Origin of the sequence: Bacteroides sp. ET71, from assembly GCF_023336905.1 — a bacterium.
GTDB lineage: Bacteria > Bacteroidota > Bacteroidia > Bacteroidales > Bacteroidaceae > Bacteroides.
In genome coordinates this window covers 1-52,053 of sequence record NZ_JAMBLS010000023.1, presented here as the reverse complement: position 1 = coordinate 52,053, position 52,053 = coordinate 1, and the positions used below count along the sequence as shown (strand labels likewise).

Annotated in this window: 66 protein-coding genes and 2 pseudogenes; 10 read left to right on the top strand and 58 right to left on the bottom strand. The window is 45.5% G+C overall.

All coding sequences use genetic code 11. The features are described from left to right. Positions 1-280 precede the first annotated feature (280 nt). From M3090_RS11665 to M3090_RS11495, 35 genes are all read right to left on the bottom strand, one after another. Positions 281-712: a hypothetical protein gene (locus M3090_RS11665; protein WP_249056419.1), complete on the bottom strand. Its 432-nt coding sequence runs from the start codon at positions 710-712 to the stop codon at positions 281-283. Positions 713-736: 24 nt separating this feature from the next. Next, complete coding sequence (locus M3090_RS11660) at positions 737-994, bottom strand: immunity 17 family protein (RefSeq protein ID WP_249056418.1); 258 nt, start codon at positions 992-994, stop codon at positions 737-739. A gap of 119 nt (positions 995-1,113) precedes the next feature. Then, positions 1,114-1,908, bottom strand: a complete 795-nt coding sequence (locus M3090_RS11655; protein ID WP_249056416.1) for an ankyrin repeat domain-containing protein — start codon at positions 1,906-1,908, stop codon at positions 1,114-1,116. A 100-nt stretch (positions 1,909-2,008) separates the two neighbouring features. After that, positions 2,009-2,287 carry an immunity 17 family protein gene (locus M3090_RS11650; protein WP_249056414.1) on the bottom strand — a complete coding sequence of 93 codons (279 nt, stop codon included), beginning with the start codon at positions 2,285-2,287 and terminating at the stop codon, positions 2,009-2,011. Between the two features lie 229 nt (positions 2,288-2,516). Next, a complete protein-coding gene (locus M3090_RS11645; protein ID WP_249056412.1) occupies positions 2,517-2,843 on the bottom strand; it encodes a hypothetical protein in 327 nt (108 codons plus the stop codon). A 28-nt stretch (positions 2,844-2,871) separates the two neighbouring features. Beyond that, positions 2,872-3,405: a hypothetical protein gene (locus tag M3090_RS11640; RefSeq protein WP_249056411.1), complete on the bottom strand. Its 534-nt coding sequence runs from the start codon at positions 3,403-3,405 to the stop codon at positions 2,872-2,874. A 28-nt stretch (positions 3,406-3,433) separates the two neighbouring features. Then, positions 3,434-3,865 carry a hypothetical protein gene (locus M3090_RS11635; RefSeq protein WP_249056409.1) on the bottom strand — a complete coding sequence of 144 codons (432 nt, stop codon included), beginning with the start codon at positions 3,863-3,865 and terminating at the stop codon, positions 3,434-3,436. A gap of 385 nt (positions 3,866-4,250) precedes the next feature. Beyond that, a complete protein-coding gene (locus tag M3090_RS11630) occupies positions 4,251-5,003 on the bottom strand; it encodes a hypothetical protein (RefSeq protein ID WP_249056408.1) in 753 nt (250 codons plus the stop codon). A 42-nt stretch (positions 5,004-5,045) separates the two neighbouring features. Beyond that, positions 5,046-5,414: a hypothetical protein gene (locus M3090_RS11625; RefSeq protein WP_249056405.1), complete on the bottom strand. Its 369-nt coding sequence runs from the start codon at positions 5,412-5,414 to the stop codon at positions 5,046-5,048. Positions 5,415-5,494: 80 nt separating this feature from the next. Further along, positions 5,495-5,710, bottom strand: coding sequence for a hypothetical protein (locus M3090_RS11620; protein WP_204970497.1), 216 nt, complete (start codon positions 5,708-5,710; stop codon positions 5,495-5,497). Between the two features lie 200 nt (positions 5,711-5,910). Next, positions 5,911-6,348 carry a hypothetical protein gene (locus M3090_RS11615; protein WP_249056403.1) on the bottom strand — a complete coding sequence of 146 codons (438 nt, stop codon included), beginning with the start codon at positions 6,346-6,348 and terminating at the stop codon, positions 5,911-5,913. A 77-nt stretch (positions 6,349-6,425) separates the two neighbouring features. After that, the gene (locus tag M3090_RS11610) at positions 6,426-7,124 is read right to left on the bottom strand and encodes a DUF1963 domain-containing protein (RefSeq protein WP_249056400.1); all 699 of its coding nucleotides are present in this window, start codon (positions 7,122-7,124) and stop codon (positions 6,426-6,428) included. Between the two features lie 81 nt (positions 7,125-7,205). Further along, complete coding sequence (locus M3090_RS11605) at positions 7,206-7,709, bottom strand: hypothetical protein (protein ID WP_249056398.1); 504 nt, start codon at positions 7,707-7,709, stop codon at positions 7,206-7,208. A 60-nt stretch (positions 7,710-7,769) separates the two neighbouring features. After that, positions 7,770-8,132 (bottom strand): hypothetical protein, encoded by a 363-nt coding sequence (locus tag M3090_RS11600; protein ID WP_249056395.1) that lies wholly within the window; start codon positions 8,130-8,132, stop codon positions 7,770-7,772. Positions 8,133-8,170: 38 nt separating this feature from the next. Further along, positions 8,171-8,731: a hypothetical protein gene (locus tag M3090_RS11595; protein WP_249056392.1), complete on the bottom strand. Its 561-nt coding sequence runs from the start codon at positions 8,729-8,731 to the stop codon at positions 8,171-8,173. A 63-nt stretch (positions 8,732-8,794) separates the two neighbouring features. Beyond that, positions 8,795-9,250 (bottom strand): macro domain-containing protein, encoded by a 456-nt coding sequence (locus M3090_RS11590; protein ID WP_249056390.1) that lies wholly within the window; start codon positions 9,248-9,250, stop codon positions 8,795-8,797. 137 nt (positions 9,251-9,387) lie between these two features. Further along, positions 9,388-9,720, bottom strand: a complete 333-nt coding sequence (locus M3090_RS11585) for a hypothetical protein (protein WP_249056388.1) — start codon at positions 9,718-9,720, stop codon at positions 9,388-9,390. A 250-nt stretch (positions 9,721-9,970) separates the two neighbouring features. Further along, positions 9,971-10,441 (bottom strand): hypothetical protein, encoded by a 471-nt coding sequence (locus M3090_RS11580; RefSeq protein ID WP_087334980.1) that lies wholly within the window; start codon positions 10,439-10,441, stop codon positions 9,971-9,973. Positions 10,442-10,514: 73 nt separating this feature from the next. After that, positions 10,515-11,069 (bottom strand): hypothetical protein, encoded by a 555-nt coding sequence (locus M3090_RS11575; protein ID WP_249056386.1) that lies wholly within the window; start codon positions 11,067-11,069, stop codon positions 10,515-10,517. Between the two features lie 82 nt (positions 11,070-11,151). Further along, a complete protein-coding gene (locus tag M3090_RS11570) occupies positions 11,152-11,472 on the bottom strand; it encodes a hypothetical protein (protein ID WP_249056384.1) in 321 nt (106 codons plus the stop codon). Positions 11,473-11,540: 68 nt separating this feature from the next. Continuing rightward, a complete protein-coding gene (locus M3090_RS11565) occupies positions 11,541-12,125 on the bottom strand; it encodes a hypothetical protein (RefSeq protein WP_249056382.1) in 585 nt (194 codons plus the stop codon). A 90-nt stretch (positions 12,126-12,215) separates the two neighbouring features. Then, positions 12,216-13,028 carry a YwqG family protein gene (locus M3090_RS11560; RefSeq protein ID WP_249056380.1) on the bottom strand — a complete coding sequence of 271 codons (813 nt, stop codon included), beginning with the start codon at positions 13,026-13,028 and terminating at the stop codon, positions 12,216-12,218. An 86-nt stretch (positions 13,029-13,114) separates the two neighbouring features. Further along, entirely contained in the window at positions 13,115-13,456 is a 342-nt protein-coding gene (locus M3090_RS11555) for a hypothetical protein (RefSeq protein ID WP_249056378.1), read from the bottom strand. A 79-nt stretch (positions 13,457-13,535) separates the two neighbouring features. Beyond that, entirely contained in the window at positions 13,536-14,237 is a 702-nt protein-coding gene (locus tag M3090_RS11550) for an Imm43 family immunity protein (protein ID WP_249056376.1), read from the bottom strand. Between the two features lie 102 nt (positions 14,238-14,339). Continuing rightward, positions 14,340-14,732 (bottom strand): Imm51 family immunity protein, encoded by a 393-nt coding sequence (locus tag M3090_RS11545; RefSeq protein ID WP_195305200.1) that lies wholly within the window; start codon positions 14,730-14,732, stop codon positions 14,340-14,342. Between the two features lie 94 nt (positions 14,733-14,826). Then, positions 14,827-15,300 carry a DUF4304 domain-containing protein gene (locus M3090_RS11540; protein ID WP_249056374.1) on the bottom strand — a complete coding sequence of 158 codons (474 nt, stop codon included), beginning with the start codon at positions 15,298-15,300 and terminating at the stop codon, positions 14,827-14,829. A gap of 33 nt (positions 15,301-15,333) precedes the next feature. After that, positions 15,334-16,221, bottom strand: coding sequence for a pentapeptide repeat-containing protein (locus tag M3090_RS11535; protein WP_249056372.1), 888 nt, complete (start codon positions 16,219-16,221; stop codon positions 15,334-15,336). A 46-nt stretch (positions 16,222-16,267) separates the two neighbouring features. Further along, complete coding sequence (locus M3090_RS11530; protein WP_249056370.1) at positions 16,268-16,525, bottom strand: hypothetical protein; 258 nt, start codon at positions 16,523-16,525, stop codon at positions 16,268-16,270. Positions 16,526-16,604: 79 nt separating this feature from the next. Then, complete coding sequence (locus M3090_RS11525) at positions 16,605-17,174, bottom strand: hypothetical protein (RefSeq protein WP_249056368.1); 570 nt, start codon at positions 17,172-17,174, stop codon at positions 16,605-16,607. A 78-nt stretch (positions 17,175-17,252) separates the two neighbouring features. Continuing rightward, positions 17,253-17,876, bottom strand: a complete 624-nt coding sequence (locus tag M3090_RS11520; RefSeq protein ID WP_249056366.1) for a hypothetical protein — start codon at positions 17,874-17,876, stop codon at positions 17,253-17,255. Between the two features lie 40 nt (positions 17,877-17,916). Then, a complete protein-coding gene (locus M3090_RS11515; protein ID WP_249056364.1) occupies positions 17,917-18,570 on the bottom strand; it encodes an ankyrin repeat domain-containing protein in 654 nt (217 codons plus the stop codon). A gap of 79 nt (positions 18,571-18,649) precedes the next feature. Beyond that, entirely contained in the window at positions 18,650-18,982 is a 333-nt protein-coding gene (locus tag M3090_RS11510; protein ID WP_249056362.1) for a hypothetical protein, read from the bottom strand. 165 nt (positions 18,983-19,147) lie between these two features. After that, positions 19,148-19,633 (bottom strand): SMI1/KNR4 family protein, encoded by a 486-nt coding sequence (locus tag M3090_RS11505; protein ID WP_249056360.1) that lies wholly within the window; start codon positions 19,631-19,633, stop codon positions 19,148-19,150. Between the two features lie 66 nt (positions 19,634-19,699). After that, positions 19,700-20,818: a tyrosine-type recombinase/integrase gene (locus tag M3090_RS11500; protein ID WP_087335032.1), complete on the bottom strand. Its 1,119-nt coding sequence runs from the start codon at positions 20,816-20,818 to the stop codon at positions 19,700-19,702. 9 nt (positions 20,819-20,827) lie between these two features. Next, the gene (locus tag M3090_RS11495) at positions 20,828-21,634 is read right to left on the bottom strand and encodes a toxin-antitoxin system YwqK family antitoxin (protein ID WP_087335034.1); all 807 of its coding nucleotides are present in this window, start codon (positions 21,632-21,634) and stop codon (positions 20,828-20,830) included. Between the two features lie 664 nt (positions 21,635-22,298). Between M3090_RS11495 and M3090_RS11490 the strand changes: the two genes are divergently transcribed. From M3090_RS11490 to M3090_RS11465, 6 genes are all read left to right on the top strand, one after another. After that, on the top strand, positions 22,299-22,754 hold the full coding sequence (locus tag M3090_RS11490) for an RHS repeat domain-containing protein (RefSeq protein WP_239448777.1): 456 nt from the start codon (positions 22,299-22,301) through the stop codon (positions 22,752-22,754). Positions 22,755-22,769: 15 nt separating this feature from the next. Next, entirely contained in the window at positions 22,770-23,207 is a 438-nt protein-coding gene (locus tag M3090_RS11485) for a hypothetical protein (RefSeq protein ID WP_087335038.1), read from the top strand. Positions 23,208-23,397: 190 nt separating this feature from the next. Beyond that, positions 23,398-23,922, top strand: a complete 525-nt coding sequence (locus M3090_RS11480) for a DUF4948 family protein (protein WP_249056359.1) — start codon at positions 23,398-23,400, stop codon at positions 23,920-23,922. A 22-nt stretch (positions 23,923-23,944) separates the two neighbouring features. After that, positions 23,945-24,817 (top strand): hypothetical protein, encoded by an 873-nt coding sequence (locus tag M3090_RS11475; protein ID WP_239448778.1) that lies wholly within the window; start codon positions 23,945-23,947, stop codon positions 24,815-24,817. A 430-nt stretch (positions 24,818-25,247) separates the two neighbouring features. Beyond that, positions 25,248-25,742 carry a hypothetical protein gene (locus M3090_RS11470; RefSeq protein ID WP_087335041.1) on the top strand — a complete coding sequence of 165 codons (495 nt, stop codon included), beginning with the start codon at positions 25,248-25,250 and terminating at the stop codon, positions 25,740-25,742. Between the two features lies 1 nt (position 25,743). Next, positions 25,744-26,160, top strand: a complete 417-nt coding sequence (locus tag M3090_RS11465; protein ID WP_162609278.1) for a hypothetical protein — start codon at positions 25,744-25,746, stop codon at positions 26,158-26,160. A gap of 84 nt (positions 26,161-26,244) precedes the next feature. Here M3090_RS11465 and M3090_RS11460 read toward each other — a convergent pair whose 3' ends face one another. The 23 genes and pseudogenes from M3090_RS11460 to M3090_RS11350 all read right to left on the bottom strand — a co-directional run. Beyond that, the gene (locus tag M3090_RS11460) at positions 26,245-26,700 is read right to left on the bottom strand and encodes a hypothetical protein (protein ID WP_087335046.1); all 456 of its coding nucleotides are present in this window, start codon (positions 26,698-26,700) and stop codon (positions 26,245-26,247) included. A 273-nt stretch (positions 26,701-26,973) separates the two neighbouring features. Further along, positions 26,974-27,846: a hypothetical protein gene (locus tag M3090_RS11455; protein WP_140392944.1), complete on the bottom strand. Its 873-nt coding sequence runs from the start codon at positions 27,844-27,846 to the stop codon at positions 26,974-26,976. Between the two features lie 73 nt (positions 27,847-27,919). Next, positions 27,920-28,456: a hypothetical protein gene (locus tag M3090_RS11450; protein ID WP_204245572.1), complete on the bottom strand. Its 537-nt coding sequence runs from the start codon at positions 28,454-28,456 to the stop codon at positions 27,920-27,922. A gap of 112 nt (positions 28,457-28,568) precedes the next feature. Next, positions 28,569-29,171: a hypothetical protein gene (locus M3090_RS11445; RefSeq protein ID WP_087335051.1), complete on the bottom strand. Its 603-nt coding sequence runs from the start codon at positions 29,169-29,171 to the stop codon at positions 28,569-28,571. Positions 29,172-29,228: 57 nt separating this feature from the next. Next, positions 29,229-30,518 (bottom strand): type II toxin-antitoxin system HipA family toxin, encoded by a 1,290-nt coding sequence (locus tag M3090_RS11440; protein ID WP_087335054.1) that lies wholly within the window; start codon positions 30,516-30,518, stop codon positions 29,229-29,231. Further along, positions 30,502-30,828: a helix-turn-helix domain-containing protein gene (locus M3090_RS11435; protein WP_087335056.1), complete on the bottom strand. Its 327-nt coding sequence runs from the start codon at positions 30,826-30,828 to the stop codon at positions 30,502-30,504. The genes M3090_RS11440 and M3090_RS11435 overlap by 17 nt, the downstream gene beginning before the upstream one ends. Before the next feature lie 353 nt (positions 30,829-31,181). After that, positions 31,182-31,718 (bottom strand): glycoside hydrolase family protein, encoded by a 537-nt coding sequence (locus M3090_RS11430; protein ID WP_087335058.1) that lies wholly within the window; start codon positions 31,716-31,718, stop codon positions 31,182-31,184. Continuing rightward, positions 31,715-33,901: a type IV secretory system conjugative DNA transfer family protein gene (locus tag M3090_RS11425; RefSeq protein ID WP_087335059.1), complete on the bottom strand. Its 2,187-nt coding sequence runs from the start codon at positions 33,899-33,901 to the stop codon at positions 31,715-31,717. Before M3090_RS11425 ends, M3090_RS11430 begins: the two co-directional genes overlap by 4 nt. A 15-nt stretch (positions 33,902-33,916) precedes the next feature. Next, entirely contained in the window at positions 33,917-34,648 is a 732-nt protein-coding gene (locus M3090_RS11420; protein ID WP_087335062.1) for a hypothetical protein, read from the bottom strand. A 4-nt stretch (positions 34,649-34,652) separates the two neighbouring features. Continuing rightward, on the bottom strand, positions 34,653-35,315 hold the full coding sequence (locus M3090_RS11415; RefSeq protein ID WP_087335168.1) for a DUF1566 domain-containing protein: 663 nt from the start codon (positions 35,313-35,315) through the stop codon (positions 34,653-34,655). A gap of 37 nt (positions 35,316-35,352) precedes the next feature. Further along, positions 35,353-35,865 carry a hypothetical protein gene (locus M3090_RS11410; protein WP_087335065.1) on the bottom strand — a complete coding sequence of 171 codons (513 nt, stop codon included), beginning with the start codon at positions 35,863-35,865 and terminating at the stop codon, positions 35,353-35,355. Beyond that, positions 35,862-36,710, bottom strand: a complete 849-nt coding sequence (traN, locus tag M3090_RS11405; RefSeq protein WP_087335067.1) for a conjugative transposon protein TraN — start codon at positions 36,708-36,710, stop codon at positions 35,862-35,864. The genes M3090_RS11410 and traN overlap by 4 nt, the downstream gene beginning before the upstream one ends. Before the next feature lie 12 nt (positions 36,711-36,722). After that, positions 36,723-37,514, bottom strand: a complete 792-nt coding sequence (locus M3090_RS11400) for a DNA-methyltransferase (RefSeq protein WP_234179012.1) — start codon at positions 37,512-37,514, stop codon at positions 36,723-36,725. Then, positions 37,511-37,855 carry a hypothetical protein gene (locus M3090_RS11395; RefSeq protein ID WP_249056357.1) on the bottom strand — a complete coding sequence of 115 codons (345 nt, stop codon included), beginning with the start codon at positions 37,853-37,855 and terminating at the stop codon, positions 37,511-37,513. The genes M3090_RS11400 and M3090_RS11395 overlap by 4 nt, the downstream gene beginning before the upstream one ends. An 18-nt stretch (positions 37,856-37,873) precedes the next feature. After that, positions 37,874-39,016, bottom strand: a complete 1,143-nt coding sequence (gene traM / locus M3090_RS11390; protein WP_249056355.1) for a conjugative transposon protein TraM — start codon at positions 39,014-39,016, stop codon at positions 37,874-37,876. A 2-nt stretch (positions 39,017-39,018) separates the two neighbouring features. Continuing rightward, the gene (locus M3090_RS11385) at positions 39,019-39,375 is read right to left on the bottom strand and encodes a hypothetical protein (protein ID WP_249056353.1); all 357 of its coding nucleotides are present in this window, start codon (positions 39,373-39,375) and stop codon (positions 39,019-39,021) included. A gap of 13 nt (positions 39,376-39,388) precedes the next feature. Further along, a complete protein-coding gene (gene traK / locus M3090_RS11380; protein WP_249056351.1) occupies positions 39,389-40,003 on the bottom strand; it encodes a conjugative transposon protein TraK in 615 nt (204 codons plus the stop codon). Further along, a complete protein-coding gene (locus tag M3090_RS11375; RefSeq protein WP_249056349.1) occupies positions 39,994-40,404 on the bottom strand; it encodes a hypothetical protein in 411 nt (136 codons plus the stop codon). The genes traK and M3090_RS11375 overlap by 10 nt, the downstream gene beginning before the upstream one ends. Positions 40,405-40,453: 49 nt before the next feature. Further along, positions 40,454-41,587, bottom strand: a complete 1,134-nt coding sequence (locus tag M3090_RS11370) for a hypothetical protein (protein WP_249056347.1) — start codon at positions 41,585-41,587, stop codon at positions 40,454-40,456. 12 nt (positions 41,588-41,599) lie between these two features. Beyond that, positions 41,600-42,370 carry a DUF5045 domain-containing protein gene (locus M3090_RS11365; RefSeq protein WP_249056345.1) on the bottom strand — a complete coding sequence of 257 codons (771 nt, stop codon included), beginning with the start codon at positions 42,368-42,370 and terminating at the stop codon, positions 41,600-41,602. A gap of 24 nt (positions 42,371-42,394) precedes the next feature. Further along, entirely contained in the window at positions 42,395-43,120 is a 726-nt protein-coding gene (locus M3090_RS11360; protein ID WP_234178410.1) for a hypothetical protein, read from the bottom strand. After that, entirely contained in the window at positions 43,117-45,654 is a 2,538-nt protein-coding gene (locus M3090_RS11355) for a hypothetical protein (protein WP_249056343.1), read from the bottom strand. The genes M3090_RS11360 and M3090_RS11355 overlap by 4 nt, the downstream gene beginning before the upstream one ends. Before the next feature lie 7 nt (positions 45,655-45,661). Continuing rightward, positions 45,662-47,029, bottom strand: a pseudogene (locus tag M3090_RS11350) (TraG family conjugative transposon ATPase); the annotation flags it as partial. Positions 47,030-47,778: 749 nt separating this feature from the next. On the opposite strand from M3090_RS11350, the gene M3090_RS11345 reads away from it, so the two are divergent. From M3090_RS11345 to M3090_RS11330, 4 genes and pseudogenes are all read left to right on the top strand, one after another. After that, positions 47,779-48,219: a retropepsin-like aspartic protease gene (locus M3090_RS11345; RefSeq protein WP_048316574.1), complete on the top strand. Its 441-nt coding sequence runs from the start codon at positions 47,779-47,781 to the stop codon at positions 48,217-48,219. Between the two features lie 715 nt (positions 48,220-48,934). Next, positions 48,935-49,615, top strand: a complete 681-nt coding sequence (locus M3090_RS11340) for a UpxY family transcription antiterminator (protein WP_049129570.1) — start codon at positions 48,935-48,937, stop codon at positions 49,613-49,615. 323 nt (positions 49,616-49,938) lie between these two features. After that, on the top strand, positions 49,939-51,156 hold the full coding sequence (gene mef(A) / locus M3090_RS11335) for a macrolide efflux MFS transporter Mef(A) (RefSeq protein ID WP_249056340.1): 1,218 nt from the start codon (positions 49,939-49,941) through the stop codon (positions 51,154-51,156). Positions 51,157-51,233: 77 nt separating this feature from the next. After that, positions 51,234-51,805, top strand: a pseudogene (locus tag M3090_RS11330) (aminoglycoside adenylyltransferase domain-containing protein); the annotation flags it as partial. Positions 51,806-52,053 lie beyond the last annotated feature (248 nt).

The following is a 52,053-nucleotide window of genomic DNA, read 5'->3' as shown; positions in this document are numbered from 1 at the left end:
TCTCTTCTTCTGTTAATGGTGGAATTGTTTTAATATTTGTAAACCAACCAACCTTTTCAATTACATAATCTTTTTCCATAATATATAAAATCAAATTGAACAATTAATCCTTTTATGTGCTTTCGCGATGTGGTCCCGGATGTTCCTCTACCGGCATTGAGTAAAACAAGATGTTCTCGATGAATTGAAAACAAGTTTTCTTTTTTCTCTGCCATAGTACAAAATCTTATGCAGCATCACTAATATGTAGAAAAACGGCAAAACACGTTTCGACTGTATGTCATTCGACTGTTTCGATTATCCATTTTAGCACTGTTCCCCATAAGGGTATATTGGCGATAAGCAAAAAGGCAAGAGAGAACAGGAAAAAGTAACACCGGGCTGGGCTGAACTTGCGTCCTGCATAGTGCTGCATGACCGCCTTCCGCCGGGAGGGTGGATATATCCTGCCGGGCAGATAGACTATTACCGCGCTACAGACAATCATGGCGATTGTAAGGAAATCGCGTACAGGAGGGTCGAAACAGAAAACGATGGTCAGCATCGGCCCAAGGATAACAACCATAATGCAAAGCATCAGCATACTATCCCCGTCGGGTCGATTCGGCTCGCCTTTGTAATGCTGCTGTGCCATTTCTCCCAACCAGAACAAATAGTCGAAGAAATAGTAGCGCCGTGGCTGCTCTTGCTCTTTATATTCCTGTTTCCTCATAAGGCTCTCCGTCTTTCAGGTTGTTCATTTTATGGAACGTAAGAAATCCATAATACATAATACCAGAAGGAGGAACAGCAATACACCATGCCAGAAACGCACCGCCCTCTCTCCGAAGGTTTCACGCACCCAGTTCCAGCCCCATGTGTCCGCCTTGTAAGTCCACTTCCATCCGCATATCACCCCGATGAGCCACAGCAGCAGGATGCCGCCGGCTATCAGATAGCCGTAGCGGGGATTCTCAGCTATCTTTTCAGAAATTTTATTTATCAGTTCGTCCATTGTTCTATAATTATATAATTAAATATTTTTCTGTCGCATACTCAGAGAATGAATGGCACCCGTACAATGTCAGTAGAACCATAATGTTCACTAAAATGTTTCATTCCGCAAAAAATCTCTTATAGCGTTCCGCCCTGTTCAGCCGGTTTGCTACTCGTTATCGTTGTTTTCTCATTTCCGGGTGGATTCAATGCTACCGGAAATTTGACTCCCATTCCCTTCAATCGTTCTATGATTGCTTGGGCATGAGCTACATATTCTGGAGTACCCAATTTGTTATCTACAATATTTTGTACCATAAAGGCAAGACTTATTCCGCTTTTACCAACGTATAACGGGTCAGCATTGTATACGTTCCATAATAAGTCCACAAGTTCTAACCGTCTTGCTATTACAGCAAACTGAATAGGTGTGAATCCTCCAAATTCTTGATTCACTTTTGCCCCATGATCTATTAAATAGCGAATTTTTTTTGTATCTTTCCCCGAATGTTTTATACAGGTTGCTAATGGGGATAAAATAGTATCATTTACATTTGCGCCATTTTCAACCAGCAACTTCATGTACTTAGTTGGATACCAATTATGTTGGCAGATACAGTATAGGGGTAATAATTTCTCTATATAACCATCTGGGTGCTGAACAACTGATAAGATATTCGGGTCAGCTCCATTTTCCAACAGGACTTTAGCCACATCATATCGCTCGATATAAACGGCATACATGAGGTATGTAAAGCCATACTTCCCGGGCGCGTTTACATCAATCGCATTGTCAGAAAGAAGACGTTTTATCTTTTTAGAGTTGCCGTGATAGATGGCACTGGCAAACATCAGTTCGTCTCCCTCCGCAAAGTACCTTTCAGGCGCAAACTTTGAGAAAGAATTGCACCCGAACAATGTCAGTAGGGCCATGATGTACACTAAATGTTTCATTCCACAAAGATAATGCTTGCTGGCCGAGTCGCCTTTAGTTTTTCGCCTGTTTTTGGGCAGCTAAGAATGAAATTATGTCCTATTTATACACTTTAAAGTAAAAAAACAGCAGTACAATGATTGCCAATATTAAAAACACAGCATACCAGAAACGAAAGGTGGCAGGGCCAAAAAGCTCCACGAAATAATTGCCCAGCCATGTCCTTGGACGGCACACCCACTGCCAATTCATTATCACCCCTATTAAGAACAAGGCTATTACTCCTATGATAGCGAGGTAAGCTACATCCGGATTGTTCCCAAAATAATGCCTGATCCTGTCTGGTACAGATTCCAGGAAATCTTTTTCATGTTCCATATTGTATGTACTTTTGCGATGCAGTCCCGAGCGTTCCTCTCCCAGCTTTCAGTTACTGGTGATGAATCCGGTTTTTTATGTCTGTCTACAAAGGTAGTGGTTTTTGTTTGCTTTATCCCATTGGTTACCAATATTTTTCATATCCCGATGATTTTATATGTTCTATTTGTAACCTGTCATTGCATTTGAATAATGTTCAGTTATGGATGCCAATTAAGTGAAATGCCTATTATTCATGCACAAACATATTTATATCATCAATGGCATCTTCAATTCTGTCACGGATATAAGGATTATCTTTTTGTTGAGTAAACAATTCAAAGATTCTCTCTTTTTCTATTTTTCCATGTATTCGAGCCAGATGCCCGATACATGTAACCGCTAATCCACAGATGTTCCTTTCTCTATTGCTGTTGATAATATCAATGCAAACATCTTGAATCCATTTCCATTCATCGCAATCAAAGGTTAGCTTCAACAAAAGATCGCAACAAAATTCAATATCTTCATCACACAGTAATATTTCTCGAATGCTATTGTATATGTCTTGTGCCATTTTATTCACTTATTGTAATGTTTCACAGCTAATCACCCGTACAAGGGAGATTCAGACGCTTGTTATCATGGTTCTCATATAAAGAATCTCCTACATGTTCCTTGAACACTATACAAGCTTTCTTCTCTTCAGAACTGAATACCGTATATCCTTGCTTGGCCAACATCACCAAATAGTTCCTTAACGAAGGATTTCGCAATGGATATTCCTTTTTATATCCAGCTGGAATTATATACGGATATTCTTCAGGAGTATGGTAATTGGGGGTATGAAGAAAAAGAGCGTCATACCTGCTATCTTCCAAAACAAGTATGGCAAATATCTGGAAAGGACGATCCATATTCTCAACAAATTGTTCAATCATTAAAAAGTGCCCGAATAATACATCCAAATGTTCTTTACGCTCCTTCCAACATACATTTCCATAACCGTTCCGGTCGAAGTGTAAGTGGTCAAAATAACTCCATCTTGATTTATCCGACAATATGTCACACCAATTATCCAATTCGTTACATTGGCGCAATCTCCTATAATATCTTTTCAGCCCTCTTCTTTTCTTCATTTTAAATGTTGTATTTGGTTTAATCTTGTTATTCTTCAAAACTGGCTGTAGAATGTAATATTACTGACTTCCTTTTCATCTTGAACTCAGCTTCTTCACACATATAGGCGATTCCATCCGGTAGTACTACGGCAAAGCCCAAACCTGAGCATATCCCTGTGCTTATAGCATCAGATATATCCGCCCACTTTTGATCCAAATTAAAAAAGCCGATACAATATCCTTTCTTATGTGATGACCTCTCCTGAAGTCTATCTGTCAGATAAGTAACATCGGTTGAATCACAGTGCTCAACAACTCTATCAGTATTTATAATATCCATTAGATTATTACAAAATCGACTAATAGCTTTCACTCTTTTGTTATTTGATGACAACTCAAAATAAAGGCGCTCCTGATATGCACGCCTGATAAATTGCTTGCAGAAATAATCCTCTATGTCGTTTGTTCTATCTTTCATATCCAGTTCTCGAAGAATAATACTTGGCTGCTAACTGTCCTTTTCGGGGGAAGCACAGCCGCTTGTTACTAAGTTATTATTGTGTCAAGTCATTATAAGTTTTACTACAGACCAGTGGCACTTGCAACAATATATATTGTCGCTATATTGTTCTATGCCTTCTATATCTATCATTGGAAGTTGTGATTTCTTCCCTTTCATTACAATCTCAAATTCATTGAAATGATAATCTGCAAGTTCCTGTTTGACTATTGTGAAGCCACAACTCTGTAAAAGTGTTGTAAGCTCTATTATAGGATTGCACATTGATTTACACATGTCGTTTTTTCCTTGTCAGTAATGTCCGGCAGCGTTCTGTCTTATTCTGTCAGGTCGCCGCTTGCTATCAGTCTATTTCTTCCGCTTCAATCTTTCCTCCAAGTTTTTCAATCTCCTTTCGGTATTCATCCACGATTATGGAATTTCCTATTCCGAGTAAAATTTTGTCTTTCGAACAAAACTCCTTGATTTCGTTCAGCGGAACGGAAAACTTCTTTTTTAAGTACAGCATAATTTTAGGAAATTCTTTCCCTTTGTCTGCAAGATATATGTTGTAAATCTTAGGACTGATGATTGTCAGGTAATCTTCCAATTCTGCATTGTCAAATTGAACGAACTCGGCAGTTGATAATACTGCATAATGAAAACAATCCGATTTTGTATCACAGAACGTGATGGAATATCCGTCCTTGTTGAGCCGCTTGTTCATAGCCCGGAACAGCAAAGGCAAATAGTCACCTCGGCGAATTTTGTCCCAATCCAAAGAATCCTCAAATTTCTTAGTGTCCCATAAGAAACGTTCTATCTCGTAATGCTTCAACATCATCGTAATAGAGCGTTTGATCTGTCCGGGATATTCCTCGCCACTCCAATCCGCGATCGCCATTCTGCGAGAAGCAATGGCAAAACAAAGCATAACATCCACTTCGTTCAAGGCATTATCCTCAGAGTCAATGTCATACCATCCTTTTTCAAACATTTTCCTATGTTTGGAAACAAAAGTTCTCCTATCTACATTGAACAACTGAACCATTTTCATAAATTCATCATATTGTTCTTTTAATAAGACTTTCGCGAATGATTGAAGTTTATTATTCATATTTCCAATTTGATTTTTTTCTGATATTGTTTAGAGGCATACTTATTTTGAAGGTATTTTCCCATTCTTGTAAGATTGCCATAAAGCATTAATCCAGCTATTGTTGATGTCAACTTTGTCAGCATCTACAATTAGTCCAAAATCGTCAGATATATATGCTGCTAAATCATCACTGCTCGTGATCTTAAGAACCGTATTAAAAGCATTTTTCCTTATCTCTTCACTATAGGCTGCAGGTATTTCCTGTTGTTTCTTTTGCTTCTCAACTTCGTTATATGCCTGCATCCATTGCTCACTGAAAAAATCGTCATCTCTTTCATCCAGAATATCGTCTATAGTTTCGTCAGACAAACTTCCCAAAATAATAGGAAGCTCTATTTCAATGAAGTTTTTTAGCTCTTCTGTTTTCATATTTCTCGTACTTTAAATATAATGTTTGGCAGCCGTCCGACCTTTTCAGGGGAAGCACAACCGCTTGATATAAACTCGATTTAATCAGTTTCTTTTTCTAAATCACAACATATTAGAGTAATTAGGCGAGTAAAGGCATACCATTCTTTCTGTGTCAATCGTGGCAGTGCTTGCTTCATAGCCTTATACACATCTGATTCCTCATTTTCCAAAGCATAAGCTATATCCGTCAAAGGATAATTTTTTGTTCTTAATCCATATACATTTTTACGAGTATATGGATTTTTATATCCCATGATACTGACTGTTTCTCCACATTGCTCATTGTCGGGCGTCTGTGAAAAATGAAAACACAAATCCTCGGTTATTGAACCTTCATTGTGCTCGTTTATTCTCTTTAATATGTCTTGCAGAAACGATTTATTCATTTGTCTTGAGTTTATAATGTCCGGCAGCATTCCACTTTAAGCGGCAGTGCTGTGTGCCGGCAATATTTTTACACATTAAAGAACCATTCCAGGAAAGAATTAAAATCTTTCCATTGTGGACGTAATGCTCCACTTTGAAAATCTTTCAAGTCTTGACCGATAGAAAGTTTCAAGACTTCTCCTGTATTGCGATTATAGAAGAAGCCTTCCTCTGCTTCAAAACTGTCCAACGGGAGATATTCATCTGGAAGTTGCAGGTTATCGTGAGCTGATTCAATGGCATAGTCCAAATCGGTTGAATAAATTTTAAACCAGCATACATTATACAATTCGTATCCGCGTTCAGCAAAAGTGGGACCAACCGTTGATAGATTGAACTCAGCGAATGAACTTCCCAAAGGTATTCCCAAATCAATTAAAGCTTTCTCATAGGAAGCTTTTTCTTCCTTGTCTAAGGAAACATATCCTTTTTGACTGAATAGTGATTTAATTTTCTCGGACAACATAATATTCTGATTTTAACTCCCTTATTTGGATTGCTGCTTGTAGTTGTCAGGCGGCATAGGTGCGTGTTATCTGCATCTTAATAAAAATCACAATAAAACACCCATTCGCCTGTTAGACGGTTTTTCGCCAAATAAATGTTTCCATTATCAATGACGTTGAAGTTAGCTTTCTCATCGGAAGCTATCTGAAGTACAAATTCAAATCCATCGCCAAAATTCACCCCCGACTGGATATAACAAGGATAGCCGCCTATCTTATGTCCAGAATAACATTCCGTATAGTCACAATAGTCGGTGATTTCCTCCTGGTCTTCCATTTCAACTAACTCATCCTCTATCTCCGTAGGAATGTCTCCGCTATCCCATACAGGATAGTCTTCTTCAATTAGGCAGCTTTTCAACGGAAACGGTTTAATGGATGATGATGGACAGGAAAGGTCCTTAATGACCAATAAATCTTTATCTGTGTATTCTCGTATAATCCAACCGTCACCATTAGGGGACAACCCTGCCGGTATATCTTTAGATATAAAAACCGTTAGCACTTTTGTACCTTTAAGTGCATCAGGAATATAAGGCAATCCGTCAAGGCATACTTGTAATAAAGGAAACATCGTCTTCCCTTCATTGTCAGTAGGTATTGTTTCCTCTTCTTTATACAGATACACTCTTCCGATCCAGCTTTCGCTATCGGAGTTTGTAGGTTTAAAACCGCCTGTCGTAAAACCTGTCGCTTTCTTTACAAGCATTCTTTTTATTTCATCTATTCTTTCCATATCTATAATTTGATTAATTGCAGATAATGTTCAATGGACAATCGCTACTAAAAGAGATTGATCCGCTTTTTAACCACTAAATTATGCATTTATTATATACCTGTATTCTTCATCATCAAAAAAATCTTCTGCAATCAAAGCAGAAAGATGTTTCTTTGAAAAAAGAACATAAGTTTCTTCGTATAAACTATTTTTGAGTTTGCACTCATATAATAGCTGGGTGATATTCTTTATATTCTCGCCATCCGTTGTATTCTGCGCATACTTATTGGCTAAATCCGTAATCATTTTCACCAACTCGTCATTAACAAGTCTTAGAATTATAGATTTAGCATAACATGACCATGAATCATTACTATATATGAACACATAGAACAAATCATCCAAAAGTCCAATACATACTTCATCAGGCATATATCTCAAGACTTCCAAAGCATAATAGCAATCGAGATTACTGCTACCATGTATATTATGCAAAGCTTTTGAAAGGTCCTCTGTCTTGTTACTATATTTTCTAAATACAGAAAGACTTTCTTTATATGCCTCATAAGTCTTTATGACTTGATTCCATTCTTCTGAATACATATTTATTCTCTTTAATGTCCGATGCCTTCCGCTTCAAGCGATAGTGCCGTTTGTTAGCAATTAATTATTCTCATTGTTTATACATTCTTTTATGTCATCCAACACATCGTGTAACCAAGACCAAATATCTGGATATTTTTTTATGATGTCAAATCCATCATTTGTCCATCCGTGAATCAAGAACACTTCAGTAGCGATATTCTCTTGAACCTTAAAACAAACCAAATCATCATTATCTTGACGCCTTCCAAAAACGAGTAAATTGTCTTTAATAGAAGATGGCCATATTTCATTTACCCAAAAGATTTTATCTTCTGAAAGAAAATACCAAGGTTGTAGTTGCGTGAAGTGATCAAACCCTACAATCCTTTTTTCTATTAACCAAATATAGCCTTTGGGATATATGATTTCTTTTTTATTCATTCTTTTAATTGTTAATGTTTGATGCCTAACCGACCTTTTCAGGAGAGGTTAAGCCGCTTGTTATATGCCATTTCCAAATATCTAAATATCTCATAACCTATGTAAGATTCTCGTTTAGGAAATTTCGTCCTATAATAGCAATCCCAATAACTATACATTTGATTTTTTGTTTTGTGAAAGAAGCTTTTGTTTTCTCCCATAAAACGAAAGTAGTTATCAATATTGCCATCTATATGCTTTCTCACATCGCATAGAATTTCATATACATATTCTCCTAATAGCCTAAAGCAAAATGGAACAACCCAATATTCAGTGCAGGATATTAGATTTTGCAAATGGCGTTGCCTGACAAAACCATCATAATGTCTGGTAAAGATACAGTCCATAATATTCTTTTCCACATTTGTCATATCTGTATGTGGCTTCTGGTCGTTTATGTATATTCGTTCCGGAATGGCTACCATCGCACCTTCAAGATTTACCTCATAGTATCGGTTGCTTATATCACCATCCTTTATTGGAAGCATATCAATCACTCTCCGAACATCTTTTGTAAGGTTGGGAGGAAATGAGTTTAATATCTTATTTTTTCTACACATGGCATATAATGTTTACTGGCCAACCGACCTTTCAAGCACGATTTATCCGCTTGTAATCAGCCTCTATTCACTTTGATAAGTCTCAACTACATACAAGTCAATATTGGGATAATCGTTTGATGCTTTATCCAAAATAGCTTTGACATCATCCCATCTCAAACCGCCTAACCCGGCACCGATGGCCGGTAGAGCTATGGCCGTCACATTATCATGATCGGCAAGTTCAAGCATCTGCTTCAATGCCTTCTCGATATATTCTATTTTGGCTCGTGTCCGCCATGTTGCCTGAGTGCCGAGATTATAGATATGCCCGTGGCCATAATCATAATCAAAGACATCGCCGGGGCAAAACTTATGCTCCTTGCACAGCTGCTTATATTCAAGATACATGGCCGGGTATCTTTCTCTGAATTGCAATGCAATGCCTTTACCCATTGCACCGGCGCAGTTGCACCCGTGCGCATAGTTGCTCACACCCTCAATGCGGAATATGTCGCCTTTCTCAATATACTTTATCATTGTTCTTACTTTTATTGTTATAAGTTACAGATAGCGCCTCTTTCGAAACGCTATCTGCATGTTGAGTTTCTTGTCTCATCAGATGGATGTCAGGCAAAACAATGCCTTTATCGTTTCACCCGAACTGTCGGTTCCTGTTATTTCCGATTTCCGGATGCGTATTTTCCCGTGTTGATGCGGGTGTCGGCAGCCTGTTGAAGCCGGTCGATGAACGCTATGGCTGCCTTGTGAAAGCCGGGACCAAGCAGGTTGGTCTGGCATTCTCCGGTTACGGAAACAGTGTCTTCCGTATTTTCTTTTCCCTCATGTTGATAGTCCAGGAACAGGTCGCCCAGTTTGCAAAAACTTACCCTCGTTGCTGATTCGTCATGCTCTGCATGATAGCCGGATTCAGCGGCCAGTTTTTCCACGGTACGCTTGAATGCTCCGATATTCCTGATCCTTGTGCGAATGTTGAATCCAAGTCCCATATTCGTTATATTTTTAGTTATGTTATTAATGACATATTTTGGTGGCTGGAAATCCTATATGGGGATGTTCGGCCGCTTGTTATAACTTATTTGAAATTTGTCAGTACATGGTACGCAAGTCTTCTTGTGAAGACGCTCCTTTTACATTGACAACATTACCGCCTAATTGTTTAATCCGATTTACAATTTCCTTTTCCATGACTCTGATTTTTCGTTCGTAACTGATGTGTTCGGCAGCTTGCCGCTTTATTCAGCTGGTTTTCTGTTTGTTTACTCTTAATTCTAATATTTTTTGAGCGGCTTGGTTTTTAATACTGTCTCGCAATATTTCCAGCCTCCGTTGCCCTATGCGTTTGTCTGCCGCCCGAAATATATCTGTCAATCCCCAATAATCGTCTTCAAATCTGCGAGTTAATATATCTGAAACTGGGGTATCTATGTATTCCCTTATCAAGTTTGAAATAAAAGATATATCACAATAATATGGGTAATCTGCTATTTGAGGTATATGTGCATGATGATGCGATACATGACCATCCTTATCAACAAAGTCTTTTGGATAATCAAATATGATTTCTTTCCCTATGGTTATCCAATATCGAGGGCAGAAACTTGTTGCCCTGTCGCTCCTCATAGGATATACAGCACAATGTATCTGGAAATCAATCTTAGGATCAATTATCAGATATAGTTCCTTTTGCAGTTTACTCCATCTTTTCATGTGTTCTTCCTCTACAGCTAATGTTGGGCGACTAACCGGCCTTTACAGGAATGTTCAGCCGCTTGTTAGTCACCTATTTTTTATAATAAAGGTTCTCTATACATTCAAAAATTGCAGGATATGGCTCTTGACGATATAAGGGTTCTACCTCTTTGAATAGATTTTTATCAGTCATCTTGTCAAATAATTCATCTATGGATGTAGCAACCTTACGAACTCCTAAACCGGAAAAATCAGCCAGATATATATCAAACTCTTCTTCAATAGGCTGGCTTTCAATATCCCAAAACAGATATAAGCCATTCTCACTTAGGGCGAAAGGTTCGCTTTTTTTTATTAATTCTCGAGAGCCATCAGGTTCAAGTGCCATATCCACAATTTCTTCATCCCAATCCAAAACACATTCAAATCTTTCTTTGAAGAGTGGATTTTGTTCTAACCAAGAATCACCATAATTCCCCATAGGAATATAGATAAACCATCTTCCTAATGCTTTCCCATATCCATATTCTTTAACAAATTTCTTATATGAGATCGGAAATTTGCGCTTATTGGGGAATCTGAAATTTTCCAAGAAATCCAAATCTCCAAAAATTGTAGGATTACCTATTATTTTTAATTTGTTCATTTCCTATTAATTTAAGGTGACTAATGTTCAGCAGTCAATCGCCATTTCAAGGACGATTTAGCCGTGTGTTAGTTATCTAATTTTATTCATACAAAACATTCCTAATGATTTTATAAAAACCATGTAGATTATTGGGCGTGTTAAATGGAAATAATTGGCTTTCAAATTCATTTACGTCCAATTTAATTTCGCCACTTTCTAATTTTAACAAAAACGCATACAGTTCTTCTTTTTGAGCAAAAGAGAAATGCGCCTCAAAAAATGGTTTAATTTCATCACGAATAAATTTTCGTGATGAACAACTATCATTCAAATCCAAATTCAGATACTTCATTGACAGATTATCATCATCAGCCCCGCCAATAAAATCATTGAATAAGTAAAAAAATAAATCACTATTCATATTAATTATTTATTTAGCGACTAATGTTTGACATCTAATCTCCGTTTGAAGGTGCATGTTATGGGCATTTACTTCCAAAAGTTGTCCTGCAAGTGCTTTTCCAAATATCGACTTACTACTCCCCAGCCAGCATTGTCAGGACTATTATACCCCCACATATTTTCAGTAGCATCTTCTAATTTTTCACATACTTCTGAATATTTTGCTGTTATTTGTTTCCTTTCTTCTGAAGTGTAGCCTTTTAGTTCTTCCATTGTTATGGTAAAATACTTGCCTTCTCTGCTTCCACGCACGAAATTTACAACTTCACATAGTCGGTCTTCGTCAAGAGCAAAGACATCTATATTGAGAGGGAAAATTTGTTCGATATTCTCTGTTGCTTCGCCAATTTTGTTCAGTCCAATTTCATACATTGCATGAGATATGTAAGGTAGCAATTTTGTATTTTCTTCTATGATTGCTTGCCACCCATCACCTTTACAGATGCCTATAACATTGGCTACTATGTGAAATGTAAATACAGTGTCAGACACTTGTTTTTTAATTTCACTCAATTCGCCTATCTCCCAAACCTTATCTGATAAAGCTACAATCGCATCCTCTGTATTGACATCCATTCCTTGCAGGACATCACTTATTTTTTCTGTTTTCATATTTACATTGCTTTTTAGTTGCACATAATGTTTGGCAAATAATTGATTTTCAATGCAATTTATTTGTTTGTTAGCCACCAAATTATCATCTCAGTAACACTGAAGAACCAGCCATACCTTATCAAAATTATGCGCAAGCAAATCTTCTTTAGTTATGTAGAAATAAATTCGGCCACAATCACCAAACATGAGTTCAAAATCTCCATTTTCGACTGTATTTAATTGGAGTAATAAAGTCCAGCGATCCAAAGCAGTTTCTTCTGCCCGCTTGCGTATATCTTTCGGAACTCGTCTCCAATCATTCCCTCCGTCAAGATAATAACCTTGAGAGACCAGATCACATTGGGCTGCCATGCTGTTTTGTATGATGTCTGCCCATCCTAATAATTTGGAACAACTTTCCAGTGCTTCCTCCTCCTCATCATCTTCTTCATTATCTAATTCATCTTCAATATTCGGAAAAATTTCAGCAAGGTCCTGAACTGAAGGGAAAGAAGATTTTTGCGACATTTTGATTTTTGTCATAGGAAATTCAAAATCCTCACCAGCATCTTCAGGAAAACTTGCTGCCTTCAATACAGATAAATCCTCAAACCAGAAGACACGGGCACACCCTTTGTCTTTAGGGTCAAATCCCCAGCATTGTGTATCTGTTTCATAGAAAAACGATAGCAAACCGTGATCAGGTAGCAAATGCTCCGTATCATATTGTGTCAATTCCTCACAATTGAATTGAGCCAAGAAAGATAGTGGACGTTTTCTAAAGTAGGGCCACTCAAATCCAGGAGGTAAATCGGGTTTCCCTCCAAAACGAGTTCCGCACAATTTGTATTTCTCGTTTCTTCCTATTTTTAGAACAATGCTATTTCGTTGCATTCGTTCCAATTCTTTATTTAATTCCATGTTTCATTTATTTTTAAGTTCTACTATTTGGTGGCTAATGGTTGGCAGATAAACCACCTTCGATGTTTCATCTGTTTGTTAGTAACTTATGACCTATCAATCTTTTGTAAAAGTTGATTGTAATACTTCTCTAACATTTTAATGTTATTTTTCCTATCAATCTTTCCGCTTTCATTATCTGTATATGCCATCCACTTAAACATTAATTCAACAAAAATAGGCTTACCAGCTTCAGTTAAAGAACTTTCTCTGATTATTGAAGGCATAATAAGGTTTCCTTCATTATCAGATGGATTATCACGCAAAAGTCCCTTTTCGTATGCAAAATTTAATAAGTTCTGACAACAGACTTTTGTGTTGTATTTATCTCTTTGGCGGATTTGAGTTTCCATAAGTGCATCAACATCCAATAAAATTAGATCATTCATATTCTTTTTTGTTTATAAAGTTACTAATGTCTGGTGGCTAACTGACCTTTACAGGGATGTTCAGCCGCTTGTTATTCACTCATTTTACCATATCTGGTAGTTGTTCAATATTGTATCGATTGTTCCAAACAAATCTGTAATCCTCTAATTTATATAATTCGGGGAGATTAAAATTTTGCATCACATAGTTTTTCCCATCTGCTGTTAATATTATACTATTTTGATAACAAAATTCGTCAAGAAAAAATATATTTTGTTTGCCATTATGATTCTTTAATTGCATATCAGGATAAAGAAAATTGTTGTACTTATTACATCCTATTGCTCTTTTCTTATTTTCTTTATGAAAATCGAATTTACTGTCATCAAACTCGCAAATCCTTATTACAAAATATTTTTTATCAATAAATTCTTTCCCATCTTTTCCAAATACTTTCAATTCAGTTGCCTCAAATCGGCCATAAAGTTGATTGCTAATCATAAAGTTTAAAAAACTTTCAGATACGATTTTTAAGTTATAATTTTGGGGAAACCAATCAAATGATGGCCGCACTTTTGATTTGATATGCAGATACAAAATTTCAGGCATTTTAAATCGTGTATCATATGTTGGAAATCCATCTTTAGGAGGATAATACATTACCCAGTCCCCTAAAATAGGTACTTGTTTTTTAGGACAGTGCTTATCCGAAAGCCAATAATCCTCATATAAAGGAAGCAACTTAAACTCTTCAATTCTTGCTGGTGTATAAAACCATATATATAGTTCCTGCTTATCCATAATCTTTGCTTTTAGAGTGAATAATGGGATGCAGATAAGCAACCTGTTACGGTTGCTTATCTGCGTGTTATCCGCATAAATTATTTCTATTTATACAAATGGTTAATCCCATTCGATTTCATCTCCTTTCTCTCGAAGAATTTTATATATCTCTTCTTCGTTTTCTATTAAAGAGATGATGATGTCGGCAAAGCGTTTTGCTTTTTGCTCGTTTTCTGCGGTGTCCTCAAAATAAGCTGCGTAAGAACCAGCTTCAGGGTCGCTTTCCATACTTTCCAAAATATCCGGTGCATTTTCTGCCAGATAGTAGTTGAAGAAAGCATCCCAGTTGTAACCGTTCATGTATGCTTCTTCGTTTATCTCATTCATTTGCTCTCCTATTGCCAATGTTTTTTCAACCTCATTTTGGAAGAGCAAAACGATGTTTCCAGAACCATTTGTGTAAATTTGGACATACTCATTAGCAAAGATGTCTCTTTCTTCTGTTGTTGCCATAATCTTTTAATTTTTAATTGTTTTACTATTGCGGATAATAATGTTTGGCAGCGTTCCGCTTTTAGTCGGTTTGCTGTTGTTAGCAGTTTATTTTCTAAATAGTCTTTAACTTATTATTCATTTCTTTTCTATACAGAATTGAACTAAAGGGATAAGTATTATTAAGTTCCGGTTTTTCTCCATATAGCTCAATTATTCCATCTATTGATTCTAATTTTTGCAAAATGGGTATTGAAATATTTATGATATTTTCAATTAACCGTGAACGCAACTGTTCATCAATAGTCGATTCTAAATCTAATATCATTTGTGTGGAATATCCTTCAATTTCCATTATTGGGAAGCGCATTCTAATATCACATTGATATTCTTTAGGAAATAATAAATCATCTCCCTTACGTAATAAAGACGCCAAGTTTATATAAAACATCTTTCCATACAAAGAGTGTTGGAGATTGAATACGACTATACATTCGGCAGTAGTCTTATACCACGAATTTCCTTTCCTACGAAAGCTATTCGCTTTCATTATTGGATGAACTATTGATTTGAATTGCTCTTTATCCATAATATTTAATTCTAAACTGCTAATGTTCGGTGGCTAACCGACCTTTTCGGAACGGTTCAGCCGCCTGTTATCGTCCGTATTCTTTTTTGCTTTTCTAAATAACTCCATTAGTTTATCTGCAAACTCTTCATCTTCAAAATGCTTAAAATCTTGCCAACATACGATAGCTGTAGGAGCTTTTTTCTGAATATTATTCACACAATTCAAAGCCCAGCTTTGATTGTCAGCGTTATACCACGATTTTTTAATTTCATCTGAAACATATTTAGTTATTTCATGCAAATCTTTATCTATCAGCAAATGCTTATCATCAGTAGGAGGAACAATATTCTGTAGCTCACATTCAGTGAAATCTAAAAACTGCATTGTTGCCATTGAAAAATCAATGTCCTTGAGTTGCACTTTGGAGACATCAATATCATCCCGTTTTATGACACGCAAGATTTTAGCAATAATCTCTGTCGCTTTGGCTGCGGTCTGATTTCGTGTTATATCCTCAATAGACATTTTTCTAATCATCAAATCATCTATCAGACCACTAAAACGTACATTTTCCATATAAAGAGAAAAAAATATACATCCTTTAATTTTACAGTGATCAAAGACAGCATTTGTTATATAGGAGCCATCAAACGCCTTGCCTAATTTGCATTTGACAAATTTGCAATTATTCTGTCCACCGCCCCATGCTCCAATATATGTGTCTGATAAATCTACTCTTGAAAAAGTACAGTCATCAAAAAAACACCCCCAGAACCTTGTTTTCTTGCAGACTGTTTTATTGAATATGCAATTACTGAAATTAACATATTCAAATACAACCTCAGATAAATCAGACTTACTGAAATCATACTGCACAAAGTCCATATTCTCAAACTTTGTGTCTTCGGATATTTTTATGCCTTTATATTCAGTATTCATTCTTTTGTTCTATTTGGACGATAATGCTCGGCAGCGTTCCGCTAATTCAGTCGGTTTGCTGTTTGTTATCTGACTCCTTAATATATTTATACCAGTCACTTTTCGATATTTCTTCAAAAGTTGGTGATACAAATTGTCCGAATGTACCAAAAGGCAAACAAGATTCTTCTTTAATGCCTTTTGTCGGGTCATTCCATTCCGTTTCGCATTCTGTACAATAAGCGTATAGTTGAGATGTGTGTTTATCTTTTACTATTACAACCCACCCTTGCTCACAAAGAGGACACCAGGCTATTTTATACATTTCTTTTTTATATTACATTCAGATAATGTTCAACAGCTAATCTCCATTTGAGGCGATTGAGGTTCGTGTTATGAGCACTTTACGCCAGTTCCTTGTCATAGAACTGCACTCGATTCCCTTCTTTGTCCTCAAAATATATAGCGATATAGTCGAAGCCATTGCGTTTCATATCTTCCCAAGCCATTTTTCGACCATCAACTAATGTGACAAGGCCTTCATCGTCTATTTCGAAATCATCTTTTTCATCTTCGTAGTCTATGTTATACCCTAATTCTATTATTAATTTAGATACAGGGATGTCACATTTCTTCAAAGGTCTGTCCTGTACGGTTTTTGCGTCATATTCATTGCAAAACATGTTATCATACCCATGCAAAGCACCGTCATGCAGCAAGATTTCTTCCCCTGTAAGCACATCTTTAGCCACAATCTTTTCAGGAGCTGCATCTGTTTCGGTAATGTACGGTTGTTGCTCACCTTTGACTTCGAACAAATCACCGTAATACCAAACTTCAAATAGTTCGTTTCCTGCGGTCGAACAAATAGACAATTCGATTAACCGCTTCTCTTGAACATCTTTGACGTAATTTTCTAAGTAAGTGGGAATGTTCATTTTGTGTTGCTCCAATGCTTGTTTATTCTTTTCCATATTCATTTATTTTTAATGTTCATAATGTTGGGCTGCGTTCCGCCGTTAGGCGGAACAGGCGCATGTTTACTACGTTCGTTATTGCTCCATCTTTCGTTTTACTATATCTATAAACTCCTCCTTTGTCATGAACTTATTTAGGAAATCTTCCAATGTTCCTTCATTAGTAACCTCTGTAAAAAACTCCTCATGGTCTGTACTCCATACGATCGGATTTTCAACATTGAGGTCTGATACACAGATGTAGTAGTTATTGGGATAAGCATCTGTGTAAAGCAATTCCACAAAGGCGGGAGTGTCGCAATTTGAATGTTGAATGATTTCGTCCAACTCTGCATCATCTGAAAACCAATCATTCCATTCTTCAAAATCTTGTGTGTCCTTTTGAAACGGAGTGAAAGGCTTTGCTACCCAAAATAATTGCCCACGAGGTTCTTCGTCCAATGTATAGTAGGTATCAACCATTTTCTTATAAAATGTTTCTCTGTCAGAATTGAATAATTCCATGTTTTCATCCACCCAATCGCCCAAACCTTCAATCGGTTCTGTATCTTCGGCAGACAGCCAAGGTGTATCTTCCGGCTTTTGATATAAAGCAGTGTTGAAAGTTATGGCACACAAATCTTCTTGTAAAGACACTCCTTTTACATTGGCGACATTACCGCCTAATTGTTTAATTCGATTTACAATTTCCTTTTTCATGACTTTAATGTTTTTTTTGTTCGTAGCTAATGTTGGGCAACTAATTGTTTTCCGCACTTAGTTGTTTGTTAGCAACCTCTTGTAATAAGTTGATAATCTTGGCATATTTGTTTTTCACTGCGAGAGAAATCGCGGTATTGCCTTTTTTATCTTGTAAAGCGAAGTCCGCTCCGGCTGACAATAACAATTCGACTCCTTTATAAAATCCGGCATTTGCAGCACACATAAGAGGAGTCATGCCTTTCTTGCTAATACTATTGACATCAGCGCTAAAAGCGATTAGAGTTTTCATGGCACTTAATTGTTTCTCTTGAGCTGCCCAGTGCAAAGGAGTAAAACCGCCTTTATCTTTAATGTTTGGGTCTGCTCCAGCTTTTAGTAATGTACGAAGGGCCGCAGTATGCCCGACTTCTGCCGGAGTAAACAATGCAGTCTGTTTATAGCAATCTTGGTGGTTTAAGTCTATACTTGTACCGATTATGGTGCGTAGTATTTTCATGTCTTCTTGATTAGCTGCACCGAATAAAACGGTTTCTCCGTCATTATTTTCGACATGAACATCTGCACCCTGTTCAAGTATTTGCTTGACGGCTTCTAAATCACTTTCATAAACAGACAGCATAAGAGGGGTATCCCCATTCTCATTTTTAGAATTTATGCCAAGAGCCAGTAATGATTTTATATAATCTTTCATATCTTTTTCTATTTATGGGTTGCTAATGTTTGGTGGCTAACCAACCTTTTTAGGGGAGGTTAAGCCGCTTGTTATGTATCTATTCTTCTCCATTCATGAAAAAATATTCCTGCAAATCTCCGTTTATTACTTTGCCGTCTAATCTAAGCTCAAAACAGCCTTCCTGATTCGCATACGATGATACATTATCCAATTTACTAAATATGGTTGAAACAACATCTGTCATAACCAATTTAGTAAACATTTTCAGTTGTTCTTTTTGTTCTTCATTCAAGCTATGATATAGTTTTTTACTGGCAAGCCAATACTTTTCTGGCCCTTTTATCGGAGTTGGCAAACTCTCAAAATAATAATTATAGAGTTCGTCAAAGACTTCATGACGTACATTCTCTACATATTCTTCTGCATTCATATTTCTTTATTTTTATGATACATAATGTTCGGCGGATAACCGACCTTTCAGGGGAGGTTGAGCCGCTTGTTATTCACTCATTTTATCAGTTGATTAACATTGCATTGATGCTCCATACAAATCTGTAATCTTCTAATTATAGAATTCAGGGAAATACAATATTGATCAAATTATAGGACCATCGGGATCTTCTTTTAATTTCAGAAGAAATTCCTCAATTGAATCTGCCAGTAAAACACCTTCTTCTCCCTCGTCATAAAAATCAGCATATACTTTAGGCTCATCATCTTTGAAATCAAGATATAGCAGATTATTTGAGCCATCGTGTCCCCATGGGAGAATCTTACATTTTTCCCATTTTTTCCAATTCCTTTTTTTTATTATCGTAAATATGTTATTACCGTATTTGTCATTTTCTTCGTCACTATCAATGTGGTAAAAATCATTCACAATAAATGTTTCAAATTCATCATCTGGATTTCTGTAGAAAAAATTTTCTTTAATTCTTCCTCCATTATTCGCAATATAAAATTCTTTATATGATAATGGTAATGATCTTTGGATTATAAGTTCTAAAGCTCGAAAATCTTTTTCATCCACTTCTTTTGCAGGATTAAAAGAATAAAAATGAAGTTTGTTTATAATTTCCATACCAATTTATTTTAGAGTGAATAACATTATACTATCAGCGAAATCCGCTGTTATTTTCTTTAAGTATCAAACCTCGTCTTCCTCCATCAACAGGTCGTCCAACGGGCTTTTGATTCTGCTCTTATAGGTGTCGGCGATGTGGACATACACTTCCGTCGTCTTGATGTTCTTATGACCCATCAGTTCCTTTACGATTTTGATGTCCGTCCCCTGTTCCAGCAGATGCGTGGCAAAGGTGTGGCGCAGCAGGTGCGGATAAATCCGTTTCGTGATGCCCGCCTCCCGTGCGGCAGCCTTCAGCCGTTTCGACACGATGCTTTCCGTAAAGGGTTCGCCCGGCCTGTGTTCAAAAAGCCACACCTTCGGCTTGTACAGCCGGTTGTATTCCACCAGCTTCTTCATCAGCGGCCTCGACAGCAGCGTGTAGCGGTCTTTCTTGCCCTTTCCCTGCCGTACCCGTATCAGATTCCGGGACTCGTTGATGTCTCCCGGCTTCAGTTCCAGCAGTTCGCTGATGCGCAGCCCGGCGGAGTAGAGGATGGAGAAGATGCAGAAGAAGCGCAGGTCTTTCGCCGCCACGTCCAGTATCCGCTTGATTTCTTCTTTGCTCAGCACATCGGGCAGGGTCTTCTCTCGCTTGGCACGGTTCACCTTGTAGCACCGACGCTCCTGACCGAGCACTTTCTCGTAGTAGAACTTGATGGCGTTGATGCGCTGGTTCTGCTGGCAGGAGGATATGTCCTTCTCGTGGATAAGATGCAGCAGGTAGCCGTTTATCTCATCGGACGTGATAGTCTTTACATCCCGGTCCCTGAAATGTTCCTGGAAATCCCGGAAGTAACTGGTATATACCCTCACCGTATGCTTGCTGTATCGCACCTGCTGGAGCTTCTCCTGATAGCCGGCCGGCAGAGGCGGCCGATTGTCCTCCTTTTCTTTCCGGTCCGTGCAATCCTTTATAGCGGAATAGTCGATGAACGCCATCTTCACATAGCGGTCGAAGAACTCCGCAAGCACGAAGCTCTCTTTGGGCAGATAAGCCTTGCCGCCGACAAGCTGCACGCCCTCCTCTTTCGACAAAGGCAGGCGCAGGCCGTCGTGGTCGAAGGTGACTTCGATGAACTCCCTGCCGTATCTGACGGCTGGCAAGAGTCTGATTCTCGGTTTAGCTTGATATATTTCCATGTTTCCGTTCTATTTGTCCCACTCGTTCAGGATTTCACCGTTCGTGCTATCGTAGCGCACCCAATGTCCCGTCTCGCGTCCGTCCGTGTATTCACCTTGTGTGACGATGCCGTCATCGTCGGTCTTTTTCCACACGCCGTGCTTGTAGCCCGCCTTATATGCGCCCGACTCATGGAGATACAGCTTGCCGTGCTTGTGGGCCGTGTATTCATAGGGACCGTCAAGCTCGCCGTTCTTATAGTGGCTGACGGTTTCGCTGAGCCATCCTCTGGAGGTGTCCTCGTTAAGCTCCCATTGCTTTCCCTCTTTTTTATCATCGGTATAGCCGGCTTCATAAATCAGTCGGCCGGTTTTGGGGGCGAAGCGCTGTTCCTTGCCGTTTTTCTTGCCTTCCCTGTATTCCTGTATCATGTCGGGCTTGCCGTCGGCGAACCAAGTCCGTACCGTACCCTCTATTTTCCCGTGCCACATGGGAGCCTCGCGCTGCGGGGTCTTCCCGTCCTGGTAGTAGGTGACAAACAGGCCGTGCCGCTTGCCGTCGGCATACGCGCCCTTTTCCCGCAGCACGCCGTCACGGTAACGCCTGTACTCGCCCTGCTTGACCCCCTTGGAGAAGTGTACGCTTTCCTCGTCCTGTCCCCGCAGGATGCGGTATTCGCCCGATAGCGGACGCTTGCCGTCTTTCAGGTAATGGACGACCGTTCCATGTTCCGCATCCGTAAGGGTACGCAAGTCGCCGTACTCTACAATCCGCTGTGCGAAGCTGCTGCCGCTCAGCAGGAAAAGGATGCCTGCCAGTATGATTTTTGTTTTCATATCCTTCCTGTTTTTTTCGTTGGACAATACCCGGCTACTTCCGTCACGCTTCCCTTTCTGTCAGGGTACAAACAAAATCCGGCGGCATTCGGACACGGGAAACCCGTTGAATGAATACCGCCGGACATGGCTTTCTTTCCGCTTTGCTCACACGGACAAGGAGGAATGTTGTTTCTTTGATGATGGGTAATCGGTGGTCGGGGATAACCGGACTGGGACAGGATGTAGGGACGCATGAAACCCTTTCCGTCATTCCGTTTAGGAATGGCAGCGCAGGCCGTATCGTCTATAAGAAATAACTGCCTGCAATTCCATTTGGTGCCATCATAGTCCATTTTATTATAGTCAATCCCATACAAAAGTATGGATTTAATTTCTTAATAACGATAAAAACCCCGATTTTATTTTGTGGTTTCAAATATTTTTTGAGAGACAGTCCTTCCCTACGGACGGAATGTCCTTTTTTTCAGCGTGACAGTAGCGCATGTCCGGACGACGGCACGACGGCCGGTGGCCGCTGCAAAAGGTTTCACCCACCACAGGCCATGCAGAGCCGGACAGACACGGCATATCCGCAAAGTGATGGTAAAAAACGGCTGTATTTGTACAGTTTTTCCGGCTTTAACGGCAGGAATGAAAAGCGTTTTTATAATTTTGTATGCAGATGAAACGTAGAATACAAAAATACATATCGGTTTTTGTGCTGTCGGCGCTGCTGCTCGCGGCGGGGTACGGAGAGGCGAAGAAATGCCACGGAGACCGCACGTTTGTACTGTTCCGCCATCAGAGACAGTATGAAGATATTGAAAAAGAACTGTGCTACACCCAATTCAGGTACTACTCATCGCAGATGGGTATGTACATTTCTTCTGACCCTATTGGACAGGAAGGGAATAATCCTACACTGCATGGATACGTTCCAGACGTAAATACTTGGCTGGATGTATTCGGATTAGATATAATAAAAGTCAATCCATCAGATCCTTTCCCTAAGTCCGAAAAAGGAAAAACTTGGAAAGAAAAGTTTATAGAACGCTTTAATGATAAAAGGAACATAGAAGCTGGCGGTGTAGTTTCTCCTACAGGATTTAAGAGTAAGCCTACATTAGCTTGCAAATAAAAATATTTAACTACAATGAAGACATTGAATGATTTTATTTCGACATATCAAATCCCATTGATTAATGCAATATTTTACGATGATGGGAAAATATTAGTAATTGATTCTTACTATGTGGGAGAAAAGTTTGAGCTACGTATTTTGTGCGAAAGCAGTATCAATAGCTTTTTTTCATTTAATGAGATAGATGACATCTCTAATTTTGATATTATATGTACAAAAAACTGTAATGGATATTGTATAGCATGTGGAGAAGGTAGCTACGGCTCGGATGGAATAATTTATGTTGTAGACATCGCAAAACATAAATTACTATGGGGCATTTATCTAAATAACAGTAATCCTTTTAGTAGAATTGATTATGTTTGTGAGGAGGTTATTGCTTCTTCAACAAAAGGATTTAAGCTAATTATACCAATAAAAGCTCCTGAAAAGTTAAGGGTTGAAAATTAATTAGTCTCAACATAGCTTGCCATGTTGTTAGCGGACAGTCATATCACGATAGTTGTGGAAGTGGATGCTCATTAATAGTACACCGACGGTAAAATTACAGTTTTTTCGGCTTTTACGGCAGGAATGAGAAGCGTTTTTATAATTTTGTATGCAGATGAAAAGTAGAATACGAAAAAACATATCGGTTTTTATGTTGTCGGCGGTACTACTTATGGCAGGGTGCGGTAATCCTCCCATGCCGCCGTCCGATGCAGAGATGACACGGCACTTCCTCGCACACGAAACGGCGTTCGACGGAATCCGGGAGGTCATCGCCCGCTGTCCCTATGGGGATTACTATCCGCCATACGACATGCAGGACACCGCCTGTCTAAGAGGCATCTCTATGGAAGACCGGCATACACTGGACTCACTGCTGGAGGCAATCTCTTGTGAGCGGGTGTTCTACTTCGGGAAGGAAGCAATGAAAGAATCCGGCTGGAACGGATACGACACGACATACACAAGTTTCACCATACCGTACTTCTCGCACGGTTACTCGATAGGCGGAACAAGCAAGGACTTCGTGTATGATCCGGGGCTGAAAAACAACCCCGCGTATCAAGTTACGGAACACGGGGATTTGAACGGGATATACCGCAGGACATACAACGACACCACGCTGTACAAACAGATTAAGGGAGACTGGTACATCCGGTTGGAGCATGACAACTGACCGATAACTTATACTGACGTATATGGAGAAGGGACAACGGAAATACGGGCTGAAAACAAAGGGAAACATAATATTCCTGTGTGTCGCCATGATTCTGTGCGGCTGCGCACGGCATTACACGGCCTTCCAATACGACAACGGCGACGATTATCCCAGTGAGGGGCTGTACCGTATCGTGGACAGGAAAGGACGCATCGGCTATGCCGACAAAGAGGGAAAGGCGGTCATCCGCCCCCGTTTTGCTTTCGGCTATCCCTTTGAGGGAGGCAGGGCAAAGGTGACGGACTCCGGCCAACGGAAAGAGGTGCCCGGTTCCGGCGGAGAGTACCATTATTGGGAAAGCGACGGATGGTATTATATCGACCGGAACGGAAACAGGCTGCCGGATTACCGGCTGCTGTGGAGCATACGGTACGCTTATACGGGTGATTCCATCATGGTGACAGACGGTGCGGACAAAGAGCAATGCGCAGACGTCCACGAAAACATGATACGGCCTGTCCTGGCAGAGCTGGCATCCTCCCTGAACGGATGCGGAGAAGCGGAGCGCATGGCCGACCGAGCCGGATACTGCGATGTCCGCCATTACCTCGAAGTGCCCGGAACGGATTCCCTGCAGGGAGGAAATACCCCGATAACGGTGGACATCCTGTCGTCCGATAACCCGGATTTCAATCGCTGCTTGAATGCCATTGGGAAGAAAGAATACTACGCCTTGAAATGGGCGCCGGAATCTCCGGAACAATGCCTTGTGTTCACAGAGGAAAGGAAACTGGTCATCGTGTGGTGCAGCCTGTTCCATGACGGAAAAGAGGCAGTGCAAAAGGTAAGGAAGATATTGGAGTCTTTAACCGTCGATTCTCCGAAGTATAAGGAACAAACAGAAAGACACTAAAACTTAGAGCTTATGTTGAAAGAAATAGTATATTGGACATATCGTTTTTTCTACAAACTGAGACGCGCTCAAAAAAGAAAAGATAATAACGGGAAGATGGATTCAGTGATGGTTGTTTCAGTATGCCTGTTTGCGAATGTACTTACTTTGCTGAATTTTCTCAATTATTACACGTCCATTGATGTGCTCGCATATATACCGGTAACGACAAGATACGAGCTGACTTCCTGGATTTGTATAATCATCATAATGGCTCCATTCATTGCTTTTGTATATAAGAGATATTTCGCCAAGGAAAAGTTCTCAAATATGATTCAGGAGTATGCGGCAAAATCCAGGAGACGACGAAGTTGGGGAAGTTTATGGGCATTTTGCTATTTCATTCTGACCTGGACGGCATTTTTAAAGTCGGTATTGTTGGTGAATTGATATGAACGTCTGGAAATATACCTATATACAGTTCTTCAAGATTCGCCGCAGGGTAATCGGGGAATGCGGTGCGGACGATTTTGCAGCCATGCTGTTTGTAGTGTTGCTTGACTGTCTGTTTTATTTGGGAATCGTAGTTCTTGCCGATGCCTTTACCGGCTATCATTTGCTTCCCGAACACAAACTACTGGAAGTAATTCTTTTTCTCGGCGGGGCGTTCATTATCGGGGGCATCCGTAACCGTTCCATGTGCAAGGGCGGTGCTTTCAATCGTATATGGAAGGAGGTAGAAGCGGAACCCCGGAAGATGCTCTGGGGCATACTCTCGCTGCTGTATATCCTGTCGGCTTTCGCATTCTTCCTCCTGTCGGTGTATTTGTGGGGCAAAAAGATGCTGCCGGTCTTGGTTGATATAGGGGATTTGCTGTCTTTTTGTATGGCCGACATCCCGGCAGATGTGGATGGACTCTTTACAATAACCTTCAATGCCGGATGATATGAATGTCTGGAAATATACCTATATACAGTTCTTCAAAAAACGCCGCAGGGTAATCGGAAAGGATGGTGCGGACGATTATGCGGCCATGTTGTTCGTGGCATTGCTTGACTGCCTGTTTTATTGGGGAGTGATAACTTTTGCCGATTCCTTTACCGGCTATCATTTGCTTCCCGGACACGAAATTCTGCATACGGTTCTCTTTCTTGGCGGAGCTGTAATCATTGAGAGAGTCCACAACCGTACCCTGTGCAAAGGCGGTGCGTTCGAGCGCATAAGGAAAGAAGTCGAAGCAGAACCCCGTAAGATGCTCTGGGGCATACTCTCGCTGCTGTATATCATGTCGGCTGTTGCATTCTTTGCACTGTCGCTGTATTGCAATGTGAATAAGCTGGTACTTGTCTTAATCCCACTCTGACGATCCGCTGACCCGAACAGACATGAGAATGCCGCTTAACCATACTTTTATCCGCTTCTTTTACAGGCGAGGTATGTTTGGCAGTCAATCCCCATTGGAGACGATTGAGGATACATTAAGTTTAGAATTTATTTTTTCAAATGACACATTGCCAAAATCGCTTTTCCAGTCTTTCAATATTGTTTTCCTCATATCCAGCCAATTCGACGCAATAGCTTTATCATTAATACGTTTTTTGATATTCATATTTCCACCAATATCATCAATCAGGAACAGCAGTTCACATTCAGATAGTATTGCATATTTCTTCCTAAACTCAATATATCGGTGCAACTCTATAATATCTTCTTTTAGGAAAGCGATTGTTGAACACATCTCATGTGTTATTTGATGCACCAGGTTTTCCATCTTCACAGCCAACGTCATTTGGGCAGGAAAAACATCTCCCTGATATTTATCCGCCAAAGAAAAGTCGTACTTTCCTTCAAGCTCAGAAAGCTGCGTTAATATATCCTCTATTTTATTTATAAATTCATTCATCTCTGTACTGATTATGTTTGTTGCCTAACCGCCCTTTCAGGGGAGGTTAAGCCATATATTAGTTGCTAATACTGTGCCTACATAGATGTAATGCCATTTCTTCTGAATATCCTTTTTGTTATACCAGTCCAAAAGAGCTAATGACGATTCTTTCAAATCTTCCTCGTCTTCATTATTGGGAACACTGTCAGCGTATTCCCGTATGTCTTGATTATTGGATTAGGCAATTCGAATTTGATGAAAAACAAGGCATCAAAAACCTTTTCTTTCCTGTCAGCTATTCATCCATTTAGTTAAAATTCTTTCTAAATCACTTTTCAATAAATTAGAATTATATTCAATTTTCTTTTTTCGAAGTTTATCAGAAACATATTGCATATAATATAAAAAATCAGTGGAGACAATTTTCTTTTGTTCACACAATGGCAATTCTCCAAATTTACGGCTGAAATACCGTTCAACCTTTATGTGATATGTTCCGTTCTTATTTACTATGCGTCCAAATTTATATTGGGGGCGGATATAGTATTTACCTTCAAATCCTTTGGGAACATCATCTTCTGAATGGAAGTATTCAGACCTTACGGTTACATATTCATCATCATGGTTACTGAATGACATATAGATGCCTATGTAAGAAAACTTTTCTCCATATTTCTCAGGTTGAAGTTCATGTATCATCATTTCTTTTAAGGAATCAAGACTATCATATAAAGGTTGTACTGACTTCTGATAATTAGCTGATTTAATCCACCTGAATGGAGATTTAGGCAATAGGTTACGCTGTGATTGAAATTTATAACCACTATAGTAAGTCATATCATCACCATTTTCCAGAACATATGAATCTTTCAGTTTTCTCCAACCTTGTTCTGATTTTACTTCAAAATACTTGTTCATTAACGAAGTATAGAAACTACCGTTTATCCAGCGTTCAACTTTAGCTTCCAACGGCTCTCTGTCTCCCCATCCGATAATCCTTAGAGCTTCACAAATCCTAACAAGCTCATTCCATTCTTTTATATTCCTATAATGATAGAGATTATCAAATTGGTTCAAAAGCCAAATTCGTGCTTGCTCCTTATCCATCCCTCTTAAAAAAATGGATAGTTCATCAAGATCATTTATGTTATAAATTTCTGTCATATTAATTACAGCTAATGTATGGCAGCCAACCGACCTCCATTGGAATGATCAGCCGCTTGTTGTCAATGTACTTTTACCGTATAGCTTGTTTCTTTATTTCCTCGGCTTGCTTCAGCATCACAAAAGAATCTGTTTCGTAAAAATTATCTTCAAATACCTTATTTTTAATCTGCGATATTCGTTCTTTGAGCAATGGAATAAAAGCCATTGCATCAAAATCATGGAAACGATCTTTGTATTTTTCCAACACCATGCTGATATAATCAAATATATCGTCACATAATTTTTGTCTCATTTCATCTTCTGGAAAATCTATGTATTCTTCTATGGTAAACATTTGGTCAATAACAAGTTTTTCTTCTGATCTTTTATATCTTGTGTATGACTTTAAGTTGCCTTTCTCAATATCATTATAAGAAAACAATCTTAAAATTATGAATAATGCATCAGGTTGCTTTTCTACCTTGCGTAATTTAGCATATATTTCCTCTTGCCATATCATATCATTAAGATTGTCAATTATATAATCCAAGACTTTATTTTGTTTTACATTATTCTCAAAATCACCTGCATATCTTGATTCATAAGTTATACTTAAAAAGGCTCCCATATTGCAATTCATTAAAACCTGACTATATGTTGTAGACTAATTTATTGATAATGTTCAACGGCCAACCGACCTCCATAGGAATGTTCAGCCGCCAGTTATGCTTCATTTATATTCAATCATAACACTTAAAATCTGTTTCTGTCGGGTCTTCCATCGAGCTTAAAGTATCCGTAGGCTCTAATTCAAAATAAAAACCATAATTGTTTTTTTCTCCAATATTGCCCGGACTCGGATTTTTCCTTTTTAAGCCATATATGGTTATGGAATACATGCCTTTACTAAAAGGTACTTTTACAGCCCTATAGACTTCTGTCAATTTGTTACTGACGTAAACTTCCTTAGTAAGAAAGTCATGGTCGATAAGTTTGTCGTCGCTCCAATCCTCCAATTCATTTATCTGCATAACCCAGAAACAATTATCCTCGTCTATGGACAGATTGAAACTTCCGAGTCGCTTGACTGCATTCCAGTTATCCGAATATCTGTTGTCGCCCTTGTTTCCACAAAATATGGTATAGTTGTAATTATTGATATTCCCAATAGGAATTATGGCCCCTTGACGTATAAAATCCATTCCCGTTTCGTTATGCTTTGCAAAGTAAGTCAGCATCTTTTTGGCCCTTATTTTATGCAGTTTCTTTATTCTTATAAAGTTTGCGTTGGAAATAATGGCTAATCCATAAATCCAGGCTCCTATTACAAATTCCTTTTCCATTTTATTTAACCGTTAATGTTTGACATGATGCGCATGACATCGCTATTTGTCCGTGTCTCAGTTCCGTGTCGTTTCACGCATGTTTTCTATCCGGTAGGCTGTTTCCTCTTTTATTTTCTGCAGCCAGTATCCGTCTATCCCTGCCTGCCGTGCATAGTCTTCATAGCGGGAGACAACGCCGACGGCTTTTTCTATGAGGGCATCGGCCCCCTTGATGTTGTAGCGTTTGGCCAGTTCGAGCAGGTCGCCGCGCCCGATGTCGCAGTTCCTGTTGCATACGGTCATGCTGTGCCGGTTTACATAGCCCGGAGCGGACGGATCCACAGAGAAGGTGAAATCGTAGGCCGGGGCGGTATGCCACACGCCGTCGTCTTCCATCAGGAAACTGAAGTTCTTGTTATGGTCGTCCACGTTTCCTCCTATTACGTTCATCACAGTCAGGAGAAACAGCTGCTTGAGCTCAGCCGGCAGGATGCCGATCCGACACGCCGTGTCGAACAGGCTTTCGTAACTGTCCGCGTCAGGGTTCATGGCGGCCAGGGTCTGCACATGCACCTTTTTCCCTTCCCTGCGGTCGAACCGCTCCGTCAGGAAATGGGCGGCCTGCCCTCCTTCCATGAGGCGCGACGGCATCATGTTCAGTCCGGCATCTTTCGCCATGAGGTAATAGCTGTACTCGATGCGTGTGGTGGGAATATCCGAATGTTCGTCGAACTTGATAATCATGGGGACATATCCGGGTGCGGGCGCGGCGACCTGGCCGGAATAGCATTCGCCTGTCTCCGGGTTCAGGTTGATGATGGCCTTGGGCCTGCGTCCTCCGGCGGATGTGCCCACTTTGAACAGGCTCTCTATCAGGAAGTCGGGCTGTATCTCGGCCCTGAAGTTCCTTGCCTCGTCCAATGCGGACTGCGCCAGCCTGTAAAGGTCGGCTATCTCCACTTTGAAGGGCTCCTCCATATCCTCGGCTGCCGGAGGAAGGAACTCCAGCGCACCCATGCCCCTTCTGCCGATATAGGCCAGACGGTCGAGGACGGACAGGTTCCTTGCGCTGATACCGCGCGTCTTCGCCCATTCGTTGAACACCTTGTTACCCCAGTGGTCCGGCAGTGAATCCGCGATGAACGACGGAAGCCCGCCGAAGAGTTTGCCGTCCTCACCGTACACGGGCAGACCGTTCCTCACGGAAACGCTGTGGATGGAGGCCCGCAGGGGGGCGATGTCATATCCGCTGCCGAGAAAGTCACGGTCAAAATAGAAACAGTGTTTTTCCGTGTACCTCTCCTTGTAGGCCACCAGCGAACCCACTTTCCGGCCCCAAAGGAAAACGTCAAGATTCCGTATCATGGCTGCTCCTCCTTACTCGTTTGGGTATGTACTTGTTCATCTGTTTCAGTGCCATCGGAGGCACGGGCAGTTCGGGCAACAGGTCGGACAAACGCTGTTCCAGCCCCAGCACGCGCAGGAGCGAGATGAAGTTGTTGAGCGTGATGTTCCGGCTCATCCCCTGTTCGAGATGGCTGATGGTGGTCAGGCTTACCCCGGACTTCTCCGCCATCTCCCTTTGGCTGATACGGGCGGCAAGACGGTACTCCTTCAGCCGCTGGCAAAGGAGGGCGATGATGTCCTGGTTGGTGGTGTATGAAAGATTGTCCATATAGTCATATATTGCTATTCACCTGCAAATATACAAATAAATGGCAATATAATACCACTGTATCTGTTTTTATTTCGTCCCGCGCTCGTTCTGCACGCCCTTTATCATCTCTTTCACAATGCCGCTTCATCGTGGTGGACGCCTGCAACGGGGACAAGGTGCTTCGCTGTTATGAGAAAAATGGCTTTGTCCTCCTGTACAAGACAGAGGAGATAGAAAAGCAATACTATGATATTCCGCAAGACGGGCATCTGAAAACCCGCCTGCTGTATTTTGACTTGAAAAAGAAATAAAGGCACTTTGGCGGATATGACTCCCGGTGCCCTTGCCGGAGAAAGGTTTCAGCGACGCGCTTATTCCTCAAAGAGCAGCATGTATTCCACCTTCCTTCTTTTCTCAATGCTCGGAATTACCCTGCCTTTGTAGCACCGGAAGGAAATGTATTCCTCATAGATGTCCCGGTCGCCGGCCTCCAGCTTTTGTATGAGCCTGCTTTTGGGTATGGACTTGCTGCCTAAAAGCCGGTACGGGCCCACCTGGTAGGCAAGGCACGAAAGCAGCGTCGAATCACGCCCGAACCGGCGGAACAGGCGGCACAGCTTCATCAGGTCCGCACGCAGGATGGAGTCGCCCTGCGCCCGGGTGATGCCGTTGGTAAACCGCTCGCCGGGGAGCACACGGTGCCCCCAGCCCACATAGGGCCAGTGCTTTTTCTCTCCATGCCAGCCTTCATGGTATTTCGTGCATAGGATGGCCCTCTCCAGCGGAGGAAGCCGGTACAGGGACAGGCCGGCGGACGGTGTTCCTCCTCCGTGCTTTCCCTGCCCGTACAGGGCCGCCGCTGCGCACAGGAGCAGCAGGACGGCCGTTGTCATTCTTGCATGTCTCATTTCGCCCCCCGTTTGTTCAATACGTCCTTTATCATCTCCTTTACGTCCTGGCCTACCTGCACGAAGTTCTTGTACAGGATGCGCTCCCGTTCCTCCCTCGACGGGAAGGTGTAGAACTTCGGCAGCGGCACATACCCGGCTTCCTCATTCTTTATCTCCCTCATGTCGAAGTCGGTCTTGCAGAAGAATTTCGTGGTCTTGAACTCTTCCGCTTCCTGGATGTTCATCGAGCCGCCCGCGCCGGTCCGGGTCTTGGTGAAGTCCCTCGCCGTCTGGCCGCAGATCCAGCCGGTCGCCATGTCGGAGATTTTCGAGGCGGGCACCAGGCTGTCCATGTTCTCGTTCAGGTTGATGCTGGTCTTGTCCCTGTCGATGGTCACGCCTTTCTTTATCTGCACCACCTTGCCGAAGATGTCGTTGCTCAGCCATTCCAGGGTCTCTTTCGAGCGGGCGGAGCCGCTCACCACGTTGCCTACGGTGGTGATGATTTTCTCCATGCCGACCTTGCCGTAGTCGGCTTCCAGCTGCGGCAGCTCCTGGAAGCCCAACGCCACGCTCACCTTGTTGCTTCGCGCCGTTCCTATCAGGCGGTCTATCTTGTGGAAGTACAGGGTCGGCAGCTCGTCCACGATGATGCTCACGGGGATGTTCTTGCCCTGACCGGTGTTCACACGGGTCACAAGGCGGTTCAGGATAAGGGCGTTCAGGGCGCCGATGATGCTTTCCATCTCCGGGTCGTTGGCGATGAGCAGGTAGCTCGGATTCTTCGGGTCGCTGACCTTCAGGTCGAAGTCGTCTCCGTCCTTGTGGAATATCCAGTAAGATTCCTTGGTCGCCAGACGCGAGGTATAGACACGCAGCGTGCCTATCATGCCTTCCAGCTGCTCCATCGCCTTGTTCTTGAACGCGGTCTGGAACGGGCCGAGCAGCGGAGCCACCTCGTTGTCGGTCTCTAATACCTCGAAGATGGTCTGGTAGCTCTCGTTCAGGAACGACAGGATATGGGGCATGTCCGAGTATTTGCCCAGCCAGTAGGCGGGCTCCACGATGTCCCCGCCCTTGCGGTCACGCACCACGCCCGTCGGCTTCCAGAACTTCGTTTCCGGGTCCTGACGCTTTTCGGCGTACAGCCGGTTGCCGTCCTTGTCGTAGGGCTCTTTCTCGTAGTTCACGAAGAAGTAGATGCAGGCGGCGAGGAAGTTCACCGCCGAGGTCTGGAAGAACTGGTCGCTGCCGCCGCCTCCCTCTTTCTTGCCCTTTTGCAGCGATTCCAGCAGGGTCTCCGCCGTCTCGCTGGCCGCAGCGAGGTTGTTGATGTACTTCGACTGGATGGGGTTCACCCTCCGGCTGTACTCCACATTGACAAAATTGATGATGTTGAACTTGCACCCCTGCGGCAGCTTTCCCAGCTTCTGGTTCTTCCTGTAATGGTAATACAGCTTGGTGGCCAGTGTGGGGAATTTGTAGTCGTAAACGACCAGCGCGAAGCCCTTTGCGGAGTGCTGGCGGATGAACGGCTCGATGATGGAGAAGGTCTTTCCGCTTCCCGGAGTGCCGACCACCCACGTTCCCCTGAAAGGGTTGCTGATGTTCACCCAGCCCTTGCGGAACTTGCCCTTGTAATAGTAGCGCATGGGGATGTTCACGCTATATTTATTTTCCACCAGTTCCGTACATTGCTCGAAACTCTCGTTCTCAAGGTTGAAGCGGTCTTTCAGCAGACCTTCCTTCAGGAATTTCGAGATGTTGTCCAGGGCGACATGCACGAGTATCACGCCGGCGAGGGAGGCGGCCATGTAGAGGATGATGTGCACGGGCAGCGTGTACAGCTGCATTCCCATCGGACGGTTGAACAGCCATACGGAGAGGACAAGCAGCGCAAGGCCCGCCGTCAGGGGCAGGATGACCTGCCGCCTGGCGTTGAACTCCAGATGTTTCTTGTTCCTCGTGCCCAGGCAGGTGATGCAGATCAGCAGGATGGTCGCCAGCTTGCTGTACACAAGGTTCCCGTCGCTGTATATCGACCAACGCTTGATGCGTCCGTGAATGTCGGCGAGGATGCCGCCCCAGTCCCCGAAAAAGGCGGGGTCAAAGGCGTACTCGAAAAACTCCAGCAGCACCGATACATAGACCACCGCGCGGAATATCCTGTAAAATCCCTGTAACTCCTTGCTTTCTTCCATAAGCCTGTCTGTCTTTTAGTCCGTTTTTCTGCGATACCAGCGATTGTCTATCCGGATGACGTCCATGCCGAGACTTGCGCCGTTCTCGCCCAGTTTGCTCTTGATCCGCTCCACGGTCGCTGGGCCGACACCCCAGATCTCCATGAGGTACTCTTCGTCATGAGGCACCAGGTCGCCCACATACCTTAACCCGTATGCGGTAAGGTGGTTCTGCGCCGACGGCTGGATGCCCAGGCTGAACAGCGGCTGCGAGAGGTAAGGCACCTCTTCCGCCGGCAGGTTCTCCACGGCGGCTTCCAGCCCTTCCCTGATTCTTCTCAGGGTGTCGATGCGCTGCTCCAGCCCGACGACGGCCTGTCCGTTTTTTTCGATGGCGTCCCGCAGGCCGTCAGCTTTCTCCACGAGGGCGGCGTTGCTCCGCATCAGTTCGTCGTGGGTCCTCTCCAGGGACAGGTTCTCCCGCTCAAGCTCGTCCCGTCTGTATTCCAGCGAATCGACGGTATCCTGCAGTTGCCCCGCACGGTATTGCAGGGCGGAGCATCTTTCGTTGTCGTCGGACAACGTGCCTAACAGGTTTTCGAGTTTGCTGACCTGAAGCTCAAGGCTGTCGTTGGTTGAAAGGAGCGTGTCCGCAAGCCCGTTCATTCGCTGGCGGCGTGATTTGCGACGCACGCATCTGTACAGGATGACCAGCGCCGATACCATCAGCACCAGTCCGATAAGCATGGTAATATCCAATGTTTCCATAATGTCATTTGTTTAATGTGATGATGGGGCGCACCCGGTGCGCCTGTGTTTTCGGTGTCTCCTGCATGGCTCCGCTGCCCAGCGAGTAGAGCCATGCCTTGGCGGTCTGCTGTCCTTCCACTTCTGTCGAGGTCCAGTACCAGCAGTCTTCGGTATCCGGATTCGGCAGAGGATCGCCGCCGCATTGCTCGATGACGGGATTCACGACCTCCCGTGCCGCGTACAGCAGCCGCATCTCCGCCACCGAGGGGATGAACGCGCTCTGTCCGTAAGGCCATCGGTCAATGACCGCTTCCGCCATCGGCGCAGACGTTTCCCGTGTGTCGTACAGGGCGAAGGTGTTCATGTTCCCGTCGTAGGCCTCCGTGTCGGCGGAGGTTCCCTGTTCCACGCCGAGGCTGTCCGCAAAAGCCGTGGGAACGATGTCCCACAGATAGACGGCGTAGCCGTTCCCTTCCGTCTCTCCATGCCGCCCGGTGTCGAATACGACGGCCACGGCCTGCCTGCCGGATGCCTTGTACTTTTCATAGGTCCGGGCCTCGCCGTCGTCGCAGAGGACATGCCCGGGACGTACCGTCTTGTCCGGGGTCTCGATGTGCGCGTCGCAGGCGGCCAGTGCCATGCCTGCCGCCACCGCAATGATTAGATGTATCTTGTCTGTTCTCATCTGTCCGTATTTTTTATTTTCCCTCATTTTTTACTGTCTATCTTGTCGGCAGCTTCACGCCGAGCACGACACCCGCCCGCAGCAGGTCGGCCCCCTTTATCATGATGTCGCCCTTCGCCTGCCAGAAGAACACCCAGCCCGACCGCAGCACATAGTTGTGTTCGTAGCCGAGGTGGATGCCGCCGAGGAATTTTCTCGTGTCGCTGCCGGCCGATGCCCCGATGCGCAGGTTGCCGTAGTGGTTCCTGCCGCGCACCACGCAGGGCTTGTAGGCCGCGCCGAAGCCGTAGGTGCGGTAGTTCCGCCAGAACGAGTCCGGGCAGACATGCCCGCATGTCTCACAGTCTTTCCATTGCAGGTAGCCGTTGGCGAAGAACTCCCAGGCGTTGTGGTAGTTCATCTCGTGCTCGTAGGCAAGGGTCAGGTCCATGCCGTTCCGGTACAGCAGTCCGGCCCCGAGCGAGAGCCGCCCGGTGTTCCGCTGTGCCTGTGCGCCCGCTGCCATGCAGAGGCATGTTATCGCAAGGATTATCGTCTTTTTCATGCTCATTCCTCCTCCAAAAGTGAATTGTCAAACGAATCGGCGGCAAGCACGTCCTCGTAGTCGATGTGCAGGCTGATGTTGCGCCCGCTGATCTGCTTCTCGGTCATCTCGACGGTCAGCACCTTGTCGTTGGGGAAGGTCATCTTCCGCACGACAATCACGTTGCGGTAGCCCCGCTTGAACGATTGGGCCGGTTCCAGCACCATCGCCGGTTGCAGTTCGATGACCTGCGAGTTGGTCGCTTTCGACACTTTCTTGTCGGCGAGCTTCACCCGTATCTCGTCGATGTCGAAACGGATGTTGGTGCGGTTCTCGATGGAGAAGTCAATGAAGAAGTAGTCGCCGGCCGCATAGATGTTGTTCAGCCGCATGGTCATGCGGTGCGCCTTGCTCGCCACGTTCCGTATCTTGGCCGGGGAGTTCCAGATGCGTCTGGCCAGTCCGGTCATCTCCGCCGTGGACATGGAGACGGCGGGGTTGTGGTAGCCCTCCCGCTCCGCAGGCAGTATCTCCTTGTCGGTCACGGCCTCTTTCATCCGGGTGGTGTAGAGCAGCGCGTACTGCGTGCGGTAGCGTTCCGTCACGATGGTCACGATGGCGAGCACCTCGCCGTCCTCATGCCCGGCCTCCTTGGGCTTCAGGCGGATGATGTTGTCAAGCGGCTGGTCGCCAGCCACCTTGTCTGTGGAGATGTCCACCAGGCGCACCGGTTCCGATGCCGTGATGACGGTCGTCACCTGCTCGTTCACGGTGAGCAGCTCCATTTCCTCGTAGGTTTTCTGGGCTTTCGCCTCGTATGCGGCGCACAGTCCGGCCGCAAGGAGGAACAGGCCCGTCAGATGTCTGTTCATGTCTTTGCCTTTTTATTGGTTTTTCTCGTTGTTCATTCTTTCCCTCTGTTCGATTTCTTCCCGTATCCGCCGCTCCGTGATGTCGTAATACTCCCTGTCTATCTCGAAGCCGACATACTGCCGACCCGTCCGCAGGGCGGCGATGGCGGTCGTCCCGGAGCCGATGCAGTTGTCCAGCACGAGGTCGCCCTCGTCCGTGTAGGTCCGTATCAGGTACTCTATCAGGGCCACGGGCTTCTGGGTGGGATGGTAGAAGGCTCCCGTGCGGTGTTCCTTGGGCACGGACACCACCGAGGTCGGGTATTTGTCGTCGGCGATGCGCACCGGCGTGAGCTCCATGCCGCCGTAGCACCGGTTGGTGAAGCCTTCCGTCTTGCGGCGGCCGTGGTTCCGCTTCTCCGGCGGGCACGGCGTCATCTGGGGGTGGTACACCGGCAGTTTACGGTAGAACACCAGGATGTCCTCGTGCTGGCGCAGGGGCATCCGGTTGGCGTTCAGGTGGCCGCTCACCCTGTCCTTGTGCCAGACGAGGTTGTACCGCCAGAGCTTCGGCTGCGACAGCACCAGCTCCGCCGTGAACATTCCCTGCGCGAACAGGATGATGGGGCTGTCCGGCTTGGTGATTCTCAGGTACTGCTCCCACAAGGGGGCGAGCGGGATTTTCTGGTCCCACCGGGCCGCGCTGTTCTGGCGGTTCAGCACGCCGTAGGGCAAATCCGCTATCACGGCATCGACGCTGCGGTCGGCCATCCGCTTCATCCCCTCCAGGCAGTCCATGTTGTAGATGTGGTTCGTCTCTATCATTTTGCTTCTTTTTCTATGGGTTCCGCACTTGCCCAGGTACAGTGTCCTGTCCGGGTCATCTTTATCTCGCATTTCCAAAGCGTGTCCGTTTCCGCCTGCTTGAAATTCACGTTGCCGCACCTCGGCCCGTAAAGGCCTGTCTCCTTTTGAAAGGCGAGCAGGGCGATCTTCCGGCCGTCTTCCGTCTCAAAGTTGCAGATCAGGGCGTTGCGCTTCCTTTTGTTCCACCACACGGTGCTGACGAGCCTCCCGATGAAGACCTCCGGCTTGTCCGGCTGCACATAGTCATCGTAATAAAAGCCGTCCGTCCCTTTGTGGAGTTTCGATAGGTCTCTTTCCATGATGCTGTATAATGGCTGTTATTGTTTCCGGTTTCCGTTCACCAAATACACGAAGGTGCCGTATTTCAGCTTCACCTTGTTTTTCCTGATGGCCTTGCTGATGGCGTTGCTCGTCTTCTGGTAGGCGTTCTGCACGGCCTGCATGCCCCATTGGGCGAGGCTGTTGCCGTAGCCGCCGGTGTTCATGCTCAGGTTGCCCGACATCGCGCTGCTGGCCACGTCCTTGCCCGTCTCGCGGAAGCTGCTCTCCGGCACATACAGCCCTTCCAGGCCGTCGGTGTCGTACAGCGAGAGGCTGACCTTGACCAGCTCGTCATCCACGAGGATGCTGCTGATGCTGCCTTTCACACGCCCGGACGAGAAGCCGCTGACCGTGGCGTACAGGTAGGTGCCTTTCCGGACGGTGCTTCCGTCTATCTCCACATCGTCCAGCAGGCGCAAACGCACACGCGAGCCGTCCACGGCCTTGATGTCCTCGTCGATGATGGCCTGGATGAGCCTGGGCTCCCGGCCGCTCCGGTCGAGCGTGTGGAAGTAGTCCGAGGATGCATTGGCTTTCTTCACTACCTCGCTGGTCCTGTCGTCCTCGCCGGGGGCTTTCACGGCCCGGCTGTCCTCGTCGATGATGCCCTTTGCCTGCGGTTCCGCCGGTGGCGGCGCGGCTTGGGCCGTGTCCGTTTCCGCAGGCGGGGTCACTTCCTGCCGCCCGCGCAGCCTTGCTTCGGCAAGGGCTTTCTCCAGTTCCGCGAGGGCTTCTTCCTCCCGTGTCTTGGCGTCGGCTGCTTCCTCCGCCATACTCTTTTCCTGTTCGAGCTCTCCGAGCAGGGCGATGTCGTCTTCGGTGTATTTCGATTCATATTCTTCCTTGTTTTCGTCGGGTTCGTCCCTTTCAATGTTGTCCACGGCCGTGTAGTCCTGTATCCGGCCCCATGATTTCGTCATGTTCTCGTATTTGCTGCCTATGCCCTCGTCCCTGATGGTGGCCTCCGGCAGTTCCGGGTTCAGGAACTCGGTGGTCTGCAGCGCGGTGTCCTGCACCTCGGCCTTTCCGGTGCGGAACAGGTCGAAGACGAAGTACGACGTGCCGAGCAGCGGCAGGTAGAGGATGGCCGGAAGCATGTACTTCGGCTGCCTGAAATTGATTTTCTCCAGTATGCTCATCGTCATTGTTCTTTAGGTGGTTGTACATACGGTCCGGACGGCCGGTGCCTTTCCCGCAGGACGCTGTCCTGCATCTCGGTGGCTGTCCGCTTCGCGGGCTGGCGGTGGTACACGGCGGTCAGCCGGTAGATGTTCCATGCCAGACCTGTGGCGAGGAAGGCAAAGACGATGACCAGAAAGAGGGTGCGGTGCACGTTGGCGAAGCCCTGCACCTTGGCGGCGGCCTTGTCTATCCGCGTCGCCTTGGCGAACCTCCGCCCGGCATCCACCTCCCGTTCGTAGCGTTCCTTGTATTGCGGGTCATGCTTGTCCGGCATCTTCTCGCCGAGCAGCATGCGTCTGAATCCTTTGATGTTCATGGTCGTGCCTCCTTTAATAGCTGTTCTTTGTCTTCTGTTCGATGTCCCTGTTCAGCAGCGTGCGCCAGTTCACGATGAGCAGCCCGTGGGGGTTGTTCTCCGTGCGCGGCACACGCTTGAGCTGTCCGGCAGTGACCAGCTCGCGCATCAGGATGTTGCTCCGCCGTTCGATGCGCTGCCGTCCGTAATAGGTGAACTCCATTTTCTCACGGTCGAAGCGGATGCTGTCGCAGAAGATGCTGAACACCGCACTCGTGCCCATGATATTCGAGTAGAAACCTTTTTCCTTCAGCGTATTGTACTGCGCAAGTCCGGTCTCGTCCACTAAGTACATGGCCTTCTCCATCGTGTAGCGGATGTATTTGTCGTCCGGCGCCAGCGTGAAGAAGTAATGGTGGAACATTTCGACATGGGATTTGGCCTCCACGTCGAGCGTTTCCTCCATCGTGGTCTGGCGGACCAGTATCGGCACGTTGCTGTCCAGCACATAGACCTTCCTGTGCGCGTCCGCGACCATCGTCCGGGCCGTCCAGATGCTCGACACGCTGATGATGATGCACCCCGCGAGGAAGGCGGTGCACACGATGCCCGTCAGCCTGATCTTGTTCTCCAGATTCTTTATGACCATTGCCCGTCCCCTTTTTCCGTGTCCGACTTGCGTACATATTCCTCATGCAGCATGGGGATGATGCAGTCCTGCAGTTCGTCCAGCAGCGGGTCGAAGTGCTCGGAGAAGACATGGGTGTAATGCCCCTGCATAAACACATGCACGAACACCCACCAGATGCCGCGTCTGCGCTTGTGAGGGTTCCTGCATAGCCTTGCCAGATGCAGGCGGTAGGCGAGGTATTCCACAAGGGGCGAGATGTAACGGTCGTCCCATTCGAAACCCTCGTCGAGCTCCTCATACCTCCGGTCAAGCGTATGGTTCTCCGGCACTTCCGTAATCTCTTCCTGCATCCGTCTCTCGGCATACCGGCGGAAACGCTCGTCCGCCAGCCATTTCTCGATTCTTTTCTTGGTTTTCATATCCTTTTGTTTTATGATTGATGATTGTTTTTTATGTGTCAGTCTTTCCTTATCGTGTCATGGTTCCGATGGCGCCCGTGGCCGTCATCTTCGCCTGTTGTGCCACGCCCTCGCCGAAGTTTCGGGTCGAGAAGGCGGTGTCGCCTTCCGGTATCATCCATGCCGCAAGGTCGGGAACGAGGTTCAGGCATTTCAGGGCCACGATGCTCGCCGCCATCAGGTAGCCGGCGGAGAAGAACGAGTTCTGCAGGTAGGCGGCCATCGTCTGCTCGCTCGCCGTTATCGCCGTCAGGTTCTCCACCTGGATGCACAGCACGATGTCGAACAGGAGCAGCACATAGAAGCCCACGAAGTAGAGCATCGCCCCGTAGAAATGTACCGTCAGATACCTCGTGAGCCACTTCGCCCACGCGCCTTCCCATTTGGGAAGCAGCGAGAAGGCCCACTGTATCGGCCCGAATATCGTCAGCATCCCCAGCAGGATCTGCTGGCAGTATATCGTCGCCCACCACCCGATGCGGAATACCACGAGGGCGATGAGCATGATGATTTTGTCGATGCCCACGACGATGCCGGAGGTCAGCGAGGTGAACCACAGCTTGGCCGCGTCCTTCTCCATGCCGGTCACTTCGTCCACGCCGGTCTGTTCCATCGTGGCTTCTATCAGGTTCGGGTCGGACGTGCCGGTATGGGCCACATCAGCCTGCGCCTGCAGGCTGGTGTACATCGTGTCGCGCACGAAGATGAGTTCCTGCGCTTCCTCGAACTTGTCGCTGATCTGCGCGGCTTCCGCTTGGTAGAGGTCGTGGGTGTACGAGCCGATGCAGTTGGGGATGTAGGACAGGAAGTCCAGGAAGCACCAGTTGCTGCCGCTGCCTGCCATGCCCGTGTCTGCCGGAGGGTACCACCAGCACAGCACAAGCGACACGGCCAGCGGCCTGAACAGCTTCATCACGTCCAGCGGCTCGTGCTTGACCATCATCTTGTAGGTCATACCCGCCGTCATGATGATGGCGAACAGGGCGGCGAGCGCCATGCACATCTGCAGTATCCACCAGAACGGCCCCTGCGCCCCCGTGAAGGTGGCGTCGGTCAGGAACTCGTTGGTCTGGAAGATGACGTCGTCTATTTCCTCTTCCAGTAGGTCTATGCCGAAATTCGACAGTATGTTTCCGTCTGCCATGCCGTTTCCTTTTTAGTTTCTCTCTACTGTTTCTTCTCCTTCTCCGTCGTCTCCGCCGCTGCCGCCGTCCGTCTGCGACCCACGCACGGCATACCGGGATTCGTTCCACCGCTCCATAGCGCCGCGCAGGATGCTTCCTTTGTCAACGGGCTGTGCCCCCTCCGCGTCCAGCAGGGCCGCAGTCAGGGCGGCGTTCTGCTTCCGGGCGAGAAAGAGGACAAGCGTCTCGTTCTGCCGGGCCACATCCTCGCTGATGCGCAGGTATTCCTTTTTCCGCTGGGCGTTGGGCATGTAGGCGTCCCGGGTGGCGCTGACGGCGCACTGGTACACCTGGTAGTATTCCTCCCAGCGTTCCCGTTCGTCCGGAGTGCCGCCGCACTGGAGGATGCGGTCGATGTTGCGCCGGAAGCGTTCCATCTGCCCGTCCACCTTGTCGCCCTCGGCGAGCCAGGCCAGATCCACCTGCCTGTCGGCCACGTTCAATGCCTCGACAGCGGCCCGTTTGACCAGTGCCGAGTCGATGGCTTCCGCCTCGTCGGTCTGGTTGTAGAGGTTCACCCCGGCCAGCGTCCGGAACGACAGCTTGTTCTTCGCCGCCGCCGTCTTCTTGTACTTGTTGTGCAGCAGCGTGTAGTAGATTTCCGGGGTGAATGCCCCGGTGCCGGTCTCCATCACCGTAATCTGGTTCTGTTTCGGCGAGTCGTGGTTGTAGGTCGCATACTGGGCTTGTGCCGTATGGGCAGCCGTGACCGCTATCGCCATGAGTAAAAATGTCCGTTTCATGTTCATATCCTTTCCCTTTTTTCGTTAATAATCCAGTCTTCCGGCACTGCGCCAGCGGCCGAAGGCCCCGTCGATGATTTCCCGGCGGCTGCGTGCCTGGTATATCTTCTCTTTCCAGTAGCCGATGCGCACCTGTATGTAGCGCCAGGTCTCCAGGTAGGCCCGGTTCAGGTGCCGCTCGATGTCGTCAAGCGAACCGTTGATGGCTTCCATCACCATCAGCAGGTCGGAGGTCGAGCAGGCCGCCGCTCCGGTGGCGTACAGCACGAGGTCGCCGAGCGACCTGTACAGTTGCTCTCCGTCACGGGCGATGGCCTCTATCGCCTTCTTGTTTATCGTGAGTATCAGCAGGTCTTCCGGCTCGGCCTTGCCGCGTTTCAGCACCTTGTCGTTGAACTCGGTCAGCATGTCCTTGTAGTCGCCGATGCGGTCGCTCACGGCCGTGTAGGTGTCCTTGGCGTTCAGCACCGTCCGCAGGGACTGGTACATCACGTCGATGACGTCGAAGGCGCGGGTGTACCGGTCCAGATCCACATTCAGTTCCTTGTATTCCACGGTGGCGTCACGGCTGTACTCGTGCAGCAGCTTGTTGCTGTATTCCAGGGTGCTGCGGGCCAGCAGCAGGCTGCGCTGTTTCTTGTGGTCGTTGATGTAGGCTTCCACCGACACGATGTCGAAAGTCCACTGGGCCCTGGCGATACACGGCAGGAGGGCCAGCAGCAGAAGCGTGAGGGTCAGTCTCTGTCTCATAGCCCGTCCTCCTTTCTTCCGTTCCCGCCGCGCAGGTTCCGCGCATTCTCCACCCACCGCTTGTGGCATTCTTCCACAAGGGTGAGCCTGCGCCCTTCGTCCGTGTCCGGTTCGGGCAGCACGTCCTTCAGCATGTCGATGATGCTGTACTTGTAGTGCATCATCTTCTCCAGCGACACGAGATCGGCGTAGATTCTCGTGAGGCGGGTGTCCACCTCGCGGGCGATTTCCAGCCGGTCGCTCGACCACAGCAGGTGGTACACGTCCCCGGTGGGCGTATCCTCCAGCGGCGGCGTGCCGGCGTATTCGGTGGTAATCTTGCAGGAGGGGTATTCCCTCGCTATCTCCGCGATGCGGTCGTTCACCAGTTTGGTCTTTTCGGCATCCGACAGGTTCGGGTCGAGCGTCAGCACGTCGGCCACATGGGTGTCGGTGTATTCCGTGGTCAGTTCCCATGAAATCTGCAGGATGGCGCGGTGTATCTTGATGCCGAGGAAGTATTTGGGCTTCCTCGCTATCGAGAGGGTCGCCTTGAAGGTGATGACGCCGTTGATGTCCGGCATGGTGGCCTTGCGCACGAAGATGTAGCCGCTCCACGAGCCGCCGTCCTGCCATGTCAGGCTGTATGAGGTCTTGCAGTCCTGCATGATGGCCGGGATGCGGTAATAATCATCCGTAGCGACGGCGTTGTCCGCAGCAGCCTCGGACTTCGCATCTTCGTATTCAGACAGCTTTTTCTGCCAGTCAGAGAGTTCACCTTTGAGCTGATTTATCTGTGTCAGGTTGCTGTTGTATTGCTGCCGGTAAACGGCGGCGTCTTCCACGCTCGATTCGGAAATCTTCTTCAGCAGGGTCTCGTTCTCGTCTTCCAATGCCTTTATCTGCGACTGGAGGACGGACACCCGGCTCTCGGCTTCCTGCACCATCCCGTCCAGCTCCGAGGTGTCCAGCTCGTTGTCTGTCACGGTAGTCTGCATGGCACACTCCTTTGAGTGGGCATTCAGCGAACTGCCGCAAGTACGGCATTTATATTGTGTACTTCCTTGTCCGAGCGTAGCCCCGTCCGAACAGGTTACGCTGATAGTCACGCTCTCGCATCCCTGCAATTTGGCCGCATCTGTTGCCTGATAGTAATTCCGCGCGTCGGAAGCAATATAATAGGTATATCCTTCCTCGTTCTCGTTGATTTCCGACAGGCGGGCGTTGAGCTGCGCCTTGAAGGTGTTCAGGTCCATCGTGTAGGAGTCGAACACTTCTTCATATACCACCTCTTCGCGGTTCCAGCTCTGGGTCACATGGATTTCGTAGGCGTATGCCTTCTTGGTCTGTTTCCCGCCACGGCTGATGACGTAGGCCCTCTGGCTGTAGCTGATGGAGTAAGTGTAGCCGTCGTTTTGGTTGTTCAGCTCCTGCACCCGGCTGCGCGACCATCCGGCATACCGCTCCGAGTTGGAGAGGGCCTGCTCGCGCTGCGAGGCATTGGGATAGAATCCGGCGTCGCCGGTCTCGAAACGGGTCCACTCGCCGCCGTTCAGGATGCTGTTGTCGTCCGTGGGCGGATAATAGTCGCACAGCGGTACGCTGCCCTGTTCCCGGCGGGCGATGTACCACCGCTGGGTGTAGTAGTTCCCGGCGGACTCGTCCATGTAGTCGGTGATCCACGAGGTCAGGTCGTAGTTGCTGAAGTCGAACAGCCCGGTCACATTCTCCGGACCGCCCACCATGTCGAGCAGGAGCCGCCCGGCATCCCGCTCCGCCGCTTCGTACAGGTGGCTGTAATGGTCGTACAGGTTGAATATCTCTTCCACCTTGCCGTTCATCAGGTCATGGAACGAGCTGGTCTGCAGCAGGGCGTCGCCGATATTCCCGATACCCGCCGTGGCGAGCCCCACACCCATGTTGTACAGGTTGTCGAGGTCGCTCTGCAGGTTCTCTTTCGTGAAGCTGCCCGGTATGCGGGCCAGGTCGTCCAGCATCCGCTGCCAGTCGGTGTTTCCCAGCTCGCTGAGCCGCAGCAGGGAGGCGAACTCTTCCTTGATTTCAAGGAAGGCCACGTCGGAAAAGGTCAGCGTGCTGTTGGTCACGATGCTCTCGAACTGCATGCACAGGCTCTTGGTGTCGTCGCACACTTTCATCAGGTAGCTGCCCCAGTAGAGCGCCGTCTGCGGGGAACGGAGCATCATCTTCGCCACCACCCAGGTCTTCGGTATGATTTTCCGGGCGACCATGTTGTAGATGCGGCGGTAATAGTAGTTCTCCGTGCTGCTGCTCCATATACCCAGCTCGGACAGGGCCTTGTGCTCAAGGAACTTCGACGAGAAGATGCCGGCGGCGGCGACCTCCGCAGCCGTGTAGTGCTTGAGGATGTCGTCCACCTGCTCCCGGTAATAGCTCTCGGCCACCATCTCCGTGCCGAAGGCGGCTGCCATCGCCGCCACGGTGCGTGCGTCGTAGTTCACGCTGTAATACTGGGCGCGGACATGCTGCACGGCGGACAGCGACAGGAGTGTCAGTAGGAACAACAGTCGTCTCATGGTCATTTCATTGCTGGTTGTTTTTATCACTCTTTTTCAGATTCAACACATGCCCTGCGGCGTTCACCTTCTGGGCGAAAGGCAGCGACTTGTTTATGCCGCTGGCGTCCCAGTCGCGGCAGTACGCTTCGATGGCCTCCTGGTGGCTGCAACGGAGTTCTCTCTTGTACAGCTTCAACGCTTCTTTCTCCGCACGCTCGGTGGTGTAGGTCATGTAGCATTCGTGAGGCTCCTCCACGCCGTACACGCCGCTGGTCGAACCGCGACGGATGAAGACCTCGCGGAAGAAGCTGCGCCCTTCCTTGTTCTCCAGACGGTTGATGGTGAATATCTTCTTGCAGTCCACGTCGGTCAGGCCCAATATGGCCTTGATGCTGTCGAACCGCTCCTTGAACTTGCTCTGGTCGAGCAGCATCACCACATCGGAGTTGTTGATGATGGCTTCCTTCACGATCTCGCTGCCGATGATGTCCTGTATCTCCTGCGTCACCACGCCCACCGAGGCCCAGAACTTTCTCGCGGTCTTGTACATGAACTTGATGTACTCCGCCATCAGCGGGCTGGCGATGGCCTTCCACGCTTCCTCTATCACCAGCACCTTGCGGTTCTTCTTGATGCGCATCTTCTGCAGGAACACGTCCATGATGATGAGCGTCACGATGGGGAACAGCTTCTTGTTTTCCTTGATTGCGTCCACTTCGAAGACGATGAAGGTCTCCGAGAACAGGGTGGTGTCCACGTTCTCGTTCAGTATCTTGTCGTAGTTGCCGCCCTTGTAGAACGGCTGTATCATGTAGGTGTACTTGTCGTAGTCTATTTCCGTGATGTTGTTTTCCAGGCAGATGAGTTCCAGCCGCTCGCAGGAGTATTCATAGAAGGTGTTGAACGACAGCGAGGCCACCTTCAACACTTTCCGGCGTTCTTCCAGCATACGGATCTTGTCATCCACCTTCTGTTCCAGGGCCGGCAGGTCTTCCGCGCCCCAGGTGCCTTTCCGCTTCTCGGCGGCTGTCAGGGTCTTGCGCAGGGTCTCACGCTGCACGGGGTCGTAGCCGTCAAAACCGTGGAAGTAGGCGTCGTAGTAGTCCGTCACCATCTGCTCCACGATGCGGAACTCCAGTTCCGTAATCCTGGTGTCCGAACCTTTCCATATCAGCAGGATCAGATTTTTCAGGAAGTCTATCTTCTCGATGTTCAGCTCCGCCTGCGTGATGTTGAACGGGTTCATCGTGATGGGCTTTTCCTCCGTGTAGCTGATGTACTTGCCGCCCAGGTATTCGCACAATCCCTCGTAGGAATTACCCGTATCGACCATCACCACGTCCGTGCCCTGCTCGTGGAGCTGGCGCACCACGCTGTTCATGTGGAAGCCTTTTTATATATCCTAACACGCTGAGCCACAGTACTCTCTTGAAAACAACAAATTCAAAACGGTACAAATTTTGAACAGGGGAAAATCTATAGTTCAAGGCACTCGGCAAAGAGAAAAAACTATGACAGGGGCAAAAAGCAATTTTAAGATTATTTATGAAAATATTTTGGGCAATTTTGGCTGGTTGCTATCCAAAGAGCGCATTTTTGATGAAAAGTCCCACTTTCATCAGCCATAAAGAGTGAGACAATCGAAAAAGAAAAGGAGGGGTGAGAGAGCCTTGTTTGTGGCTTCTACATAGGGCGAAAATGGATGTCTTGTACCTCGGTTGTATCTCAGTCGGCATATAATGCTGAAAGACAATGCAGGTTAATAATTCGGCGGCAATAGAATAGCGTTTGAAAGACGTATTCATTGTTTAGTAGTTTTCCTGATAAAATGTTAAATTTAGGGTAGTTAGATTAGTTTTTCTTCCAATTGTTTGGTTTTTTGGAATTGAATGCCTACCTTTGCATTGACAAATCCCGCTCGCTTCCCATAAGAACAGCGTACCCAGCGGGACATTTTTTAAATTGTAGGTATATGAAAGTTATAAAGAACAAGACAATAGATTTTGCAACCGCAGTTCAGGCTCCCGTCATTAACGGAAATAGAGCTGCACGGACAGGTTATGTCCGTTTGGTTCGCCTTATCACTGACGAGCCTGTTCCTCAACAAACTTCATATACGGGAAAAATTGAGTTGAGGTAGGAATGGCTGTATATACAAAAGAATACGAATCCCAGCCAGAGGCTATTCTTACAAACGTCATTATCTGTCCAGCCGTAGATTTGTCGGCAAACGTGGCTGTTCCTGTTCATTGCCAAGTTGAAAATGTATTGTGGGACACAGGAGCGACCAATACATTGATTTCACAGGAAGTTGTAAATGCTTTAGGGTTACAACCGAAGAACAAGGCTCTTATTTCGAGTGCAGGAGGTGATGTCGAATCCTGGACTTACCTTGTTCATGTTATCCTTCCAACAGGAACAGCAGAGTTGAATGTTCAGGCTCTGCTTAACGACAATTCAGACTATGATGTGGTGATTGGCATGGATATTATAAATTCATGCGACTTCTGCTATACAAACAAAGACGGCAAAAGTACATTCTCCTTATGTCATCCAGCAAAGGAGAAAATCATTCTGAAATAAACCAGCCATAGGCTTTCTTTCAAGAAAGACATGTGCGACAACAATAATGACAGATGTGACATTCGCATCTGTCTTTTGCTTTTTACGCCAATAAGAGGCCATTTCCTTACACAAAATATACGAGATTTGAGCAAGAATTTAGTTAATTATGGTTAAATTTAAGGTTTATACATACTTTTCCATAACAAAATGAGGTTGTATTGAGATTTTCTTTGTACTTTTGCAGCGGACTATTATCGCCATGTTTATAGCCATTGAGGTTAGACGTGTTCTTTCGTGATGGCATACAAGGCAGCCTACGCCGTGCTGAGTATGGCGGAGTCATAATGACAAAGCGGTACAAAGCGGGCATTGGGTGGGAAAGATAGTCCAGACATAATGAAGGCGTTTACTAACGCTCTGTTTAAGACAGTCTGTAATCTAGCAAATTAACAGTTATCATAGTCTTGAGCAAAGCCAACGGTAGATGTCCCGGGTGTGATAATATCGCTCCTGCGGAGACCTGTAAGCACGGATTGTACCTTTTCGGGCACAACAATTGTTTATTATGGTCTCCTAATGGAAATGATTATTCATATCGGCGTGGGCTCTGACGTTGTCTGTTCAACTATGATAGGCAATTGCTAGAGCCTCAGACTGTGGAATAGACAACAGACGTTTCCACGCTCTTTTTATGTCTATATTGCTATTAACGAGCAACGACATATAAGCCGATATGAACGCATTGCTTAATGCGCATACCAAACGAGGTTGCGATTCACCTCCTCACATTGGATTTGCCTCCAATGTCTCCCCCGAAGCCCAAAGCTCACAAACAGGGGTGTCCTCGGAATATGTCCAGCAGGAAGGTTACAACTGGTTTGTTCTTCGTGCTACTTATAACAGGGTAAATGCAGCCGTAGAGAAAGCAAAGAAGAATGATATTAAGACATACGTGCCGATGCACTATGTACTAAAAGTGATTGCTGGGAAGAAGAAGCGAATACAACAGCCTCTTCTTCCCAACTTTCTTTTTATATACGCCACAAGGGAACAATCAGACAGTTTTGTGAAAAAGACAGTTGATGCCCCAATCTCTTTTATAAAATATTATTTGGATAAGACGCTTCCTCCAGAGGCAAACGGTAAAAATCCTCCGCTTATTATACCATACAATGCAATGATAAATTTTATCAAAGCAACAAGTACTGATAGTGAGCATGTACGCATTGTTACAGCGGAACAGTGTCACTATAAAAGTGGAGATAAAGTACGAGTAATAGCTGGTGACTTCAAGGGAGTGGTTGGAAAAGTTGCCAGAATAGCAGGACAACAAAGAATTGTTGTTGAGATCTCGGGATTGTGCCTTGTCGCTACTGCGTATATTCCTACTGATTTTATTGAGATTGTCAAATAATGCCGAAAGGCATATTGTTTAATTTAAATTTTTTATTTTATGAAGAAAAATGGTAAGAATGAAGAACTTCAGTCTCGTCGTGAGTTCTTTAAGAGAGCCGCTAAAGGTGCTCTGCCTATTTTGGCTGGTGCAGCTCTCCTGTCAAGTCCTATCTTGTCAGAAACTGCAAATGCAATGTCATGCGCAGGATGTAACAACCGTTGTATGAACAGTTGCTTCAACACATGTCATGGTACTTGTAGCAGAACTTGCTCCGGTACAAACAACGACTTGTTGTGTTAAAATATACGCTGATATAAATAAGAATTTAGGAGATAATATAAATGGAAAAATACAACAATTGGAAACTTAAGTTTTATACAATATGGGCAGGGCAGGCAGTATCATTAATCACTAGTGCCATCCTGCAAATGGCGATTATTTTTTACCTTACAGAAAAAACAGGATCTGCGATGGTCTTGTCTATGGCTTCACTTGTAGGTTTTTTACCCTATGCGGTCTTTGGACCAGCCATTGGTGTATTAGTGGATCGTCATGATAGGAAGAAGATAATGATTGGTGCTGATTTAATTATCGCAGCAGCTGGGGCCGTGCTAGCTATTGTTGCATTGTATATGGAGTTACCTATCTGGATGGTTATGGTAGTATTGTTCATCCGTAGCATTGGAACAGCTTTTCATACCCCGGCTCTCAATGCGGTTACTCCACTTTTAGTACCAGAAGAACAGCTTACGAAATGTGCAGGCTATAGTCAGTCTTTGCAGTCTATAAGCTATATTGTTAGTCCGGCGGTTGCAGCACTCTTATACTCCGTTTGGGAACTAAATGCTATTATTGCCATCGATGTATTGGGTGCTGTGATTGCATCTATTACGGTAGCAATTGTACGTATTCCTAAGCTAGGTGATCAAGTGCAAAGTTTGAAACCAAATTTCATAAGAGAAATGAAAGAAGGAATGGCTGTACTACGGCAAAATAAAGGATTATTTGCTTTATTACTCGTTGGAACATTATATATGTTTGTTTATATGCCCATAAATGCATTATATCCTTTAATCACTATGGAATATTTTAATGGTACACCGATGCATATTTCTATTACGGAGATTGCTTATGCCTCTGGTATGTTGATAGGGGGTCTATTATTAGGGTTATTTGGGAATTACCAAAAGCGAATCTTATTAATAACGGCATCAATTTTTATGATGGGGATAAGCTTAACCATTTCAGGATTACTTCCTCAAAGTGGATTTTTCATATTTGTAGTCTGCTGTGCAATAATGGGGCTTTCGGTTCCGTTTTACAGCGGTTTGCAAACAGCTCTTTTTCAGGAGAAAATTAAGCCTGAATATTTAGGACGTGTATTTTCTTTAACTGGAAGTATCATGTCTCTTGTTATGCCAATTGGGTTAATTCTTTCTGGATTCTTTGCTGATAGAATCGATGTAAATCATTGGTTTTTACTATCAGGTATTTTAATTATTTGCATTGCAATAGTTTGCCCAATGATAACTGAGATTAGAAAATTAGATGCAAAATAAAATAAAGGGCGTGTTCGTATGATAGACAATATTATTCAATCAGTGACAGAAAAATTATCCTCTTTGCCTTATATAGAAACATAAATGCTATTAGACCACTTGAAGTTACGGTCATAAATCAAAAGGATGTTGTCCCTTGGAAATTTCCTCCTAAACATGAATTTATGTATGGTGAGTGGCTAAGGGAGCAGTTTGATAAGGGAGCAATTCCTGAGCCAACTTATGATCCCGATTTAGCAATTCTTTTATCTCAATTAAGAGAAAATAGTATTAACCTTTTCGGACCAGAGGCAACAGAAGTGATTGAGCCTGTACCAATGACAGATATTCGAAGGGCGATTAAAGAATCCTTACCCGGGTTGATAGCTAGCATTGAAGGTGACGAACACAATGTGATTTTAACTTTAGCCAGAATGTGGCTGACATCCTCTTCCGGTAGAATTTGCTCAAAAGATCAGGCTGCTGAATGGGCGATACCTAAATTAGCCAAAGAGCATGCTACTTTACTTGAAAAAGCAAAAAAGGCTTATTTGGGAGATTATGATGACAAGTGGGAAGGAATGGAGACTGAGATAATTGAACTCGTTAATTATTTGAAAAGATCTATAGAGTCTTCCCTTAATATTTAAATCCTTTTCGAATAGTTTAAATATAACAGTGATTAGTTTTTAATGCGTATTATTGGTGATTATTACTTCGATATGTTCCCTCATACCTCGTTTTCTCAAAAAACAGTAAAAAATTGATAGATATGTTTCCGCATACGTCGGGCTCTAAAATTAGCCAAAGACATCAATTCCATCAACTCGAGCCACGTGGAGTGCGTAGTTTTGATGTCAAGGGTAAGCAAATAAAGGGCGAAAAGAAAGCTATAAAACTGCTTGAAACTTTTGAATA

Coding starts and splice junctions, on each gene's coding strand:
- M3090_RS11665 (WP_249056419.1), bottom strand. CDS start 712: ATGAGGAAACAGGAATATAAAGAGCAAGAGCAGCCACGGCGCTACTAT.
- M3090_RS11660 (WP_249056418.1), bottom strand. CDS start 994: ATGGACGAACTGATAAATAAAATTTCTGAAAAGATAGCTGAGAATCCC.
- M3090_RS11655 (WP_249056416.1), bottom strand. CDS start 1,908: ATGGCCCTACTGACATTGTTCGGGTGCAATTCTTTCTCAAAGTTTGCG.
- M3090_RS11650 (WP_249056414.1), bottom strand. CDS start 2,287: ATGGAACATGAAAAAGATTTCCTGGAATCTGTACCAGACAGGATCAGG.
- M3090_RS11645 (WP_249056412.1), bottom strand. CDS start 2,843: ATGGCACAAGACATATACAATAGCATTCGAGAAATATTACTGTGTGAT.
- M3090_RS11640 (WP_249056411.1), bottom strand. CDS start 3,405: ATGAAGAAAAGAAGAGGGCTGAAAAGATATTATAGGAGATTGCGCCAA.
- M3090_RS11635 (WP_249056409.1), bottom strand. CDS start 3,865: ATGAAAGATAGAACAAACGACATAGAGGATTATTTCTGCAAGCAATTT.
- M3090_RS11630 (WP_249056408.1), bottom strand. CDS start 5,003: ATGAATAATAAACTTCAATCATTCGCGAAAGTCTTATTAAAAGAACAA.
- M3090_RS11625 (WP_249056405.1), bottom strand. CDS start 5,414: ATGAAAACAGAAGAGCTAAAAAACTTCATTGAAATAGAGCTTCCTATT.
- M3090_RS11620 (WP_204970497.1), bottom strand. CDS start 5,710: ATGGGATATAAAAATCCATATACTCGTAAAAATGTATATGGATTAAGA.
- M3090_RS11615 (WP_249056403.1), bottom strand. CDS start 6,348: ATGTTGTCCGAGAAAATTAAATCACTATTCAGTCAAAAAGGATATGTT.
- M3090_RS11610 (WP_249056400.1), bottom strand. CDS start 7,124: ATGGAAAGAATAGATGAAATAAAAAGAATGCTTGTAAAGAAAGCGACA.
- M3090_RS11605 (WP_249056398.1), bottom strand. CDS start 7,709: ATGTATTCAGAAGAATGGAATCAAGTCATAAAGACTTATGAGGCATAT.
- M3090_RS11600 (WP_249056395.1), bottom strand. CDS start 8,132: ATGAATAAAAAAGAAATCATATATCCCAAAGGCTATATTTGGTTAATA.
- M3090_RS11595 (WP_249056392.1), bottom strand. CDS start 8,731: ATGTGTAGAAAAAATAAGATATTAAACTCATTTCCTCCCAACCTTACA.
- M3090_RS11590 (WP_249056390.1), bottom strand. CDS start 9,250: ATGATAAAGTATATTGAGAAAGGCGACATATTCCGCATTGAGGGTGTG.
- M3090_RS11585 (WP_249056388.1), bottom strand. CDS start 9,720: ATGGGACTTGGATTCAACATTCGCACAAGGATCAGGAATATCGGAGCA.
- M3090_RS11580 (WP_087334980.1), bottom strand. CDS start 10,441: ATGAAAAGATGGAGTAAACTGCAAAAGGAACTATATCTGATAATTGAT.
- M3090_RS11575 (WP_249056386.1), bottom strand. CDS start 11,069: ATGAACAAATTAAAAATAATAGGTAATCCTACAATTTTTGGAGATTTG.
- M3090_RS11570 (WP_249056384.1), bottom strand. CDS start 11,472: ATGAATAGTGATTTATTTTTTTACTTATTCAATGATTTTATTGGCGGG.
- M3090_RS11565 (WP_249056382.1), bottom strand. CDS start 12,125: ATGAAAACAGAAAAAATAAGTGATGTCCTGCAAGGAATGGATGTCAAT.
- M3090_RS11560 (WP_249056380.1), bottom strand. CDS start 13,028: ATGGAATTAAATAAAGAATTGGAACGAATGCAACGAAATAGCATTGTT.
- M3090_RS11555 (WP_249056378.1), bottom strand. CDS start 13,456: ATGAATGATCTAATTTTATTGGATGTTGATGCACTTATGGAAACTCAA.
- M3090_RS11550 (WP_249056376.1), bottom strand. CDS start 14,237: ATGGATAAGCAGGAACTATATATATGGTTTTATACACCAGCAAGAATT.
- M3090_RS11545 (WP_195305200.1), bottom strand. CDS start 14,732: ATGGCAACAACAGAAGAAAGAGACATCTTTGCTAATGAGTATGTCCAA.
- M3090_RS11540 (WP_249056374.1), bottom strand. CDS start 15,300: ATGGATAAAGAGCAATTCAAATCAATAGTTCATCCAATAATGAAAGCG.
- M3090_RS11535 (WP_249056372.1), bottom strand. CDS start 16,221: ATGAATACTGAATATAAAGGCATAAAAATATCCGAAGACACAAAGTTT.
- M3090_RS11530 (WP_249056370.1), bottom strand. CDS start 16,525: ATGTATAAAATAGCCTGGTGTCCTCTTTGTGAGCAAGGGTGGGTTGTA.
- M3090_RS11525 (WP_249056368.1), bottom strand. CDS start 17,174: ATGGAAAAGAATAAACAAGCATTGGAGCAACACAAAATGAACATTCCC.
- M3090_RS11520 (WP_249056366.1), bottom strand. CDS start 17,876: ATGAAAAAGGAAATTGTAAATCGAATTAAACAATTAGGCGGTAATGTC.
- M3090_RS11515 (WP_249056364.1), bottom strand. CDS start 18,570: ATGAAAGATTATATAAAATCATTACTGGCTCTTGGCATAAATTCTAAA.
- M3090_RS11510 (WP_249056362.1), bottom strand. CDS start 18,982: ATGAATGCAGAAGAATATGTAGAGAATGTACGTCATGAAGTCTTTGAC.
- M3090_RS11505 (WP_249056360.1), bottom strand. CDS start 19,633: ATGGAAATTATAAACAAACTTCATTTTTATTCTTTTAATCCTGCAAAA.
- M3090_RS11500 (WP_087335032.1), bottom strand. CDS start 20,818: ATGGAAATATATCAAGCTAAACCGAGAATCAGACTCTTGCCAGCCGTC.
- M3090_RS11495 (WP_087335034.1), bottom strand. CDS start 21,634: ATGAAAACAAAAATCATACTGGCAGGCATCCTTTTCCTGCTGAGCGGC.
- M3090_RS11490 (WP_239448777.1), top strand. CDS start 22,299: ATGAAACGTAGAATACAAAAATACATATCGGTTTTTGTGCTGTCGGCG.
- M3090_RS11485 (WP_087335038.1), top strand. CDS start 22,770: ATGAAGACATTGAATGATTTTATTTCGACATATCAAATCCCATTGATT.
- M3090_RS11480 (WP_249056359.1), top strand. CDS start 23,398: ATGTTGTCGGCGGTACTACTTATGGCAGGGTGCGGTAATCCTCCCATG.
- M3090_RS11475 (WP_239448778.1), top strand. CDS start 23,945: ATGGAGAAGGGACAACGGAAATACGGGCTGAAAACAAAGGGAAACATA.
- M3090_RS11470 (WP_087335041.1), top strand. CDS start 25,248: ATGAACGTCTGGAAATATACCTATATACAGTTCTTCAAGATTCGCCGC.
- M3090_RS11465 (WP_162609278.1), top strand. CDS start 25,744: ATGAATGTCTGGAAATATACCTATATACAGTTCTTCAAAAAACGCCGC.
- M3090_RS11460 (WP_087335046.1), bottom strand. CDS start 26,700: ATGAATGAATTTATAAATAAAATAGAGGATATATTAACGCAGCTTTCT.
- M3090_RS11455 (WP_140392944.1), bottom strand. CDS start 27,846: ATGACAGAAATTTATAACATAAATGATCTTGATGAACTATCCATTTTT.
- M3090_RS11450 (WP_204245572.1), bottom strand. CDS start 28,456: ATGGGAGCCTTTTTAAGTATAACTTATGAATCAAGATATGCAGGTGAT.
- M3090_RS11445 (WP_087335051.1), bottom strand. CDS start 29,171: ATGGAAAAGGAATTTGTAATAGGAGCCTGGATTTATGGATTAGCCATT.
- M3090_RS11440 (WP_087335054.1), bottom strand. CDS start 30,518: ATGATACGGAATCTTGACGTTTTCCTTTGGGGCCGGAAAGTGGGTTCG.
- M3090_RS11435 (WP_087335056.1), bottom strand. CDS start 30,828: ATGGACAATCTTTCATACACCACCAACCAGGACATCATCGCCCTCCTT.
- M3090_RS11430 (WP_087335058.1), bottom strand. CDS start 31,718: ATGAGACATGCAAGAATGACAACGGCCGTCCTGCTGCTCCTGTGCGCA.
- M3090_RS11425 (WP_087335059.1), bottom strand. CDS start 33,901: ATGGAAGAAAGCAAGGAGTTACAGGGATTTTACAGGATATTCCGCGCG.
- M3090_RS11420 (WP_087335062.1), bottom strand. CDS start 34,648: ATGGAAACATTGGATATTACCATGCTTATCGGACTGGTGCTGATGGTA.
- M3090_RS11415 (WP_087335168.1), bottom strand. CDS start 35,315: ATGAGAACAGACAAGATACATCTAATCATTGCGGTGGCGGCAGGCATG.
- M3090_RS11410 (WP_087335065.1), bottom strand. CDS start 35,865: ATGAGCATGAAAAAGACGATAATCCTTGCGATAACATGCCTCTGCATG.
- traN (WP_087335067.1), bottom strand. CDS start 36,710: ATGAACAGACATCTGACGGGCCTGTTCCTCCTTGCGGCCGGACTGTGC.
- M3090_RS11400 (WP_234179012.1), bottom strand. CDS start 37,514: ATGATAGAGACGAACCACATCTACAACATGGACTGCCTGGAGGGGATG.
- M3090_RS11395 (WP_249056357.1), bottom strand. CDS start 37,855: ATGGAAAGAGACCTATCGAAACTCCACAAAGGGACGGACGGCTTTTAT.
- traM (WP_249056355.1), bottom strand. CDS start 39,016: ATGAGCATACTGGAGAAAATCAATTTCAGGCAGCCGAAGTACATGCTT.
- M3090_RS11385 (WP_249056353.1), bottom strand. CDS start 39,375: ATGAACATCAAAGGATTCAGACGCATGCTGCTCGGCGAGAAGATGCCG.
- traK (WP_249056351.1), bottom strand. CDS start 40,003: ATGGTCATAAAGAATCTGGAGAACAAGATCAGGCTGACGGGCATCGTG.
- M3090_RS11375 (WP_249056349.1), bottom strand. CDS start 40,404: ATGAAAACCAAGAAAAGAATCGAGAAATGGCTGGCGGACGAGCGTTTC.
- M3090_RS11370 (WP_249056347.1), bottom strand. CDS start 41,587: ATGGCAGACGGAAACATACTGTCGAATTTCGGCATAGACCTACTGGAA.
- M3090_RS11365 (WP_249056345.1), bottom strand. CDS start 42,370: ATGAAACGGACATTTTTACTCATGGCGATAGCGGTCACGGCTGCCCAT.
- M3090_RS11360 (WP_234178410.1), bottom strand. CDS start 43,120: ATGAGACAGAGACTGACCCTCACGCTTCTGCTGCTGGCCCTCCTGCCG.
- M3090_RS11355 (WP_249056343.1), bottom strand. CDS start 45,654: ATGAGACGACTGTTGTTCCTACTGACACTCCTGTCGCTGTCCGCCGTG.
- M3090_RS11345 (WP_048316574.1), top strand. CDS start 47,779: ATGGCTGTATATACAAAAGAATACGAATCCCAGCCAGAGGCTATTCTT.
- M3090_RS11340 (WP_049129570.1), top strand. CDS start 48,935: ATGAACGCATTGCTTAATGCGCATACCAAACGAGGTTGCGATTCACCT.